Origin of the sequence: Legionella nautarum, from assembly GCF_001467895.1 — a bacterium.
In the GTDB taxonomy this organism is placed as follows: Bacteria; Pseudomonadota; Gammaproteobacteria; order Legionellales; family Legionellaceae; genus Tatlockia; species Tatlockia nautarum.
Genome location: NZ_LNYO01000013.1, coordinates 220028 through 277698 on the forward strand (window position 1 = coordinate 220028; position 57671 = coordinate 277698).

The window sequence follows — 57671 nt, forward strand, 5'->3', positions numbered from 1 at the left end:
TGTACTTGAAAGAGAGAATCTTGTTGGTATGGTAACTGAACGTGATATTGTAAGGTCATGTTTGTCGCTTGATTTGGATCCTCATAAAACGACAGCGGCAGATGTTGCTTATTCTAAGGTTAGTGTATTGAATCTCTTCGACCCGGTCGAAAAGGCGATGGAAATAATTACTGAAACGAAGCGGCGTCATATTTTAATCGAGGAAAATGGAAAGTTTGTTGCCATTCTCTCAATTGGTGACTTATTGTTTCATTTACTTGAAGATAAAATCCGAGTTATCGAGCAGCTCGAAAATTATATCCATACCTACTAATAGGGAAAGCTATCTCTATGTAGTATCTTAGATATTGCTAAGCAATACTGATTCCTATAATTGATCATAAACTGTATAGTAAATAAATTAGGATATAGGGATACAAAAATATGCAGGTTATGTTAAAAAATACGTTGGCTGTTTTTCTCTTGCTCTTTTCCACTCTAGGTTGGAGTCAAGATTTATCTTCGTGGTTTAGTAAAGGCGAAAATAATCAAATTAAACTGCGAGTCGATTTATTTTTATCCTCTACCTGCCCGCATTGCCAAAAAGCCGATGCTTTCTTTCATAGCATTGAAGCCCAGACCCCCTGGCTTGATATTCACCGTTATATAATTAATAAAGACAAAACTGCCCTAGATACTTTTCATCAAGACTTACAACAACTCGATATCGACGATTATGCTGTTCCCGCCATCTTTTTTTGCAATTCACGCTGGATTGGCTTTGATGAAACAGGTATTACAGGACAAAATCTATTAAAGGGCTTGAATTATTGCCATCAACAGATTAGTCAACAGGGAACTCTTGAGCCTGAGACCGTTAGTTTATTGGAACAGTTATCTAATGCGAGTTGGTTTAATGCCAATATGACTAGCAAGCCATCCTTGGCGCTGTTTACTCTAACAATGGCATTAACTGACGCATTCAGTCCTTGCTCACTGTTTGTTTTTTTTGCCTTATTTTCTTTTCTCTGGTTACATAAAGAACCCAAAGAGATGATTGGCTTTACCGTCTTGTTTTTACTGGCTTTAATGATTGTTCATCATTTTCAACAAGATCACACAATATTTTTCTATCAAATTCTCAATTCATTACGCATTTTTGCCCTGCTAATTGGTTTAGGCTTAATCGTCTATATGTTAATTATTTATTCAAGAGGAAGCAGCGCTCATCCTAATTTTTCGATTCCCATCTTGGTTTTTTTAACGGCAGCTATAACTCAAGCTTATCAGCAAAATTGTATTCCTAATTTTGGTTTGGTCTATCAACAATGGCTCGATTCGCAAAGATTACCGACCTTGCAAGGAGAAATAGTTGAGATAATTTATCATTTCATTTACGTTATTCCGCTGGCTATTTTTGCAGCTTTATTTATCTATTTCCGTGAGCATCAAAAACTACAAAAAATTGCTCCACTTTTAACACATACCGCTTGGTTTTTATTACTCATTCTTGGTGTTTTTCTTGTTGTTTTGCCAGAGGGACTTTCCTCATTTGGTCTTTCATTAGGAGCACTTGGTTTATCGCTGTTAACAGGATGGTTAACAATAAGAAAATCTTCACGGTTAAATCGATGAAAAATACAGACTCACCACCTAATTTATTTCCCATTGCCTATGACGTTGAAGAGGGTAAAACTTATTATTGGTGTAGTTGTGGGAAAAGCAAAACACAACCTTTTTGTGACCGAAGTGATTGTGGTGATAAAGCAGTGGCCTATCATGCTGAACTCACTGAAACTCTGTTTTTTTGTGGTTGCAAACTAACAAAAGATCCTCCCTTATGCGACGGCTCACATGCCCAGCTACTTTTTGATTATTTAAAGAATAAATCAAAGAAATAACTGTATGACCCAGGACTTGTTCGGCGTTGTTTACTTAAATCAAATCGTATATCTCCCGATTTGTTGGTGTTGTTTGCTTAAATCAAATCGTATATCCCCGGATTTGTTTGGCGTTGTTTGCTTAAATTGATCCGTTCGGGCTCTGAGTTATCTCCACGAAATTAAATAGACTGTTTAGATCAATGCTCTTTTTGTTTATCCCGTTCGCACTGAGGAAGCGCGCAGCGCTGTCTCGAAGTGTGTCCCAAAAGCTCCCCCCTTCGAGAGCCTCAGGGCAGCCTTCGGGACTCACGCCATGCGCGTGCTTCTCAGGCTGAATTGAATTAATACACATTCCTTGGATACTTCAGCCTGAACTGATTAAGCAACAACAGGTAAGTTTGGTTGAAAAATACACGCATTTACACTAGGTTTTTTTGGAATTAACTTGATCTCCCCTGGCTGATTTGGGATTATCAGTGCATTAAGTATTATCGGTACTACTATGAGTAAATTAATAGATATTCCTGTAGTGATTGAAAGCGGGCACAAATACAAAACTGCACAGGGCGTGATTGCCATCAAAGACGGTGTAAAATCAACCGACGTTCCCTCCGAACGTTTGCCAAAACCAAAATGGTTGCGCATCGTCAACCAGACAACGGCAGCATACAGCCAAGTCAAAGAACAAGTAAGCAAACATCGTTTAGCAACGGTTTGCGAGGAAGCTAAATGCCCTAATATTGCTGAATGTTGGTCGCATGGTACTGCAACCATTATGCTGATGGGCGCCGTTTGTACACGTGCCTGTCGTTTTTGTTCGGTCGATACTGGTAACCCCCACGGTTGGCTAGATGCTCAAGAACCTGAAAATACTGCTAACACCGTAGCCTTAATGAATCTTGATTATGTGGTTCTGACATCGGTGAATCGCGATGATTTAACCGATGGTGGCGCGAAGCATTATGCAGATACGGTTCGCGCAATTAAAGCGCGCTGTCCCAAAACTAAAATAGAGGCTCTAACGCCAGATTTTCAAGGGGTAGAAAAAGATATTACTACGCTTTTAGATAGCGGAGTCGATGTTTTTGCCCAAAATGTAGAAACAGTAGAGCGCTTAACTCACCCCGTACGTGATAATCGCGCAGGTTATTGGCAAACACTGAAGGTTCTAGCCTTTGCTAAACGTTACCGTCCGGATGTTTTAACCAAAACTAGTTTAATGTTGGGGCTAGGTGAAACCGATGAAGAAATCATTAAGACTATGGACGAGCTAAGAGCACAAAATGTTGACATTTTGACTCTAGGACAATATCTCCAGCCAACTAAAAACCATCTACCTGTTGCACGTTATGTAACGCCAGAAACTTTTGTCGAATTACGCGAAATTGGCTTACAAAAAGGCTTTTTTGAAGTAGCATCTGGTCCCTTAGTACGTTCAAGTTATCGTGCTGATCGGGTTTTCAAGCGAGATAACTTAGGTTTGTAAAGGAAAAATAATCAATGCGTTTAATACCAACAATTTTATGTGGTGGTGCTGGATCAAGGCTCTGGCCCGTTTCTCGAGAATTACATCCGAAGCCTTTCATCCATTTAGCTGATGGACAGAGCTTATTACAAAAAACCTTTTTGCGTGGTGCTCATTTACCAGGTGTGAAAGAGATTTTAACGGTAACGAATCGTGATTTATTTTTTAAAACCACTGATGAGTATCGTGAAACCGATCAAACTGGATTAACATTGTCTTACATTTTAGAGCCTTTCGGCCGCAATACTGCAGCCGCTATCATCGGCGCTGCATTGCAAATTAAGCGTTCTTTTCAAGATGAAGAAGCGCTCATGCTTGTATTACCTGCTGATCATCTCATTACAGATCAAACAGCTTTTGCCCGGGCTATTGCAGAAGCAACTAAACTGGCCCAGCAAGGTAAGCTTGTTACTTTTGGAATTCAGCCTACCGCTCCTGAAACCGGTTATGGCTACATTGAAGCAGAAGGCAATCAAGTACTGCGATTTGTAGAAAAACCCAGTTTAGAGAAAGCGCAAGAATATCTAGAGTCAGGGCGTTTTCTGTGGAATTCGGGCATGTTTTGTTTTAGTGTCAAAACCTTATTGCAGGAAGTAGAACTTTGTTGCCCAAATATTCTTGCTGCCACTAAAGCTTGCATCGACGCTTCAGATACTGCGACAGGTAAAGATTTTATGCAGCTTGAACTTGATGCTGAAGCCTTTAGTTTAGTGCCAGAAGATTCTATCGACTATGCGCTAATTGAAAAATCTAAACAAGTTGCCGTCGTCCCTTGTCAGATCGGCTGGAGCGATATTGGATCTTGGAGTTCTTTGGGTGAGTTAATTCAATCAGATAATAAAGGTAATCGCATCGAAGGTGAAACCTTATTGCATGAAGTTAAGAACTGTTATATTCGAGGAAAAGATCGCTTAATTGCCGCTGTGGGCATTGAAGATCTCTTCATTATCGATACTGCTGACGCTCTTTTAGTTGCAGATAAAGCACGTGCCCAGGATATTAAAACCATCTATACCCAATTAAAAAAACAAGGCCATGATGCTCATAAATTACACCGTACTGTCCATCGACCCTGGGGAACCTATACAGTACTAGAAGAGGGCGCACGTTTTAAAATTAAACGAATTGAAGTGCGACCTGGGGCCAGCCTTAGCTTGCAAATGCATTACCATCGCAATGAGCATTGGATTGTTGTAAGTGGAATGGCTAAAGTGGTCAATGGCGACAAAGAGCTGTTTGTGAATACCAATGAATCGACGTATGTGCCTGCGGGGCATAAACATCGTTTAGAAAACCCCGGACTGACCAATCTGGTTATGATCGAAGTACAGAGTGGCGAGTACATGGGTGAAGATGATATCGTCCGTTTTGAAGACGTATACGGCCGCGCTTAAGCACAGATGGTAGGTTGAGCCAAATGTCTCAGCCTACACTAAACTAATCCCTTTTTTAGCCAATTTAAGCTGTAGCCAAAAAGCGAGGGCGACCATCATAAGTCCTAGCCCAAAAGTATAAGCCCCGATAATAAAATAATAATGCTGGTAGATTGCCAAACTTTCTATCGCTGAATGTAAATTGTTTGGAAGGGCAACATAACCTGCTAAGCGACCTGAAATAGTATTTGATAGAGAGGCTGCCAAATACCATACACCCATTGCAAAAGCGATCCCTTCGCTAGCGCAATAAAGACCGATCATACTTAAGCCAATCGCAGAAACCCATAACTCGGCAAGTGTAATTAATATATAAGTAAGGCCAATATAATTACCATTCACATAACCATTATTGGCCTGTGTACAAGCAAAGGCCATTAGAAGCAGTGCACAGCCTGCTAATAAGGTTCCCGAGGCAAATTGGTAGGGAATAGTAAAACGAGGAAATAAACGATAAAAACGTGGTAATTGGGTGCCAATCACAATAATCAGTAGGGGATTTAGAAGCTGGTATTGAGCGGGTGACAGGCTTAGGCCAAAAAGTTGTAAATTAGAGTTATTTTTTGCAAATAACACTAAAGTCGTATTCATTTGGTTATAAATAATAAAAAAAATAACCGCCTCAATAATTAAGAATAAGGCGACCAATTGTTTTGATCGAGTTGCCCCCCTAAGCTTCAAAGTAGCCAAGAAAAACCAAAAAATTCCGACTACGCAACCCACTCCAACGATGATACCTGCCAGATAAACATAAGAGTAAGCAAAAAGGGTAAAACAATAAATTCCTAAAATGTAGAAGATGAGCTGGGCTTTATTTTTAAACGATAGACGAAGCTTATCTTTCCCCCAAATGGCATTATTGTAAATTGAATAGCGTTTGGCAAAATTAAGAGCAGCTATCGATTTACCAACGAAAGTAAGTGTCAATACAGATAAAGGACCATAGCGACTATCTAGCAGAGCGGGGGAAATAATAGTCGCTAGCAGGCCGCCAATATTAATTGCCATATAATAAAAGGTCATCGCCGATTTTGCTTTAACTGCATCGTCTGAATAGATGTGCGAAACCATGGATGAGGTAGTACCCATTAACAGCGAATTTGTTGCGGGTAAAAGTGCATAAGCGGCAATAAATAGTTTATCCCCATAAGATTCAAGCGTATAACCGCTTAACATCACCAATAAATACGTTAAAGCAACTAAAAGACTGCCCAGCAAAATTGCTCGTCGGACACCTAATATTTTGTCTGCCATAAATCCGCCAAGAACTGGCATGAGATAGCCCGTTGCTTGGCTGACCCCTATAAAGGCATAAGCAGTTTTTTGATCATAGCCTAAGCCATGCATAAAGAGGGGACGTGTTAAAAAGAGAATTAAGATGGTATTCAGCGCATAAGATGCAAACTGACTCCAGAAGGTAATCATGACAATATTGTTGGTTTGCAACTGTCGAAGATCCCAACGAGGCAGGTAATTTTTAATTGTTTGATAAACCACCAGGCGATCTCCTTGCAAAGGCATAGGCGTCTTTCACTGAAAATGGAGTGGTATTTATATCTTATTTTTTAGCCAAGACGACGTCAATAATATGCGTGTCATGGTAAGGAAAGGTAAAAATCTGACCAAAAAGGCGTTTTAAACGCTGGATCAAAAAATTCTTTGGCAGCATGCGCATAGAGATACTATTTAAAAACCAGGTGCCATCGATGCCGAATTCGGCAAGTTCATCGATATTTTGTATGGTGACCGGAATCTCTAAACGCTGGTGCTCAATCACTTTAAATTTGTGCTGCGCAAAGATATTCATTAATTCTTCTTGGCCAGAAGCAACAGTGGTATTTTTTACCATCGCTTTGTAATAGTGACCGACCACGCTACTTAAAATAGTCCCTTCAGAAATAAATTTGGCTAAATGTTGTTGAGCGACAGGGAAGGATTCATAAGTCGTGGTGATGAGAGAAAAATGACCATTTGCGCGAGTTAGAAGATTAGCTTCATGAAACAAGGTATGAATAGGGATATAAGCATTAATAAAATGAGCAAGCACTAAATCCTGACTATGGTGAGGAAGATAGTGACTGGCTTCTGTTGCACTCGCTTCGATGGTTGTTAATGGGATTAGCTTACGCGCATAGCTTAGCATTTCTTGCGAAATATCAATTCCAGTAAAATTGGCTTCGGGCATGTAAGGTTTGAGTTTTTCTAAAAAAACACCGTTACCAACACCAAAATCTAGTACTTTATAATTGGGTCTTAAACCTAGATGATGTTTTCTAATCTGTTCTATTGCAACGAGATGGCTTTTACTGATTGAGCCAAACCGATCTGCAGTAGCATAATGTCCCGCAATTTCGTTATACATGGCCTTTAAGGACATGTAGCCTTCCGATTTATGAACATCAGAACAGTATATCTCCAATTGACCCAATTATGCGAATTTTCTTTCATTGAGTCATTGTAACTCCTTCATGTCATTCCGAAACTGAACTATCTCATGTTTTTTGAGCGTCAATTTGGATTAATTATTCTCATTAAGCTTTAATTTTCACCCTATCAAAGGGGCGCGATACTCAATTAGGAATGAATCCTGGCCTTCGAAGGGATTACAACCACTTCATTAAGGTATGCTAGAACCAAATTTCCAACACAGTTTCTACAGTTATTGTTTTGTGAAAAATAATGATATTATCCAGCCAGCCTAGTTGGATTAACCCTAAAATGAGGAGCGTTTAGAGTGGAAGGGCAGCAATTAAAGGAAGCACGCATTAATAATGAAATGACCTTGATTGATTTTCTACAAGCGATATGGAAGCAAAAATTATTAATCACTCTGTCAACCACTCTGGGTTTATTTTTAGGATTTGCCTGTATTTTGCTCGCTAGCCCTGTTTATGAGGCAGTAAGCTTCATCTCTCCACCCTCTCAGGGTGATATTGCCGCACTTAATCAGGGGCGATTAAGGTCCAAAAAATCGCTGTTGAATCCCTATGAAGTAAAAGAAGTTTATGACATTTTTACTAAAGAGCTCCAAGCTGAATCAACGAAAAGACTGTTTTTTAACAGGGTTTTTTTGCCTTCAATGAAAAATAAAACAGCGCTATCTCAGGCTAAACTTTATGCGAATTTTTCCAAATCATTAAAGATTAAAGAAATCAAATCGTTGCCAAATAGCTTCACAACCCCTCCTTCGAATTATATTGTTGCTATTCAGGGAAGGTCTCCCGAGCAAGATGCTGAATGGGTAACAAAATACATCGCTTTAGCTAAGCAAAAAGCGCTTGAGGGCATCTTAACGGATATAGATCATCAACATAAAAATGTCATGCGCGAGCTAGGGAAACAAATCGATTCAATTCGAGAAGTAGCAAATAGTCAGCGTCTTGATCGGGTCCAGCAGTTGAAAGAAGCCATTAAAGTTGCGCAAGCCGTCGGGGTTAAAGGAAATTCTATTTCGAGAATAATAACCGATGCCTCAGCGGCCAATGATCCCAGTTTAATGTATTTGCGCGGTAGCGTTGCTTTGCAGGCAGAGTTAACTAATATCGAAAATAGAGTGTCTTCAGATGCCTTTGCACCTTCAGGGCTTAAATTGCGCGAAACACAAGCCATGCTTGAGCTGTATAAAAAAATCACAATTAATCCAGCTAAAGTGATGCTGTTTAAACAAGACGGAGAGGTTATTATTCCTGATTTACCGATTGCCCCTCATAAAAAATTAGTTTTAATTTTAGCCTTGTTTGCAGGATTTTTTACGGGAGTTATTTGGGTGCTCACTCGAAGATCGCTAACTCTTATTTTTAAATAAGAGTCTAGCTAATGGGTGCATTTAACAATGAAAATTCTTCTTTTTGGAAAAAATGGCCAGTTAGGATGGGAGTTACAGCGCGCTTTATCCCCGCTTGGTGAATTAATTGCCCTTGATCGTTATGGTGATGGGGTGCTTTGTGGTGATTTGACTCATTTAGATGGCCTTGCCCAAACCATTCGTAGCGTCGCACCTGATGTGGTGGTTAATGCCGCCGCTTATACTGCTGTGGACAAAGCTGAAACAGAAACGTCGCTAGCAAGTCTCATCAATTCTCAGGCCCCGCAAGTTTTAGCGCAAGAAGCGGCTGCTTTAGACGCTTGGCTGTTGCATTACTCAACCGATTATGTGTTTGAGGGATGCGGTTCTAAACCTTGGGAAGAAAGCGATCCTACTAAACCAATTAATTATTATGGGCAAAGTAAATTAGAGGGAGAAAAAGCAATTCAGGAATCAGGTTGCAAGCATTTAATTTTTCGTACAAGTTGGGTTTATGGCTATCAGGGTAATAATTTTGTCAAAACGATTCTGCGCTTAGCGCAGGAGCGAGAGGTCCTTAACATCGTTGCTGATCAAATTGGTGCACCCACGGGCGCGGATTTACTTGCCGATATCAGCGCACAGAGTTTGAGTACTGCTTTCATAAACGCTGAATTAGGTGGGTTATATCATTTGGCGCCTTGTGGGGAAATTTCCTGGTATGATTATGCCAATTTTATAGTCAATACTGCACGAACTTTTGGGCAAAGTTTTTTAGTCAAAGCGATTAATCCCGTTCAGAGCAGTGATTATAAGACAGCAGCAAAGCGGCCATTTAATTCAAGATTAGCAACTGCAAAATTAGCGCAGAATTTTTCTTTGAATCTGCCTCATTGGGAGCCGGGGGTGGTAAGAATGCTTAAAGGAATTTTAGGAAATATACAATGAAGATTTGCCCAATATTTCTTAAGCAATCGATGGGAGTGTATGCATGAAATTAACGCAAACAGATATCCCTGAGATTGTTGTTATTGAACCGAGGGTTTTTGCCGACGAACGGGGTTGGTTTTTTGAAAGTTTTAATGAAGAGCAATTTCATTGTGAATTAAAAAATTTACAGCTCGAAATACCACCCAGCTTTGTGCAGGATAATCATTCTCTCTCTCGAAAAGGGGTTTTGCGTGGACTTCATTATCAATTACCGCCTTATGCCCAGGGAAAACTCGTTCGTGTTATTCACGGTGCTGCCTATGATGTCGTCGTTGATATTCGCGAAGGCTCACCCACCTTTGGGCGTTGGGTAGGTCATCATTTGAGTGCGGAAAATAAAAAAATGATTTGGATACCAGCGGGGTTTGCCCATGGTTTTGTCGCTCTCGAAGACGATACTCATTTTCTTTATAAAACCACCGATTTCTATAATAAAGAATCCGAAGCCTGTCTGCGTTGGGATGATCCAAGCCTAGGAATTGATTGGCAATTCAACGAAGAGCCCATTTTAAATGAAAAAGATAGCATCGCTCCGCTTATGGATAAGATTATTAAACTGCCTTATACAAAATCAGAGAAGATTAATGGTTTAATTGATATTAAGGTCATAGGTGATACGCGGGGAAGCTTAATTGCAGTGCAACAAGGCTCGAATATTCATTTTAATTTAAAGCGCGCCTACTACATTTTTGATACCAAATCTGGAGTAAGTCGCGGATTTCATGCTCATAAAACTTTGCGGCAACTTGTTGTTTGTGTTGCTGGAAGTTGTCGCATAGTCCTTGATGACGGTAAAATCAGAGAGGATTTTTGGTTAAACTCGCCAACAAAAGGATTGCCGATTGGCAATATGATTTGGCGGGAAATGCACGATTTTAGCGCCGATTGCGTTTTAATTGTATTTGCTAGTGAAGAATACAATGAAGCGGATTATATTCGTTCTTATCAAGATTTTAAAAAAATGGTGAATAAATGATCTCTTTCCTTAATTTAAAAAATATCAATCAAGCAATGCGTGATGAATTAGTTGCAGCGTGCACAAAAGTAATTGATTCAGGCTGGTATATAGGTGGAACAGCGTTGGCCGAATTTGAACAGGCTTTTGCGAATTATTGCAATACCGAATATTGTATCGGCGTAGGCAATGGCTTAGATGCCTTAACCCTTACTTTGCGCGCTTGGAAAGAGCTTAAGCGTCTAAAAGAGGGCGATGAAGTGATTGTCCCGGCTAATACTTACATAGCCAGTATCTTAGCGATTACTGAAAATCGCTTAACCCCTGTTTTTGTCGAGCCCCAGGCCCATAGTTTTAATCTAGATCCCGAGGAAGTTGAAAAAGCCATCAGCCCTAAAACGCGGGCGATTTTACCGGTCCACCTTTATGGACAATTGGCAGATATGCCTGCCTTATTGGATATTGCTAAGCGTCATCAATTGCTCGTGTTAGAAGATTCTGCGCAAGCGCATGGCGCGAGTATCGGCGGGCGCAAGGCTGGAAATTGGGGAGATGCTTCCGGTTTCAGTTTTTATCCGGGTAAAAATTTAGGCGCTTTGGGGGATGCTGGCGCCATCACGACTAATGATCCTCAATTAGCTGAAGTAGTGCGCGCTTTACGTAATTATGGTTCGCATGAAAAATATAAAAATCTTTATCAGGGAGTGAATAGTCGTTTGGATGAAATGCAAGCAGCCATGCTCACTGTTAAACTAAAATATCTGGATACTCAGACTGCCCATCGACGCCAAGTAGCTCAGATGTACCTGGAGGATATAAAAAATCCAGCCCTAAGTTTGCCTAAACTTCTCAACGAAGAGCAGCATGTATGGCATTTATTTGTGATAAGGGCAAGCAATAGAGCAGAACTGCAGCAACATCTCCGTCAACAAGAGGTGGAAACGCTGATTCATTATCCTATTCCTCCCCATAAACAATTGGCTTATAAAAATTTTAATCAGCGCTCTTACCCTTTAACCGAAAGTATTCATCAAGAGGTCTTAAGTTTACCGATGGGGCCGACGATTTCTTTTAGTGAAGTTGAAAAAGTGATTGAAGCTTGCAACGCATTTAAACCGAACGCGATGAGTTAAGGCTATGACCTTAATAAGAACGAGTTTAATTAATGCCATAGCAGTGATAGTGAGAATACTGACTTTGCTAGGCATTAATAAACTGCTCGCCGTCTATGTAGGTCCGGCAGGTTATGCAGCCTTGGGGCAGTTTCAAAATGCAATAACCATGATAACTACCTTTGCTAGTGGAGCAATTAATACAGGAGTCACTAAATATACCGCAGAATATTATGAGGACGAGGAAAAGCAGCAGGCCGTTTGGCGTACAGCAGGAACGATTGCGTGTTTCGGGGCTTTATTTACTTCCTTAATCATTATCTTATTTTCTAAGCCCCTGGCTTCTTGGTTTTTACATGATGAAGCCTATTTCAGTGTTTTTCTTTGGTTTGCCGCATCCTTAATTTTTTTTGTCTTTAATGCACTGCTTTTGGCCATTTTAAATGGAAAAAAGGAAATTGAGCGCTATATTGCAGCAAATATAGCTGGCAGTATTTTTGCTCTGCTGATAACTAGCCTTTTGGCGGTAAGCTATGGACTTTATGGCGCATTAGTCGCTCTAACTCTATTTCAATCCTTTGCTTTTTTTGTCAGTTTAGGGCTTTGTTATCGAGTTGAATGGTTTAAATTCTCTTATTTACTAGGCAAGTTCGATAAAAAAATTGCTAGAAACTTAGCGAAATATACGCTGATGTCACTGACTGCTGCAGTATCAATCCCTCTGTGTCAGATTTTTATCCGTAATCATTTGGGCGAAACAGAAGGTTGGGCTGCGGCAGGTTATTGGGAGGCAATATGGCGGCTTAGTTCTGCCTATCTTTTATTGGTGACAACAACCCTCGGCATTTATTATTTGCCTCGACTGTCGGAGCTAAAGAATTCTTCTGATTTAAAAAAAGAAATAATTCAGGGTTATAAAATCATCTTACCTGTCGCTGTTGTAGCTGCTCTATCCATGTATTTATTGCGTGATTTCATTATTAACATGCTATTCAGCAGCGAATTTTTTCCCGTCAGAGAGCTATTTTTGGGGCAGCTTATTGGTGATATCTTTAAAATTGGATCTTGGATGTTGTCTTATTTGATGTTAAGTAAAGCAATGACGAAATATTTCGTCCTAAGTGAAATCCTATTTGCTATTGGTTTTTATTTCGCAGTTGTTTTAATGACAGATAACTGGGGGCTTCAGGCAGCGACTTGGGCTTATGCGGCTAGTTATTTGGTTTATTGGCTGGTGATGTACCTTCTTATTTTTAGAAATCTTGAGAGTGATTTAGTCCTATGCGCCCAATCATAAGTTATTTAATTCCAAGCTATAATCACGAACAATATTTGCCCTTTCTTTTAGAGAGCCTACGCTTAGATATCGAGCAACTCACGGTTCCCGCAGAAGTGATTATCGTCGATGATGGTTCAAGCGATAATTCAATGAGGCTTATTCAAACTTGGGCTGCCGCAAATCATGATGCATTCGCTATCTTTTATACCACTCAAGAAAATAAAGGAATAAGCGCTGTACTTAATCGGATGATTGATAGGTCTAAAGGCGACTATTTAAGAGTTTGCGCTTCTGACGATATGGTTGTTTGCGGCAGTACGCAAATACTTTACGAACAATTTAAAGACCGACCGAATTTACGTTGCGTTTTGGCGGATGCCAAAGTCATCAATGAGTCGGGGGCTGTGTTGCACCCTAGTTCTATTCGCTTTCATGGTGGTAATATTAAACGATTAGCGGATCCCAAATTTTTAGCTAAGGAAATTATTCAACATTGGTGTGTAGCTGGGCCAACGCATCTGCTAAAGAAGACTCATCATCAAACGATGCGCTACGATGAATCTTGTCGCATTGAGGATTACGATTTGTTTTTATCCTTATTAGAAATCCCGGATGCTGTTATCTATATTGATGAGATTGTGAGTTTATATCGCATACATTCAACGAATGTTTCTAAAACTAAAAATCGTCAGCGAAGAATTGAAAATATAAAAACCTTTGAGTTGATTATTGAGCGTTATATTAATAGACAGATTTTAGCAAACTATTTAACCTCAGTAAGGTATAAAACTAGAGCTAAGATTAATTTTTTACAAAAACAATATTTAAGCTGTTTTTTTAGCTTGTGCGTGAGTGCATTTTTTAAACTAAAAACCGAGCTAAGATCTTGAAAAAATTAATTAACTCCATTGCATTTTATTTTTTACTACCTGTCTATTTTGCGCTTGTACTTTTATTTACTTTTTTCTATATCCCTGAAACCTATTATTTTGGTTTATTTATTCTTTATTCTATTATTACTGTCCCTGTTTTATTGTCTATGGTTCTAATACCGTTAAAGATGAGGATGAATGATTATTATCAATACCTAATTGCTCACCCCCGATATCGTTTTGTGACGCTTTCCTTATGCCTGCTTATTTTTATTTGTGGGCCGATAGATATCTATGTTAATGGCTTTAAATTACTTCATCCTGCAACTTATGCAGATTTTAATGGGGTGGGGCGATATGTCCGACACATCACTACGCTATGTTGGATTTTTATTCCTATCGCCTTTATTTTTCTTAAATCGTCTAAGCTAAAGGTTCTTTTTATCAGCTATGCGCTTTTATTTCCTATTCTTATCATTGATAGAAATCGTTTTTTTCTCTCATGCTATGCGTTATTTTTGTGTGTAATATTGATTTATGACTCCAGCAATACAGCAAGATCAAAAACAACAGGCAAATTGTTATTTTGCTTGATTCCGCTAGGCTGCTTATTTATTTTTTCAATTATTGGTTATTTCAGAAGTGGCTCAGCATTTATAGTGCCTTCTTCGGGAACGATGTTACAAGAAGGTTCTTATCCCCTAACTAGCGTATTTGCTAGTTTACCAGCGCTGTTGCAGCAAATTATCTTATATATCACTACGCCAATTTTTAATTTTGCGACAATTGCTGCTGAGCAGTTTATTAATCAAAATTTCTTGATTAGCCAATTTTCTCCTTTCAGCCGCGAGAACTTTGAAAGTTATATTTATGCACCAACTCTCGTGGCTCGCTATACCGTAGGTACTGAGTTTTATCCCTTTTTACTTTATGGTGGCTTGCCGCTTGTTGCCTGGGCTTTTGCTTTGATGTTACTCAGCTTTATTCTTGCTTTCCACTTGTTTAAAAAATGTCCCAACATCTATACTTTTCTCATTTTTATTAAAATATCTTACAATGCTTTATTTATGGGATTTGCACCGCAATTCTATATTTTATTGAATCTTATCTTTTTAATGATGATGTTTTTTTTATGGTTTTTTGCAGAACTGATGCGAATTTCAACCCTGCAAACTAATCTTAATAACTCAAATTTTGATGAATTGAGTCGTCAACAGACCTAAGCTAGGAGCGATTTATTTTGGTTTTAACTAATGTAAATGCGCCTAAATGTGCAGTACTTTTGGCTGTGTATAATGGTATGCATTATCTTGAAGAGCAGATTGAAACCATTCTTAATCAGGAGAATGTGAATCCTATTTTATTTGTGAGTGTCGATTTGTCGACCGATGGAAGTGTGCATTGGCTTAAGGAGTTAGCGGCGCGTGATCCAAGGATTAGAGTTTTACCTTATGGTGAAACATTTGGTGGGGCAGCGCGGAATTTTTTTCGCCTCATTCGCGATGTTGATTTCGCAGAATTTGATTTTGTCGCTTTTGCGGATCAAGACGATTGTTGGAATCTAGATAAACTCTCTCAAGCAATCCATTGTCTAAATGCCTCTGGTTGTGATGCGTATTCAAGTAATGTCACCGCATTTTGGCCCGATGGTAAACGTATTCTCATCAATAAAGCACAACCTCAAAAACAATGGGATTATATTTTTGAAGCAGCAGGACCTGGTTGCACCTATGTGATGACAGCTAAGCTAATACATGCTTTAAAAGCCAGGATGATTGAAGTTTGGAATCTGTTACAAGAAGTCAGTTTACACGATTGGTTTTGCTACGCTTTTGCTCGAGCAAATGGATTTAAATGGTATATTGATGAAAACTCCTCCATGCTTTATCGACAACATGCGCATAATCAAGTTGGCGTCAATTTAGGAGTAAAGGCTTATCTCAACCGGTTTAAAAAAATCAAGAATGGTTGGTGGTTTACGCAAGCACTTTTAATTGCAGAGTTGGTTGGCGTAGGTCAATGCAGTTTTATTGACAGTTGGTCTAAGCTAAGTCGAATCGCTTTATTTCGTTTGTCCTTTCATGCCTTCCAATGTCGTCGACGCCTACAAGAACAAATTTTCTTTTTCTTAATATGCTTATTACTTAGTGTTACTGGTGGGTTACGCAAATATAAACTGAATTTGAATAAATTATTATCTAATCCACCAGTTGCAATGTTGGTGGATTAACTATAATTGCAAAGTTAGGTAGCTATACTATTTGCCTTTGCTCAGGGTTTTTGACCGAGCTATAGGGGGGGCTTCTTTTTTATTATTACCCAGTTCAAGGATGGAAATAATTTTTTGATATAACAATGTTGTCGAGTCGCGACCTGATTTATCTTTTTGAAAAAAATCAACTTTTTTAGACCTGCGCTCAATTTTTCGTTGCAACTCTATTTGTATTTTATTGCTGATATCTTGGAATAAACGAGTATCCAATAATGGTTTATCCTTAACCTGTTCAATGAGTTTGCATAGGGCATTAATTCGTTGACTAGTTTTATTTTGAGTGACTGACTTGAATTCAGCATGAACAGTTTCCAATTTAACGCGATTTAATCTTTTTTTAATTAAAAGGAGCGTCATGTTCGAAAGACCCGTTGTAAGATCTTTAAACTGATCCTCTTGAAGCTTTAAAGAGAACCTGTTTAATAGTTGAGGGTCATTTGCAGTCATCACAAAATTAGAAATGAGTGGGTAAGCGTGCTTTTTTTTCTCACTAAGTTCCAGGGTTGTATCTTTTAGGATGGTTTGTAATATCTCAATTAATTTGAAGTATTCTATTTTTTTGTTAATTAAAGCTACTAGCTCATTCAGGCCAGGTTTTTCTAATCGTAAATATTGATAGTCTGGGTTACCTATAAGTACTGAAACTAATCGTTCTAAATGATCTTGTCTGTTCGTTTCGGTAATATAGTTGTGAATTAACGTGAAGCTGGCTTGATGTTTATTTTCAATTTTATCATTAGCTAATAGACGATGAATTTCAGAAAATAGCTGATCATATTTTTTATCATGGCTTGAAAGATTCGTAGATTCAATATTAAATTTACGACGCAGGGGGGCAATTGCATGGGTATCAAAAGCCATTTGCCCTTTTTTTGTTTTCTTGCTTAGCCAAGTATTATCGCAATGAGCTTCAATTTCAATCCCTGCAATATAACCCTTAAAATCATAATCAATACCTCCTTGGGTAACTCGTAATGTGTCCCAATCCCCTTCAGTTTTATTTGAACTAAGAAAGGACTCCATAGCATCTTCCATTACGTACGGCCCTGCTTCAATGGTTAGGTTACGTCTTATGTTAGGAGGTTTTATACCCTGATAGGGCATCCTTTTAGCATCCATTGTATTTGAATATAGTCCAAAGCGCTTTTTATACTCCTCAGGCAGAGAGGAATCGTCATAAGACTTATGTCTTTCCAGCATGAGCTTGACTGCCATTTCCATGACAGGATGATTTGGCGTTACTGCGATAATATCGCCATTTACAATACCTACACGCTTATCGAAAAAATTGCCATGTATTTTAATACCAAAAGGAAGTTCATCAGAAACGAGCTTTGAATTTTCATCAATAATAAAAATAATATCCGTATCAAAATAATTTCCACCTTCTTGGCGTAAAATCTCTGCTCTTAGAAAATCTGAGATGGCAGAAAAATTATTAAATCCAATCTCTTCTCTTTCAATGTATTCCCAAAATTTTTTGTATCTTTCAGGTTCGTTAGTATAAAACTCATCGGTTTGCATTTTATCTTTTAATTCATCAATATTTCTTATCCTTAAATTAGGTATATTTATTTCTTCTCGTGCTGAAGTTTTGTGGTAATTCAATTCATCATCAACCCATAAATTAATTTCAAAGCCACTTCTTTTTGCTACTCCCGCTAAGCCTTGAATTGAGCGTAGATATTTAGGAGGTATAGGCCCACCCACCCAGATGAAATGAATTTTCTCGGGTACTTTCCCGAAGGGGTTTTGTTCAGATCGATTGTCGGAGTTACTTTCGTCCTTTTCTTTCATATCTCAAGCACCTTAAAACAAAATTTACTATTCAAAGACGTCAAATATCCAAAATAAAATATATATGAACAATTATAGATCAAGTAGTCTAATTTAAATGTTGACTATTAATCAAGCATTGATTAATAATGTTTATCCTATTTTTTTGAAATAGGAGCTAATCTTGTCCGAAACAGCTCGGACGGATAAACACACTCTCCTTACTATGGAAATAATTTTTAGGTTTGCTTAAAGGACGAAAAATGAGATCAAAGATTGGCGATGTAAACAAAGCAAATAGTGATGCAATAAAAAAGGAGTTTAGCCGATTAGAAGTAGTGAACTATGATACGGTTTCAGAATTATTGCCAAAGCTTCTTGCGCAAGGTCAACTAACATTAGACCATTCAATTTATACTCCTCAAACTTCAAGTACCGGGCAAGGATCTCAAGTTGGCAGATATCTTATTTATGACCATCCCGATAAAACAAACCCTTTCTCAATATGGGCATTTGCGTTTTCTCAAGGACAAAAGACCTTAATTCACGATCATGAATATAAAGGAACGGTCATCGTGCTTGATGAGCCAATTTCAGAAAAATATTATAGGCCTCATGGCGATCAAGCCCGCTTAATAAGGCGAGTTGACAGATATCGATTCCATTCGAATAGCGATGATCTAACAACTAATTTTGTTCATCAACTCGAGCGCAGAAAAGATTTAGGTCCAGGGATTAGTGTTACTCTGCATATTTATAATATGGAAGCTCTGCGAATAAATTTAGAAGGCGATATAGTCGATAGACGAAATTTAAGGAAGATCTATATCAAGGAGAAGATTGACGATAAGAGTAGTATTCCTCCTTATGAAAAGGAAGAATACTGTGAATTGGGTGACAACGCTCGCAGTGTTTTTCGTAACTAGCCAGTAGTGGCTACAAAATAATGCAGTTTTACAGCTTAGCTTTCAGAGCTTTTTTCTGTGCTCAAATCCACAAGACCTTCAGGTTTTTCTCGAAGTTCAAGCCAAACTGCATTAACAATTGCAAAAACACAGGCTAAGCCTGTGCCTAAAATCCAGGAAAAATACCACATATAATTGTTTCTCCTAATAGGCTGAATCAGCGTTTTTGATTGAGCTTTCAGTCACTTTGCCACCTAATACGCGATAAACCCAAGCGGTGTAGGCAAGGATAATAGGTAAAAAAATGGCAGTAACAATCAGCATGATAAATAGGGTAAGCTGACTTGAAGAGCTATCCCAAACAAGTAAGCTAAATTTGGGATTAGACGAGGAGGGAAGTATAAAAGGAAACATAGACACTCCCACGGTCGCGATAATAGTACCCACAGAGATACCGCTCAAAACAAAAGCCAAGATAGTCTTTCTTGCAAAAATAAAAGCTAAAAAAGCTGAAAATAAAGCCAATAAAGGCACAAGCATGGTAATAGGGTAGGCTTTATAATTATTAAACCATGCTCCGGTTTGCAAAATAACCTCTTTATAAGTCGGGTTAGAAGGTCCATCATGGGCGGGAAGGGATTGTAGAGCATAGCCCTTGATTTGAAAATAAGTCCAAACCCCTAAGGCAATGAAAAGCAAGATAACTAAAAGGGCGGTAATGCGCGCCTGTTTTCTTGCTCTACTTTGCAAGGCTCCCTCTGTTTTTATCTGCAGAAAAAAAGCACCGTGCATCGCTAGCATCAACACAGAGAGCAAGCCACATCCGATAGCAAAAGGATTGAGTAGGTCTAAAAATGCTCCTGTGTAGAATATTCTTAAGCTTTCATCAAAATAAAAGGGAACACCTTGTAAGACATTTCCAACGGCGACGCCAAAAATTAAAGCAGGAACGAAACCTCCAATGAATAAGGCATAATCCCAGAGTTGTCGCCAAGCAGGATTATCGATTTTAGAACGATATTTAAAACCCACCGGCCTTAATATCAAAGCTAAAAGTACCAGCAACATAGCAAAATAAAACCCTGAAAACGATAAGGCATATAAAGTAGGCCAGGCTGCAAAAATAGCTCCAGCGCCTAAAATTAACCATACCTGATTTCCCTCCCAAGTCGGTCCTATGCTATTGATCATGATGCGTTTTTCGGTATCGGTTTTAGCTAGCCAAGGGAGCCCCATGGCTACGCCTAAATCAAAACCATCCATGACGGCAAAACCTATTAAAAGTATACCGATCAATAACCACCATATTACTCGCAGTGTTTCATAATCTAAAGGCATTAGGTGATCCTCCTGTTAATGGCTCATGTTGTCTGGGCCAAGGCGAATGTATTTGACCATTAAATACAGCTCAACTATTGCAAGCACACTGTAAAATAGTACAAATCCCGCAATAGAAGTTAAAACCTGACCTGAGGTCAAAGAAGAAACACCCATAAAAGTGGGTAATACTCCTTCAACAGCCCAAGGCTGGCGGCCATACTCAGCAACAACCCAACCAAGTTCGGCAGCTAACCAAGGAAGAGGTAAAGAATAAAAAGCGATTCGATGATACCAAGTAGTTTTTTCTAAGCGATGCCTGACCGAAAGATAAAAGCCAACGCCAAAAAGAAGGATAAAATACATCCCACAGGCAACCATAATTCTAAACGAAAAAAATATTGGTAAAACTTTGGGTTTGAGATCATTGGCTGCTTTATTAATTTGTTCCTCAGTCGCATCGTTGACATTTTCAGTGTACTTTTTAAGTAACAAGGCATAACCCAAATTGTTAACATGACCCTCAAATAGTGCTTTGGAGATTGTATTGTTAGGATCGGTTTGCAAAGTTTTTAAAGCACCGTAAGCGATCATGCCGTCTTTAATTCTCTCCTTTCCTTGCTCGATTAATTGCATGATTCCTTCGACCGGGGTGTTAAAAGAACGGGTAGCTATAATGCCTAAAAGAAAAGGAATATCGATCGCATATTTAGTAGAATGCGATTGTTCATCCGGTATACCAAAGAGAGTTAAGCTTGCTGGTGCCTTTTCGGTATGCCACATTCCTTCGATCGCGGCAATTTTCATTTTTTGGTTTTCGTTAGCAACGTAACCACTTTCATCACCTAGCACAACTACGGATAAAGCGGAAGCAAGTCCAAAAGAGACTGCAACCGTCATAGAGCGTTTGGCGAAGGGAATATTTCTTTTTCTTAAGAGAAAATAGGCGCTAACAGAGAGTACAAACATCGCGCCTGTGACATAGCCTGCGCTGATGGTATGAACAAATTTTGCCTGCGCAACGGGATTGAAGAGTAAGTCATAAAAACTACTGACTTCCATACGCATGGTCTGATAGTCAAAATAAGCACCAACAGGATTTTGCATCCAACCATTTGCAATTAAAATCCACAGCGCAGAAAGGTTAGTCCCCAAGGCCAGTAACCAGGTACAAATCAAATGCTGCAATTTAGATAATTTATTCCATCCAAAGAAAAATAAACCCACAAAAGTAGCCTCGAGGAAAAAAGCCATCATTCCCTCAATAGCTAAGGGTGCGCCAAAAACATCTCCTACGTAATGCGAATAGTAAGCCCAATTCGTACCGAACTGAAACTCCATGGTAAGGCCTGTTGCTACTCCCAAAACAAAATTAATTCCAAACAGCAAACCCCAATATTTGACCATCTGACGCCAGATATCTCGACCAGTCATCACGTAGACTGTTTCCATGATCGCTATCATGAGAGAAAGTCCAAGCGTCAACGGGACAAACAAAAAATGATATAAGGCTGTTAGAGCAAATTGTAATCTGGATAAATCAACAAGTTCAGCTGAAAAAGTCATGGAACGGCCTCTTTTTTATGGTGTGAATACCTGATGTTCGGTTTTGCCAAACAACCATTCTCTGCTATTAGATAAATTAGGATGCATATCTTTTACACAGAAATACCATAATAAAAAAAGCAACACTAATTTGACAGCAACAGTACGTAAAATATCTTTAGTGTAGGGTTTCATCATAAGCAAGCCTAATTTTATATCTGAGGTAGCGATATTTCATAGCGAGTCTCTCATATTTTTTATTTAAATAATTCCTAAATCGGATTTCAACAAAATGATGTGAAATGATGGAAATGGCAATTAACATAAAAAATGCAAGGATAGCTAAAATAACATTGTTAGAGAGTAAAGGATACTGAGTTATGATTTCATTATGCTTACTTACCATAGTCATTAATATCAATGCTTGAAAAGAATAAAATGAGTAGCTAATTCGTCCAAGATAGATAAAACTGCGCCGAGTCATGAAATTGTATAAGCGGCCAGAATTGAGGGAAGCTAGGCTAAAAATTAGAATGCTTATTAAGGGGACGGTTGCAAAATTTTGGGCGAGTGCGATATGACCATAGGCTGGTCCCCAGGTTAAATGGGAATAAAGTTGAATCATACAAAGAGTTGCACAGAGGCTAGAATGCGCCACGCGAATACCTCGCGCAAAAAGAAGACCGCAACCGGCACCAATCAAAAACTCAGAGACCCTAAATATGGGCAGAGAATAGAATACGATATTATTGGGGATGGGATTAAATAAGAGCAATGAAAACCCTGGCAGGGCTGAGCAAAAATATAGAACGATGAGCGCAATCCCGAGTTGTTTATTAGTCAAATTTTTTAAGTGGCTAATAAAAAAGGGGAATAAAGCATAAAAAAACATTTCTACGCTGAGAGACCAACTTCCACCATTATTCCAAGTTGTAAAAAGCTGGGGAATCCACGCTTGAAGCATGAGTAGATTGACAACAATGACGTAGACATAGCGAAAGCTTTGATTCGGTTCAGTGAAGGATAAAGAGCTGATTAGCCAGGGGATGGTAACCACAGCGGCTAAAAAATAGGCTGGATAAATACGTGTGAAACGATTGAAAGCATAGTTTTTATAATTTGAGACGCCATTATGAAATCGATAACCTAAGACAAAGCCGGATAAGATAAAAAATAGGCTCATCCCGCAGGCTCCTTCGCTTAAAAAGCGAGCAATATTACCATGGGAAGAAAAAGGAATATAAAGTTGGATATGAAATAAAAATACATAGAAGGCCGCAACAAATCTTAGACTCGTTAATGTCAAAATTTCTTTTTGCATATCTAGCCCTTGTACCTTTGGTAGCATGATTTTAAAGGATTAGCGCAGAAATAGAAATGGATTAATTCTTGTCACGAAGATTTAAAAATCGAATAAAAAAACCTATTTATTTTCACTGCAATTAAATTAAGGAGTTGCTTTTTTACTTTCCGTGGTTTGTCCGGCGTTGTTGCAAGCTCTACACTCTTGCCTACCTAACCTAACGCGGCTTGTCCGCGGTATCCAAGCGATCTTTTTTCTTACTCGGATCTCTGGAGCCCGCGAACAAGTCGCCGTACATTAACAAAGGAGCTTATGCCCCTAACATAATGGCAGTGATATTTACTTTGGGTCAATAAACTCGCTAAAATGCAATTTAGCTTAGCAAGTTATTAGGCTTAGATTCAGAAGATAAGATTTTTCTGGGCTTAAATAGCTCTGCTCAAATGATTTTAGCCATTATTTAGTAATTCGGGACTTCATGAAAATTCTTCATGTTTATAAGACGTTTTTAGGTGATGCTTTTGGTGGGGTAGAGCGTGTTATTGCGCAAATTGTCCGTAATCAACAATCCAACTTCCATCATACAATTTTATCATTGTCACCTGATCCTGAACCAAGAGAATTAGAATACCTTGGTATCAAAATTATTCGTTATAAAGAAAGTCTTAACATTGCATCAAATAGTATTTCCTTTTCTTTGTTAAAAGATTTTCGCAAAATTGCTGAGCAAGCTGATGTGATCCACTATCATTTTCCTTGGCCATTTGCAGACATTTTGCATTTATTTTCAAGGACTAAGAAGCCATCAATCTTAACCTACCATTCAGATATTGTTCGCCAAAAAACTTTATTTTATTTTTATCGTCCTTTAATGCATTGTTTTTTAAAGGCTATAGGTACTATTGTTGCGACCTCACCTAATTATTTTTCTACAAGCCCTGTGTTGCAGAAATATCATAATAAAGTGACGGTTATTCCAATTGGTCTCAATAAATCAAATTATGCAACCCCTCCTGAGGAACGCCAAACTTATTGGCGAAATCTTTATGGCGATAAATTTTTTCTCTTCGTTGGAGTAATGCGTTATTACAAAGGGTTACATATTTTATTAGAAGCTGCTAAAGGTACTTCATTTCCTATTTTAATTGTAGGAACAGGGCCTATTGAAGAAGAATTAAGGAAACTGACTCAAGAGTTAGGGCTAACTAATATTCACTTTCTAGGTCGATTAGCAGAAGAAGATAAAATTGCGCTCTTGCAACTATGCCTGTCGGTCATATTTCCATCTCATTTGCGCTCAGAGGCTTTTGGTGTTTCGCTTCTTGAGGGGGCGATGTTTTCGAAGCCTTTAATTTCTTCAGAAATTGGTACAGGTACCAGTTATATTAATATCGATGGCGAAACAGGACTTGTCGTACCTCCTGGAGATTCAGATTCCCTGCGATCTGCAATGCAATATCTTTGGGATAACCCTGAGCAGGCCAACGCTATGGGGCAAAAAGCTGGTGAGCGATACTGGGAGCTTTTCACTGCCGATAAAATGGTCGCTGAATATGAACGACTTTATCGGGATGTTGTAAGCAAGAAGCGAGGGAATTCTCTGTTGTTGAATAAAAATTCAATGACAAACCAAAATGTGTAAAATTATCAGCTTTAGGTAATATCCGTCGTTGTAAGCATTGTTAGTATCCAAGCCGCGGCTATTTGCCAGACGGTAGGTTTTGGCCTTGAGGAATCAGTAGTATTCACTGTCATTCTCGCGAAATCGAGAATCTATTTCTCAATAGCACAGGGCTTCAAAGGAGAATGGCTCCCTACCTTCAGGGATGGCAGTTTTAAAAACGGTTGACTTCCTCAGAGTGGGCCAAAGTCTAAATCAGGCAACAACATAGGTTTGCAATGACGGTAGTTTTGTTTTGATTATGAGACGCTAATGGCAAGTAGAAATAATTCTTTTGATTTGATTAGGCATTTTGCTGCAGTGTTGGTGCTTTTTAGCCATCATTTCGCTTTATCAAACTTAGCTGAACCAACTTTTCTCCATTGGGATACCTTTGGCTTTGTTGCTGTCGTCATTTTTTTTACGATATCGGGCTATTTTATGCCTGCAAGTTTTACTAGCTCTGGTAATTTTGCAGTCTTTATGGCAAAACGTTGTCGACGTATTTTTCCCGGTCTAATTGTCTGCTCTTTAGTGATGGTTTACTTAATCGGTAGTATTTTTACATCCAGTCCGACTATCAATTACTTATTTAGTTTATCCACTTTGAAAACTTCAGTTATGTATTCTTCATTTATGGCTAGACCCATTCCAGGTGTTTTTTCTGATTTTCTATGCAAAGACGTGATTAATGGCAGTTTATGGACTTTACCGGTAGAATTCGCTAGTTATATTATTATTGGTGTTGTGCTTTCCTACATCAACAGTTGGAAGTCGATTTTACCCTTGCTACTGTCATGTATCGTAATCACGATGATTTTGACTAAGACAGGTAAAAATTATGGGTTTTACTCAATTCCACTCAATTACTTAGCACTCTTTGGAATTGCTTTTGCCGGTGGCGCACTCATGTCGATGACTCAAGATAATTGGTATACATCGAGGGCTTATTTAGCCATTGCAGCCATAGCGTTGTTAACCGTTTTGCAGGGGCGTCCCGAAATGCAAGTGTTAGGTACTTTAAGTCTTGCTGCATTAACGGTAATCGTTGGTGTTTCTTTTCAAGAAAAATGGATAAATGGAAAGTTTGATATTTCTTACGGAATTTATATTTATGCTTTTCCAATACAGCAACTGGTTATTAATTTAATTACTCAAAGTTTTTGGCTTAGTATGGCTATTGCCATCGTGTTCACTTTTTTCGTAGCTTATTTATCATATCGCTTTGTTGAAAAACCTTTTTTATATGCGAGGACCCATCGACAATCTGCCAACCAACCACAGGTCATGGAGTTTTCAGCATCAATTCATTAATAAGGGAAATAATATGAAACCGAAAGAAGTCCTGTTAACGGGAGCAACGGGGTTTATCGGCGGGCAGTTAGTCAAACGACTTTTGCAGGATACCGAAGTTTCCTTACGAATAGTTCTACGAGCTGCTGGAGAGCAGTTTAGAGATCCGCGAATGACTGTTTTTTCACCCGTCGACTTATCCATCAATGCGGATTGGAGTGTGATGCTGCAAGGTTGCGATGTAGTCATTCACAGTGCTGCTCGCGCTCACATCATGAAAGAGACTGCCAAAGATCCTCTTAGCGAATATAGAAAAATAAATACAGAGGCTACCTTAAATTTAGCAGGTCAAGCTGCCCAACAAGGGGTGAAGCGGTTTATCTTTATTAGTACAATCGGTGTGAATGGAAACACGACAACCCGCAGCCAAGTGTTTTCTGCAGATGATTTGCCAAATCCTAGCAATCCTTATGCAATTTCTAAATATGAAGCAGAACGCGGGTTGCAACGGATAGCAAAAGAAAGCAACATGGAAATTGTCATCATTAGACCTCCCTTAGTTTATGGACCGAGTGCAAAAGGGAATTTCCATCGTTTAATTCACTGGTTAAAAAAAGGAATTCCTTTACCTTTAGGTGCAATAAACAACAAACGCAGTTTTGTATCGATTGATAATCTTCTTAGCCTCATCCTCACCTGTATTGAGCATCCTGCCGCTGCGAATCAAATTTTTCTAGTCAGTGACGGAGAAGATATATCAACGACGGTGTTATTAAAAAAGATGAGTCAGATCATGAAGCAACCTGCTCGACTATTACCCATACCACAGAGTATGCTCAGTTTAGTTGCTAACCTTTTGGGCCGGAAAGATGATTTACAACGCTTATGTGGATCATTGCAAATTGATATTACTAAAACTCGTGAAGTGCTGGGCTGGAAACCAGAAGTTAGCATGGAGGAGACCTTGCGTTTGATCGTAGAGCAGAGCCGGTTGCATCAATGAGGTTTGTTGGGTCAAGGCCTATAGCCGTCCTATTAAGGGGATTTATTTGATTCCATTCAGGCTCTCAGTAGCGTTGTAAATCATCTTTTATCTCCACGAAATTCTGTTCTTTCTGTTTATACCGTTCGCACTGAGGAAGCGCGCAGCGCTGTCTCGAAGTGTCGCAAAAAGCCCCTCTCGAGAACCTCAGGACAGCCCCTTCGAGAACCTCAGAACCAGGCATTCGCGTACCTCAAGCCTTTGAGACGCACGCCCTGCGTGCTCCTCAGGTTGAACGGAATAAAATGAATACAAATTCCTTAGATCCTCATTTCGTGGGATAGCTCAGTGTCCGAGCGGTTGATTGTTAGCCTAGAAGATCGAATTATAAGCTAAACAAGATTTAGCTTGACGGCTATCAAGCCAAGCTGCGTTGGTTGGATCTGGACCTTTCGTCTTTGCAGGAGGCAGAAGTGGATGTCAAATTTTTACAATACAGCCAAAGTTTCCCGTTGCTTCACTTGCTTATCAAAGATTGCTTTTTGACGTTTAGCGCTTTCAACCCCTGGTTGATCAAAAGAATTAATCCCCCAAAGTACGCTTTGGACGTAGACTTTATGCTCATAGAGAGCCACCAAGGCACCAAAGCTAAAAGGAGAGCAAGATTCCAGACTGATATGGCTAACTTGTATTCCCCCTGGGATATAGCCATTTGGATTATCGGGAGAACTTATCCCCTCGCTTAAAACTCGCATTTTGGCATCGCAGAAGGAATTAATTAGTTCGCCATTATATTCTTTGGTTGAAATAAAATCGGCTGCAACTTGATGAGTACCCTGACAGAGCAACTGATAATAACTATGTTGAGCTTGATTTCCCAAGCCTCCCCAAACAATAGGTCCTGTTGCATGGTTAACTGAGCGCCCCTGATTATCAATCGATTTCCCATTACTTTCCATATCAAGCTGCTGAATATAGGGGACTAACTGTTCTAATTGCTGGGCATAAACGAGAATGAGCAAACTTGAACTATGTAGGAAGTTAATATTCCATAATCCTATAAGCGCCATGAGCACAGGAATATTTTCGTGAAATGCTTTAGAGCAAAAATGTTCATCGATAGCATTCGCACCGGCAAGCAACTCCTTAAAACGATTATAGCCTATAGCAATGCAAGTGATTAAATTAATGGCAGAACAGAAAGAGTATCTTCCGCCTACCCAATTCCAGATAGGTAATACATTAGGAATGCCAAATTCTTTCGCTTTTTCTACGTTAGCTGTGACTGCGATAAAATGCTTAGCTATATCTTGATTGCGATTGAGCCAAGCCAGGGCTTTTTCCGCATTGTACAAGGTTTCTTTGGTGGTAAAGGATTTTGATGAGATAATGAATAAGGTAGTTTCAGGTTTAAGCTTAGCTACCGCATTTTCAAACGCTTTGGGATCCACATCAGATACAAAATGAAAATTTAAATCAGAGTTTACATATTCTTTGAGCGCGCTAAGACAAAATCGAGGACCAAAATCAGAACCACCGATCCCAATGTTCACTATATCAGAGATAGGTTTTCCTGAATAACCCAACCATTGCCCACTTCTAACTTGGGCGGCAATTTCACCCATTTTTTCCCGGGTTGTAATAATGTCAGGCATAATGTCATGCCCATCTACCCAGATTGGTTTTTCACCCGATGCACGGAGAGCACTATGCAGGGCAGGTCTGTTTTCACTCTGGTTAACCTTGGCACCTTGGAGGAGGTCATTAATTTTCTCTTTAAGATTGCGCTCATTGGCTAAGGCAATGAGTAACTCAAGAGTAGTTTCGTTAATGCGCTGATGGGTAAAATCGATGCTAAGTCCATCGGTGTGTAATTTAAGTTGTATATCTCGATTAATCGAGCTTTTTTTTAAATCACCAAGCGGGATTAAACGTAGTGATTCGGAATGTTTTTCTAAAGCTGTCCAAGAGTTTAGTTCTGTTAATTGCTTCATGCTAATTATTATAAATTTTTTGCCTAAGATATCACTTATGAATCTTCTTTGAAATAAGAAAATAAAAATTTTAAATAAGTTGCCAAATAAAACAGCAAAGTGGCTGTTAATCCATAAAATAATTAATCTAGATTCAATAATTCTTAAGGACTTAATGACAAGGATTTTGTTTGCCGTATAATTCAATATTTTCTAAGTATTGGGCTTAGCACGGCGGAAAGAAATGGTTTGGTTATATTATCTCTTTATTTTTGGTTTATCTTACAGCTTGACCTGGGGGTTACGCCGTTATGCTCTAGCCACTAACATGCTGGATATACCCAATCATCGCTCTTCGCACCTTATAGCAACACCCAGAGGAGGTGGATTATCCTTTGTAGTTTGTTTTTTAATAGCAGTGATTTTGCTCCTTTATTTTAAATTGATTAGTTTATCAATAGCGGTTGCATTACTGGGTGCGGGTTCTCTAATTGCGATTATAGGTTTTGTCGATGATCGAAATAATATTCCAGCAAAATGGCGTTTACTTGGACATTTTGCTGCAAGTTTTTTTGCTTTATATGCTCTTGGAGGTATGCCAACAATTCCTTTTTTTGCGTGGACATTATCTACTGGAATAATTGCAAATATTTTTGCTGTTTTTTATCTGGTCTGGTTGTTAAATTTATACAATTTTATGGACGGAATAGATGGGATTGCAGCAATAGAGGCGGTCACAGTTTGCTTCGGAGGCGTGCTGATGTATTACCTTCAAAGTGATACAAATGCAATGTATTTGCCGATTTGCTTGGCGTTTGCAGTGGCTGGTTTTTTATTCTGGAATTTTCCGCCAGCAAGAATTTTTATGGGGGATGCTGGTAGCGGTTTTTTAGGGCTTATTTTAGGAATTTTGTCAATCCAATCTGCAAAAATAAATTCAAATTTTTTTTGGGGTTGGATGATACTTTTGGGTGTTTTTATTGTCGATGCTACGGTAACATTATTAGGTCGTGGAATGCGAGGTGAAGTTATCTTCGAAGCACACCGTAGTCACGCCTACCAACATGCCTCACGCTATTATGGTAAACACTTACCTGTAACCTTGGGGATCTTAGCCATAAATCTACTATGGCTGCTGCCTATGGCGATAGTAGTTGGGCTTGGTTTTATCAATAGCGGTTTAGGGTTGCTAATTGCTTATCTACCGCTTGTTATCCTCGCTTTGAAGCTTAAAGCAGGAAAAAAAGAGTGATTTTTGCATTTTTAAGCTATAAGAATGCAAAAATTCAATTAAACTTAATATTACGTTAAGAATGGTTGTGTAAAATAACAATCGAGAGCTATATTTTGATTTTATTTTACGCAAAGTGTAGTTACCACGAGTACCATGGAAGATATCTATGGAATTTTAAGGGTAACTGTTATGTAGAAGGGAGATTGTGTTATGTTGATTTTAACTCGCCGTATCGGCGAAACATTGATTATCGGTGATGATGTAAATATCACTGTTTTAGGGGTGAAAGGAAATCAGGTGCGCTTAGGTATTAATGCACCAAAAGATGTTTCAGTACACCGTGAAGAAATTTATTTACGCATACAGCAAGAGAAAGAAACACCAGACACAGAAGAAGAAGCAGTATAACCGGATTTTATCCGCAGTCATCCAGTCCCGAGTCGACAGGAGGTCTAATGCTCGGGACACACTTTACCCTACCTAATCTACCAATTCTAGTCCGTTTTCAATGAAGTATCACCCGAAGAAAGATGATGTAATTTTCCATCGGTATCCCGAAGGCACAACTGGCCTAATTCATTCACACCACAAGCGTAACCGCTTATTAAGCCGGTGGGTTGAGATACTTTAATAAATTGTCCTTTTAGATAATCAGCCGCTTGCCAATCGGCTACAAATTTAGCAAAGCCTGTTACCAAAAATTTATTTAAATAGATGTCTAAATGAGCAATAAGATTGGCTAATAGTAGATTGCGGTCAAAATGTTTCCCAGTGATTTCATAGAGGGAACACCAAGGTTTATCAGGAAGTGATTGTTCTTGAGTTGCGGTATTTACATTCATGCCAATACCGATAATTACCTGCGCACAACTATTTGTTTCGGCGATAATCTCAATGAGAATTCCACATAATTTTTTATCACCCCACAGCAGGTCATTGGGCCACTTTATACGAATACCATGTTGAACTTGGATATCTTGCAAACTAGCTAAAATCGCTAGACCAACCACAAGGCTTAAGCCTGATAAACGAGACAAGCAGCAATTCAATTCCCAGCGACTGGAAAAATAAATATTTTCGCCAAAAGGGGAATACCATTGGCGACCAAATCGGCCTCGGCCATGCGTTTGTTTCTCAGCACAACAAAGGCTAATGGCCGCTCGGTTTGTCAGGTCTTTCAAGAAACGATTGGTCGAATCAATCGTTGCAAAAAGATGAACATCTATTTCCTTTGTAAATTGCCTATTTTTTAAATGCTGACGAATCAATGATTCATCAAGAGGAATAGTAGGTGTGGTCAATTGATAACCATGTTGTGGAATTCGGCGAATAGCAAGGCCAAGTTCTGCTAATTGCCTAATGTGTTTCCAAATAGCTGTACGTGAGACGCCAAGTCGTTCTCCGAGTATTTTACCACTGTGACAATTTCCATCAGAAAGTTGATGTAGTAGTTCTAATTGGATCTTACTAAATTGTTTCATCATGATATCCAAGACATGACTCTATAGGATTTCAGACTCGCCCATTTGGGATGCAATCTGTTTAAGGGATTGGAGTATAGCAGATTTTTTGAGAGGAAGAGATTTATAGATGTAGGTTTGACTAGGTCTAATGATACTTCCTTAAGGATAAAAAACCTTCTGCCCTACGTCCCGCGACTTGTTCGGCGTTGTTGCAAACGCTACTCTTGTCCCTACTTACCGTGGCTTGTTCGCGGTATCCATGCGATCTTTTTTCTTACTCAGATCTTTGGATCCGCGAACAAGTCGCGGGACGTCGAGATGGACTATACGATAGCACTACAAGCTGCGACGAATTCCGAGAGCAAGGAATATGTAAGTCCAGCCATCGACAATCATTTCAATCGCAATAAAGAGCCCGATAACCCATATACCACTTATAGGCCATTTTATTAAGATCAGAATACCTAGGATGAGAGCAGTGAGTCCTGCAAACAATAACCAAACCCACCCAGGAGAACCTCTAAGTCTTAGTGCCATGATGAAACGAGTAAGTCCAATAATAATCAATACGCTACCTAATAAAGCGGTAATTAAGGTTGAGGCTAAGAAAGGATCGTAAATAATAATGCAGCCGCCTATGATATATAGGGCTGCAATAAATGCATGCCAAGCCACAGCCTTCCAATGTTTGGCTTTAAACACATCAATAAACTGCGAGCAGCCGGCAATGATAAGCAAGACACCCAAAAAAAGCATGCTCGCTAAAGTGAGTCCAACAACCATCCCTAAGCCGATGCAACCTAAAATGACAAATAAAATACCCAAGGCTAATAACCAACCCCAGCTATGTCTTAATTCAGTTGCTTCAACTGCTAAGTCATTCTTTGTCTTTGCCATAAAATATCCTTATTGACCATCCCTGTTCAATTTGAGTATATACCCATTAACTGTCAACGGAAAGATACAATCCGAGTTGTTTAAAAGAGGATCGCAGGATTATCTAAGCGCGCATATCGCAGTTCTTTCACTTCTGGATGATAGCAGAGCGCGCCGCTGCAAGCGACTTGGGGCATAAAAGAATTCATTAACCAATCACAATGATGCACTGTGTCCATGATGCGTTCAGTGCTTGTAGAAAAAATTGGCACGGTAAAAAGTTTAGTAGGATAACTAAGTCCCAAACCACTTGCCTTGATAAACGCTTCTTTTTGTGCCCAGATTTGGAAAAAAACCTGAGGTTTTAAATGCTTAGGTAGCTTTAAAAAAAACTCTAATTCTTGTGGTGAAAATAAATTCTTTGCAATACCGTCATAAGGTCTTGCTGAAAAAAACTCCAAATCAACGCCTAGAGGGAACCGGCATCCTACAGCTAATAATGCAAGCTCCCCTGAATGACTGAGATTAAACTCTAGGCCATGAGAACCCTCAATCCCTGGTTTCCCATGTGAACTATATTGAAAACTCAATTGACTGGGGTCTCGTTGAAGATAACGGCCTAAAATAAGCCGCAAAGTTGCGCGAGCGATAGTAAAGCGGCGGCGATGACGTTCAAAATGATACCGATTGGCGCGAACTAATTCTGCTTCATTCAGTAATGAATTGGCTTGTTGGAAGGGATTATTTAGTGGAAACTCCCAAATATCGATGCGAGTTTTGACTAAATTACAGTCAGAAGCAGCAGAAAACTCAATGTTTATTGACATAGAATGCCCGGAACGGTGGCGTCAAAAAGCAGTTACAGGTATCATAGCGCATGAAAATAAATTCTCCAAACGAGTAAGTGAATGAGCCGACAATTTTTGGATTTTGAGCAACCCATTGAGGAGTTGAATCAAAAAATTCAAGCACTGCGAATGGTAGGCAGTGATAATGAAGTTAATTTGACTGAAGAAATAACCCGCTTGGAAACCAAATGCCAAGAACTAACTGCCAATATCTTTTCCAATTTAGAGCCTTGGCAGGTTGCGCAGATGGCTAGACATCCTCTACGTCCGCAGACTACTGACTATATCGAAAATATTTTTACTGATTTTCAAGAACTACATGGTGATAGGCATTATTCGAGTGCGCCTGCAATCATTGGTGGGCTAGGTCGATTGAATGGTGAGCCTGTAATGATTTTAGGGCATCAGAAAGGCAAACGAACCAAAGAAAAGGTTTATCGTAACTTTGGTATGGCTCGTCCCGAGGAGTATCGCAAAGCGCTACGTTTAATGAAAATGGCAGAGAAATTTAACTTACCTATTTTTACTTTTATTGATACGGCGGGGGCTTACCCAGGGATCGGTGCAGAGGAACGTAATCAATCGGAAGCTATTGCGAAAAATTTGCTAGAAATGGCTAAGCTAAGAACACCTGTGATTTGTACTATCACTGGTGAAGCTGGCTCAGGCGGTGCTTTAGCCATTGGGGTAGGGGATAGAGTCTTGATGCTGCAATATGGAATTTATGCGGTTATCTCTCCAGAAGGATGTGCATCCATACTTTGGAAGGATGCAGCAAAAGCAAGCGAGGCTGCACGAGCTATGGGGATTACCGCTCATAAAATTCTTGAGCTAGGTCTAGTGGATGACGTTGTGGAAGAGCCTTTAGGTGGGGCTCATCGAAATTTTGTTGATATGACTTCCCGTCTGAAAGAAATTTTAATCAGCGAATTGCGGGTATTAAAAAATCTTCCTATGGAAGAGTTATTAAAACAACGGTACGACAAATTTATGGCTATGGGCGCTTGTGACTAAATCACTCTTAGATGCTGATTGGTTAAAGAAACTAGGTCTCTATAAAAGAATATTTGTTGGTTTTAGCGGTGGGCTAGACTCCACCGTTTTGCTTCATAGTTTGGCAACATATCCTTCCTTGCTGAATCAATTAACTGCTGTGCATATTCATCATGGTATTAGTCCTAATGCCTTTGCTTGGCAACAACACTGCCAACAATTTTGCAAGGAATACAAAATTCCATTGCTCACTCAACAAGTCGAATTTGAGCGCCATGCAAATCTAGAAGAAAAAGCAAGACAAGCAAGATATCAGGCTTTTGCTAATTTACTAACCACTGAAGATTGTTTGCTTCTAGGTCATCATTTAAACGATCAAGCAGAAACATTGCTTTTACAACTATTTCGCGGAGCAGGTATTGATGGTTTGGCTGCGATGCAAACTATAAAAAAATTTGCTCAGGGAGTCTTGCTTAGGCCCTTTTTGCTATATTCCCGCGAAATTTTAGAAAGTTATGCCCGGACTCAGCAATTAAAATGGATTGATGATGAATCTAATCTCAATACAGATTTCTCCAGAAATTATCTTCGCCATAAGGTTTTACCTATTTTGCAGCAACGTTGGCCGGCAGTGGTGACTAATTTAGTACGTACTACTCGTCATTGCCAACAAGCACAAACTAATTTAGATGATTTAGCAAAAATAGATTGTCCTGCACTGAGTCAATCTTCAACGATGTTGCCGCTTAAATCGTTAAAGAATTTAAGTCATGCACGACTTAGCAATGTATTGCGTGTTTGGTTGAAGTTTAATCATATTAAATTGCCTTCTACCCTGATTTTCAATCGAATCATTAGTGAAGTAATAGAGGCAAGAGAAGATGCTAAACCAGAAGTGGTTTGGCAAGAAGGTTGTGTTAGGCGTTATCAGCAAGCTCTCTATCTATTAAAGAATGAACCACAAGGCGTTTTGCAGCCGCAGAATTGGAGTTCTTTTCCTCAAACTTTAGTGATCAATGGTTTAGGTAGGCTTCAAGTAAAAATGACGAATAAAGGTTTGGTACTACCTACCTCGGCGCAAATTGAAATTCGGTTTCGTCAGGGAGGGGAGTTTTTTCATTGGCATGGGCAAACTAAGCAGTTAAAAAAATTATTTCAGGAATGGCATATTCCTCCTTGGCAACGGGGTAGTATCCCTTTGCTATATGTGAATAGACAACTTGCAGTGGTCATTGGTTATGCAATTTCCGATCTTTTTTATGGGGAGATAGATTCAAATTCTTATCAATTATCAATGGAGCCAATTTAAGTTGATTTAACCAAAGTTTCAGTAACAACTTAGCTCATATCATGATAGATTAGGAATAATCAGTAGTAGCCTGCAAAGGAATGTACTTAGTGTTTAGGCCCATAACAAGAACTATTATTGGGATCATCTTACTCGCATTGTTTTTATCTGCTTGTATGGTTGGACCTAATTTTCGTACGCCTAGCGGATTTAGGGTTAAACATTATACTGAAAAACCACTCCCCAAAAAAACGGTTAGTGCTCCATCACGGGGTGGGCAATCACAAAAATTTATTAGCGGAAAGGATCTTCCTGAGCTTTGGTGGGAATTATTTCGTTCTCCGGCGATCAATTCCCTTATTCGTAAAGGCTTGGCCAATAGTCCTAATTTATCGTCTGCAATGGCTGCCTTACGCCAAGCCAAAGAAAATTTGAATGCTGAAATTGGTAATACACTTTGGCCGGCTGTGGATTCTCAAAGTTTTGCGCAAAGACAACGCTACTCTACAACAAATATCGGTGATGTGGGTGGCGCTAGGGCTTTTACTTTTAATCTTTTCAGTACTACTTTGAATCTATCCTATAATGTGGATGTTTTTGGTGGTTCCAGACGAAAAATAGAATCACTACGAGCAACTGTTGATAATCAACAATTCGAAGTGATAGCGGCCTACCTTACACTGACCTCAAATATAGTTACTACCGCTATTAATGTGGGTTCTTTCAGAGAGCAGATTAAGGTAACTCGTGAGCTAATTCGGGAACAACAAACCTTACTCAATATTTTACAGAAACAATTTGAGTTAGGTGGTATTTCAAAAGCCAATGTATTGACGCAACAAACCTTATTGGAACAGACAAAAGCGACCTTACCCCCTTTGGAAAAAAGCCTGGCGCAAAATGAGCATGCCTTATCGGTGCTCGCAGGATCGTTTCCTGATGAGCGTCTACCAATTATTGATCTCGATAAATTAAAATTGCCTGTTACTCTCCCGGTAACTGTGCCTTCTCTTCTTATTCGACAGCGCCCTGATATCCGTGCTGCTGAGGCTACACTTCATTCAGCTTGTGCTGAAATTGGCGTAGCTACCGCTGCCTTGTTTCCTAAATTGGATATAACAGCTTACTATGGCTTTATAAGTACCTCATTGGGAAATTTGTTTTCCCACCAAAATAGTATTTGGAGCATGATGGCTACTGTGACGCAACCAGTGTTCCATGGTGGTGCTCTGTTAGCTCAGCGACGTGCGGCGATTGCGGCCTACCAACAAGCCGATGCGCAGTATCGACAAACCGTATTACAAGGTTTTCAAAATGTAGCAGATGTTTTACGTGCTTTGGAAACCGATGCTCGAGCTTTACAGGCACAAGCTTTAGCAGAAGACTCCGCTCGGCTCTCATTAAAATTGACCATGGATCAATATCGTTTAGGTGGAGCTAGTTATATTAATCTCTTAAACGTGCAGCAGCAGTATTTACAAGCCCGAATCAATCGAGTTCAGGCTCAGGCAGTACGTTATGCTGATACGGCGGCATTATTTCAAGCATTAGGTGGTGGATGGTGGCATAAACCCTGGTGTGTTAAAGAGTGTTTATGATTTAATAGGAATCTTTAGTTAAAATAATTTTGTCTTTTAAGAGAGAGACTTTCTTGAAAAAACAAATGGTTATCATGTTAGTTTGTGTGGGGCTTTTGTTCGGGCTAATTTTCGGCTGGAAGGCATTTAAAACCCTTATGACCGATAAGTATTTAGAGACGATGCAAGAACCCGTCGTAACTGTCTCAACAATGCGCGTAGAGTCTTCCCTTTGGCAACCTCAATTAAAAGCTGTTGGGACTTTACGTGCTCGCGTGGGTGTGAATGTGACAACCGAACTGGCGGGCATGGTGCAAACGATATCATTTACACCGGGTACTAAAGTAGAAAAAGGAACTGTCTTAGTGCAGCTTAATGCAGGCTCAGAGCTTGGTTTATTACACGCGCTGGAAGCTCAAGTCGAGTTGGCCAAAATTACTTACAATCGTGATAAAGCGCAATATGCCGCACACGCAGTAAGTAAGCAGGTAGTCGACTCTGATGAATGGAATCTCAAAAATTTAGAAGCCCAGGTAGAGCAACAGAAGGCAACGACAGAAAAGAAAACGATAAGAGCACCTTTTACAGGCCAATTGGGTATTAATCTAGCCAATCCTGGTCAATACCTCAATGTAGGGGATACGGTCACAACCTTACAAGAGCTTGATCCAATTTATGCTGATTTTAATTTGCCACAGCAATCCATATCACAGGTAAAACTAGGCCAAATTGTAACTATTACTAGCGATGCTTTTCCAAAGAGAAAATTCAGAGGGAAAATCACTACGGTACAGCCAGCTATCGACCAAGATACACGCAACGTGCTTGTAGAGGCGACAGTTCCGAACGCTGACTTAGCCTTAAAACCCGGTATGTTTGTCCACGGAGAAATTGATACGAAAACACCACAAACCTTCTTGACTTTACCTCAATCAGCCGTCAGCTTTAATTCCTATGGAGATATTGTTTATATCGTTAAAAACAGTGGTAAAAAAGATAAGCAAAACCAACCCATTCTAGTCGTAGAGCAAGTTTTTGTAACGGTAGGTGAAACGCGTGGTGATCAAATAGCTATCTTAAAAGGATTAAATTTAGGGGATATTGTCGTCACAAGTGGTCAACTTAAACTCAAAAATGGAAGTCGTATTGAGATAAACAATAAAATACAGCCAAGTAATCAAATGGCGCCCAAAATAATTGAAAAATAATCAGCACTAAAAAGTAAGGACCGCAGTAAGATGCAGTTTACGGATATTTTTATCAAACGACCTGTACTTGCAACAGTAATAAGTCTGTTGCTCTTAGTATTGGGTTTGCGTTCGATAAATTTATTACCGATTATGCAATACCCATTTACTGAAAAAGCAATCGTTACCATCTCAACGGTTTATACTGGTGCTGATCCCGCAGTTATTGCTGGTTTTATAACCACTCCAATAGAAAATTCAGTGGCTCAAGCGAATGGTATTGATTATATGACTTCAACGAGTACGTCAGGTCTGAGTACCATCACCGTTAACCTTCTCTTAAACTATGATCCGCTGAAAGCCTTATCGGATATTACTACCAAGGTTAATGCGGTTCTTAACCAGTTGCCCAAAAATTCTCAACAACCCGTGATCACTGTTTCAGTAGGACAGACGATTCAATCAATGTACATTGGATTTTATAGCGAAGACTTGCCTATTAATAAAATTACTGACTATATAATTCGAGTTGTTCAACCAAAATTACAAGCGATAAATGGGGTGCAGAATGCTCAAATTTTAGGAAACCAAACCTTCGCCTTACGGGCATGGTTAGATCCAGTAAAATTGGCAGGTTATGGCATATCGGCTGCTGAAGTAGGGGCTGCTCTTGCTAACAATGATTTTATCTCGGCGGCCGGCCGTACTGACGGCCAAATGTTCATTCAAAATTTAACTACTAGCACCAATCTCACCAATGTTGAGCAATTTAAGAAAATGGTATTGAGGGCTCAAAACGGGGCGATCATTCGCTTAGGAGACGTTGCTGATGTGTCGCTAGGGGCGCAAAACTATAATTCGACAGTAAGTTTTGATGGTCGTACCGCCGTTTATATTGGCATTACTGTTGCTCCTTCAGCAAACCTTTTAACTGTTATTGATGATATCAAAAAAATATATCCTTCCATTCGCGCTCAATTACCCAAAGGTTTGAACTCGAATATAACCTATGACGCCAGCCTTTTCGTCCAATCGTCTATTAACGAAGTGATAATTTCTTTAATGGAAGCATTCTTTATTGTGACCATCGTTATTTTTCTTTTTCTTGGTTCTATACGTTCGGTCATTATTCCTCTCATAGCAATCCCTTTATCGATTATTGGAACCTTTTTCGTGATGTTGGTACTTGGTTATTCAATCAACTTATTAACCTTACTAGCTTTAGTGTTAGCAATTGGCCTAGTTGTTGACGATGCGATTATTGTGGTTGAGAACGTGCAGCGTCATATTGAGGAAGGGCAAACCAAATTTAAAGCAGCAATTCAGGGTGCCGGAGAGTTAGCAAGCCCTATTGTAGCAATCACCGTAGTATTAATAGCGGTCTATGCACCTATTGGTTTTATGGGCGGATTAACCGGGGCTTTATTTACTGAATTTGCGTTTACGTTGGCGGGTTCTGTCACTGTTTCAGCGATCGTCGCACTAACCCTTTCTCCAATGATGTGCTCTAAATTTCTTAAGTCCGAAAATGAAGCAGCAAAAGGTCGCTTTATGACTACAGTCGATAATTGGCTGAAAAAATTGGAAGAAGGTTATAAAAAATCCTTGGCTAATGCATTGAATTATCTGGCAGTTATTGTTGTTTTTGCTGTCATTATTTTGCTGAGTAATTATTTTTTATTTATCACTTCTAATTCAGAACTTGCTCCGCAAGAAGATCAGGGAATTATCATCGCGCAAGTCACTGGTCCTGCTAATGCCTCCTTAGCACAAACTAAACTTTACTCAAAACAAGTGAATGAGATATTTAAAAAATATCCTGAAACGGACCATGTTTTTGAAGTAAATGGAAATAATAATTCACTTAACCAAGCTATCGTTGGAATGGTTTTTAAACCCTGGGATCAGCGAAGGCGCACCTCAAATGAGATTCAACCTCTAGTTCAAGAGCAGCTCGACCAAATTGCAGGGGCTAAAATAGCCGCTTTCCAATTACCTTCTTTGCCTGGCGGAGGGAGTGGTTTACCCATTCAATTCGTGATTACGACGACAGAGCCTTTTGAAAAGTTAAATATAGTGTTGCAAAATTTCCTCGCTAAGTCACAAAAAGCCGGTATTTTTGCCTATATCGATCCCGATCTTAAAATTGATAAACTTCAAACTAAGATATTGATTGATCGAGATAAGGTATCAGAATTTGGATTAACAATGCAGGATATTGGTAATATCTTCGACTCAGGACTAAGTGAAGGATACATTAATTATTTTGATTTTGCGGGACGTTCCTATCAAGTTATTCCGCAAGTTAAGCGATCAACCCGGCTAAACCCTGATCAGTTACTTAATTATTATTTAAAAACAAGCCAGGGTGCATCGATACCGCTTTCAACTGTTGCAAGCCTAAAAAGAGAAATTGTTCCTGAATCCCTAACTCATTTTCAACAGCTTAATTCTGCAACGATTTCGGCAGTTGCTTTCCCGGGTGTCTCTATGGGCGAGGCCCTAGCGACTTTTGCAAAGATTGCAAAAGAAGTATTGCCGCAGGGATACAATATTGATTATGCCTCACAGTCTCGCCAATTTATTCAAGAAGGCTCAAGTTTAGTTGTTACTTTCTTCTTTGCTTTACTCATTATCTTTTTATCACTTGCGGCTTTATTTGAAAGTTTCCGTGATCCCCTCATTGTGTTAATTAGTGTGCCTATGTCAATTTGTGGCGCGATGATTTTTATTAGTCTGGGTGTGGGTAGTGCGACCTTGAATATTTATAGCGAAGTGGGTTTGGTCACCTTAATTGGTTTAATTTCTAAACATGGTATTTTGATCGTGGAATTTGCTAATGAACTACAAATCAGTGGTAAAAAGAAACGAGAGGCTATTCAAATGGCCGCGTCTATTCGTTTGCGGCCAATTTTAATGACTACCGCAGCGATGGTTTTAGGGGTTATCCCTCTGATTATCGCTAGCGGCGCTGGCGCTGAAAGTCGATACAACATCGGCCTTGTGATTGCAACCGGGATTTCGATTGGGACCCTGTTTACTTTGTTTGTAGTGCCGGCCATGTACATGTTGCTAGCAGAGGATCATACCAAAAGGAAAATTATGGGCAAATTAGAAGACGAAGAAATCCTGCCATAAAGTTTATTAACTTTTTGTTAACACAAATTGCCAATTAGCTATATTTATTAAATTATTGTTAATTATTATACTAGAACCATCATTTTTATACAGGAGACTGTCATGGTTTCAAATCTCCGAGTTGCATGGTTACTTAGTTATATTTCTATCGCTTCTTTTTCAGCGACAATTGTGACTCCAGCTCTTCCCTTTATTCAGTTACAATTTGGTTTACAAAGTGGGCAGGTTGAATGGGTCGTTTCCGCTTTTTTGATAGGCTATGTTATTGGCCAATTAATTTATGGTCCCTTAGCCAATCGCTGGGGTAGGGTTTATGCCTTACGCTTTGGTTTAGTAATTAATATGATAGGTATTTTACTTTGTATAACAAGCTTAGCATTTAATAGCTACTGGTTACTCTTAGTGGGTCGCATGATCTCCGCTCTAGGGGCCGCGGGTGGTTTAGCTTGTACTTTTATGCTAATTAATGAGTGGTTAGCTGCGGAACAACGTAAGACTGCCATGGCTTATACCATTTTGTCTTTTACCTTTGGAATCGGTCTAGCCGTAACTTTGGGTGGCCTACTGACGGAATATTGGAATTGGACTTATTGTTTTCCCTTTTTATTTGCTCATGGCGTGATCATGTTTTTGGGAACCTGGGTTTTTAGCGAAACGTTGCAAAAACCCCAAGCGATCAATCTTGTTACAATGATCCATAATTACAAGCAAGCACTTTCCTCTGGAACTTTAGTTTTATTCGCTTTAGTAGTAGGTCTTGGTTCTGCAATCGGTTATTGTTTTTCAGCCGCTGGGCCACAGATTGCCAATGATGTACTGCATTTATCCGCTGCGGATTATGGTTATTGGAATCTGATCAATATGGTCGGCATGCTGCTAGGAGGACTATGGGCTAAGAAACTACTTAATCAAATCAAGGCTATTCAAGTTATCAACGTAGGTTTAGGTGGTTGTGCTTTAGGGATTATGAGTATCATGGCGATGAACTATATACACTCAATGTCAGCCGCATGGTTTTTCCTGAGTACTTTCGTACTTTATTTGTTTACCGGCTTGTTGTTTTCAGGCGGATCGTTTATTGCCTCGAATGCCTTGGCTGATAAAGCGAATAGCTCATCAATGATGAGCTTTATCAACATGTCCACCGCTACCGTCGCGGTCGTAATTATGGGGTACCTTAGCGCTAGTCCGTTACAAGCCTTTGTAGGAATTCTTGGGGTTATGTGGATGATTGTTGCGAGCTTATTATTGTTGAATAGTTTATTGAGAAGAGCTCCCAGGCAAGTTGCTGAGCTCTAAAACAAATTCCGCGGCCTTGGCCGCGGGATTTATGTGTGGGTTTGAAGTAATTTATTAACACTCAGGTTGATTAACCGCCAAACCACCCAATGAGGTTTCCTTATAAATACTCTGCATATCCTCACCGGTTTTTTTCATGGTCTTAATCACTTTATCCAACGAAATTTGATGTTGACCATCACCAATAAGCGCCATCCGTGAAGCATTCACGGCTTTCACTGCGCCCATCGCATTGCGTTCAATACAAGGGATTTGCACGAGACCTAAAACTGGATCACAGGTCATACCGAGGTGATGTTCCATAGCAATTTCAGCGGCATTTTCAATTTGTGCAATGGTGCCGCCTAATACGGCTGTCAAACCTGCAGCGGCCATTGAGGAAGCAACACCGACTTCACCTTGACAACCTACTTCAGCGCCGGAAATAGACGCGCCTACTTTATAGAGGATACCGATAGCGGCAGCAGTTAGAAAATAAATATAAATATCTTCATCGCTCAGGCGATCATGCGCTTCCTGGCAATATTTGAGCACCGCAGGAATAATGCCCGCTGCACCATTAGTCGGTGCGGTAACGATTCGTCCTCCCGCTGCGTTTTCTTCATTGACTGCCATAGCGTATAAATTGAGCCGATTCATAATATCTGATTGCTCAAAAACACTTGGTACGCCTTTGTGCTCGATTAGTTTTTTATATAAATCGGGAGCTCGGCGTTTTAAATTCAATCCGCCAGGGAGTATGCCAGGGTGTTTGCAGCCATTTTCAATGCATTCATTCATCACTTTGGCTATTGCTAAGATGTCTTTATGAATCGTGGCTTTATCACGCCAGGTTAACTCATTAGTAATCATTAATTCGGCAATAGTTAGCTGATTATCTTGGCAAAGTTTTAATAACTCTCGCGCTGTAGTAAAAGGGTAGGGTGGTGGTCTAAGGCTTGAGGAAGACCTATCAAACTCTTCTTCTGTTGTGATAAACCCCCCACCAATCGAATAATAAATTTGACTTATTAGACTTGTTCCTGAACTATCGTAAGCGGTAAAGCGCATACCATTGCTATGTTTGGGCAATACTTCTTTTTGGAACAATAAAAAATCACTGGGCTCATGAAAAGGGATACTCTTTTTCCCGGCAAGAAAAAGGGCTTTCGAATCAATGATTTCATGCATGCGAGGTATCAGGCTTTCCGGTACAACTGTTTCAGGTGCTTTGCCTTCCAAACCATTTAAAATTGCTTTGTCAGTGCCATGTCCCTTACCTGTTAAAGCTAAAGAACCATAGAGTTCAGTTTTGACTCTTTCTGTTTTATCAAAATATTCTTCTTTTTCTAGCAAAGCTAAAAAAGCATTGGCTGCAAGCATAGGGCCTACAGTGTGTGAACTTGATGGACCGATACCTATAGAAAACAAGTCAAAGAGGCTGATGCTCATAATGAAAAATCCAGGGGTCAAATATGCTAATTTTAGAAGGAAAACACCCTATAAACAATATAATTCATCATAAGTTTTTTCTAATTATTATGAGGTAACATCTTGTAAATAACCTCTGATTCGATTTTGCTAATGTCGTCCTCTCTTTTAGAAGCTATCTTGATGAATAGTCGTTAAAAAGAGGGATGAGTTCATAGAGCTAAGCGGTGGGATGAATTGTCAACACGAACTAATTTAACCTGTAATAATTATCAGAATCCTTATCTTCTGAGGTCATCATTTCTGTGGCAATATATCGCATATTTTCTTTAATACAGGCAAAAAACATACTTCTTGATACACTTGCTGACTCAGTGGGGTTATTTGCAACAAACCTTTCATAGGTTTCAGATAAAAAAGACTCATCGACCCTTAAGGAGAAATGTTGCCGGAACTGCTTAAGCAATCCTAGCCAATATAAACCTAAAGTTGTTGTACAGGCTCCTTTCAATGCCGAATCAAGCAAATCCTGTACGGTTTTTTCTGCATCACTGTGGATATTCTTGGCCCACAACTGTTGTAATCCTTCTTTTTCTTTTTTAGTTAAATTTTCTGATAAGGTCTGACGCAATAATTCATAGCCATATGCGCTTAAACAATCCGTTAAACTATTAGCTGAGCTTGTATTTCTCAACCCACCTTTATGGCAGCTTAACATCAACATTATTTCAACGGTATCTAAGATAATATATAAGCTATTTACAGTTATTATTGTCGAGGACCCATCTTTAGGTTGAGCATCTAAATATTCTTGATAATGTAATGGATATCGTTTTTTTAACTGAGTGAGGAAGCGCTTTTGATCAGTCTTACTCATGGGTGTTAGTTGCCTATCATCATAACGTAAACCTGTTCGTAAAAAACCGTTATTTTTATTAGATAAAAAAATTGTTTCTAACGAAAAAGCTCGAAATTTGTTCTGGTATAAATTTTCGAGAGAAATAAAAATATCATCTTTAAGATAAAGTTCTTCCCAGCTTTCTAAAACATAAGAACAGTAAGTATCGTCGAAATATACTCCTGGCATTACAAGGGAGAGGGGATTTCCCTGATTAATTAATTTTGCCATTGAGTAGGCGGTTTTTGATTTTCTATCACAAGGATTATTAACAAGTAAATGTTGATGTGTAACCCAATTTCTAAATAAAAATAAAGCCTGCTGTAGTTTGATATGGTTTATATATATTTTTTTTTCTTCTTCTACCTTTCCTTCAACATTAGTCCGAGAGAGCGTTTCGTATTTTTTTTTCATATAAAATGTTTAACCTGTAAAGCTTATTTCTAAAGATTAGAAACAAATAAAACCATAGTGAATGACTAATGATTGTATAGAAAAAATATTAACCAATTATTAAGAATTGAAGGTTTAGCTTGAAACGGCAAGATTTTTCGCATCATGCTTAAATTTCTATCGGCATAACCTCTGTTTCTGCCTGTGTTTATGATTTTTTTAATGCAAGGATTTAATAAGCCTCTTTACATTCGCAAATTAACCCGAATAAACAAGGGTTAAAATCGTCGGTAATGAGTAGATGCAGCGTCCTCGCGAGGGTCCTTGATTGATAGAAAACAATGAAACAAATAAGTGTTTTACTAGTAATTTTATTTAAATTTAGGCAGAATGGGGATGCATTTTTTGCAAAGTTCTATTCGACGAAAGACAAAAAGGGGAATTGTTTATGAAGATGAGATTGGTCGCTGCTGCTGCCATGAGTTTGGCCATGTCAACGACAATAGCTGCAAATGCTACAGCAACTTCTACGCCATCAGCGGCATCATTATCTACTGATACGGATAAGCTGTCTTACAGCATCGGAGCGGATTTAGGTAAGAACTTCAAGAAGCAGGGAATTGATATTAGTCCTGCAGCAATGGCAAAAGGTTTACAAGATGGAATGAGTGGTGGGCAATTATTGCTAACTGAAGAACAAATGAAAGAGGTATTAAATAAATTTCAGAAAGAATTGATGATGAAGCGCAGCGCTGAATTCAATAAAAAATCTGAAGAAAATAAATCAAAAGGGGAAGCGTTCCTCAAAGATAATAAATCAAAAGATGGTGTTGTGAGTTTACCTAGCGGTTTGCAATACAAAATCCTTGAAAAAGGGGATGGCGCAAAACCAGCTAAAGACGACACTGTTACTGTTGAATACACTGGTCGATTGATCAATGGTCAAGTCTTTGACAGTACGGAAAAAACTGGCAAGCCTGCAACTTTCAAAGTTTCACAGGTTATTCCTGGTTGGACTGAAGCTTTACAGTTAATGCCTTCTGGTTCTACTTGGGAAGTTTATATTCCATCTGATTTAGCCTACGGTCCACGTAGCGTTGGCGGCCCTATCGGACCTAATGAAACCTTAATTTTCAAGATTCATCTGATTTCAGTTAAGAAAACTGATGCCTAATCGATTTTTTTACCCCAGCAAAGAATGAAGCTGGGGTAAATTCCACGTTCTGAGCATTTTGCATGAATAAACGCCTACTGATCGTTTTCTTGTTGGGTTTTTCTTCGGGGCTTCCTTTAGCACTTACGAGTAGTACCCTGCAAGCCTGGTTTGCAGATGCTGGAATGTCAGTGTTAGCGACTGGAATGTTAAGTTTAGTAGGTATGCCTTATGTATACCGTATTGCTTGGGGCCCCATACTCGACCGCTATTCACTGTTGCCTCTGGGAAAGCGTCGAAGCTGGATTTTAGTTATGCAGTTTGCATTACTGCTTGGCTTTAATGCCATGGCTTGGTTATCACCTACTCAATATCCTGAATGGATGGCTATTCTTGCCTTCGCTTGTGCGTGTTTTTCAGCGACTCAAGATGTTGCTATTGATGCGCATCGAGTCGAATATTTGCCTACTAAAGAACATGGTTTAGGAGCCTCGTTAGCCACTTTTGGCTATCGCTTAGCGTTATTACTTGCTGGTGGATTTGCACTCGTATTAGCTAAACACCTCGGGTGGTCGTATACCTATCGCCTCATGGGATTTTTAATGTTGGTGGGTGTGATAGCTACTTTATGGTCTAGTGAACCTTCCAGACCTGCCAATAATCAGACCCAAACAGGTTTTGTTGAGTCTTTTATTGCGCCAATTAAAGAGCTCTTTGCTCGACGCAGAATTATTCCCTTATTATTTTTTATTTTATTCTACAAACTGGGCGAAGCATTTACTGCAACGACCAGTGGGATTGTAATGCCTTTCTTGATTCAAGGTGTGGGTTTTTCCATCGATACCATTGGCTATGTTAATAAAATGATGGGCATTAGTTCGATATTATTGGGTGGTTTAGCGGCTGGTATTTTATTAATTCGTTGGTCCCTATTCCGCGCCTTATTTGTTTTTGGTCTCTTACAGGCTCTGACTAATGTTTTGTTTATCGCTTTGGCGATTGTAGGGAAAAATTTATTCCTGTTTGCTACAGCAGTAATTTGCGATAACTTTGCTGCGGGTATGGGTTCTACTGCCTTAGTTGCTTTTTTTATGAGACTTACTAAACAACCTTACACAGCAACCCAATTTTCTTTATTAGTAGCCATTGCGGCCTTACCACGAATTTTCTCAGGTCCATGTGCAGCAATGTTGCAAATGTGGTTGGGTTGGATTGGTTTATATCAACTGGCTTTTATACTGGCGCTAGGTTTCATTCCTTTTCTTATTTTGATTCGTGATCATACTAAAGTGACTATTGATCGGCTTATTGAGGAAAGAGAAGGTTTGAAAGAAGTTAAGATTTGGCAAGAAAATTGATGTCTATTTCTTAATATTCAATTAGCTTAGGGATTATTCGACAAGAAGCAAGGGGAGCTGAGATGCAGAAAGGATACCAACTCGAGTTTTTTATGGAACAAAACGAAAGGCAAGGAAGAACACCACTTTATGAATGGCTTATTGAAGCTGCGCGAGAGCGAGGTATTGCCGGAGCCACTGCTTTTCTTGGATCAATGGGATTTGGAGAGCATCGTAAAGTTCATAGTGCTCATTTTTTCGAGCTTTTAGATCAACCTGTTGAAGTGACTATGATTGCTTCCGAAGAGGCAGCCAATGAATTAATTAATTATCTTATCCAAGAAAAAGTGAAACTATTCTATGTCAAAGTACCTGTAGAATATGGGAGGATTGGCGAGTGATAACTAATAGTTAAAGTTTTCTTGCTTATAATTATCCCTATTACGAAGTTTTAGAGACTTTGAAATAGGGATAGCTAATAGAATCCTCAGCAAGTAAAGGAAGCATAGTAGAGATCCTCTGGAATAGTTGAAGGTTCAATTTCTTTTGTTAACCCTAAATTTTCAGCTGCTGATAAATAACTATATTTTGATTTTATTAATCTCATCACCAATTTCATTGCAGCGTCCTGACAGGCTAAATCCTGTACGGAAGTAGAGTGTAAACCAAAGATAGACTGTTCTGTGGTTGTATTGCAATTTGCTGCACGGATATAGCGATTACCACTAGGGTGCAAAAAACTGAATAAAGTATAGGGTTCTTGTGAGCCCAATAAATAATTCACATTCGATTTATAGGTCTCGAGATCCAAGTCTAATTTATCATGGAAAGGAATAATATGAACAAATAGAGGATAGTCATCAACAACTAATGAGCGTTTGTGCCATTGCTCTAATTCTTCTTTGATGGTCGCAAATCGAGGAGTGAATAATTTAGTTTTCCCAGATTGATTTTTAAATCGTGCATCAGGTACTCGTTTGTGCTCACCCAGGACATTGGTTGTATTCGGCCTTTTGCTTATAAAGGAAACAGTCTCTCCCTGTTCATTCGTTACCGAGGTAAAATTATGGCCAGGATAGATTGAATCCTCGTAACTACTAGTTAAGCGAGTGGTTGGTGTTGTCCAGATAAATAAGCTATTTTTATTTTTTCCGATTATTGTTGTTTGCAAAACCTCTAAAACAGTTTCTAAGTTAGTGTCTTTAGTATTAGAGTTTATTTTTATTAGCTGACCGCAAGTTTTCTCGGAAGATGGCTCAGAACTTTGCTCAGTTAATTTAAACTGTATGGCACTCATTGATATGCCTCTTGATTGCAACCGGTGCAAGCCTGAATGGGGTAATGCCCTATTTCGACAGAATAATTGGCGCATATTGTTCTCCAAATCTTGAATAAAAATGATGTTTTTTGATTCGCTAGAGCCCCCTTGAAGGGGCGCGTATCAAAAAACTATCCTCTTCAAGGGCGGAGAAAGGCAGATAAGAACCACAGTTACGAGAAGAGTAATTAGATTGAAATTAGAAAAAGAAACGCCATAAGCAGCTAAATTTCTTGAGATAGAAATTAGGTTAGCTTGCATAATGTCAAAAAAATGGCGGTTCATTGGTTTTTTAGTTCAAGTGATATATTTTGTATAAATTAGCACATTAATTAACCTTGGTGCAACAAAAAATCACCTTTTGTGAAAAATTAGTTTTATATGAAATCCTAAATGAAAAATGTTATAAACTTTGCTATAAATAACAAAAGAGTAACTGCATTGAAAAATATACATTTTTATACATTAGTTTTTTTTATTTTTAATCTGTCGTCTAGTTATTCAGCGAATTTCGCTACAGTCACTTGGAAAGGAACTTATTATGAAGCTATCCCTAATCGGCCTGGGGTGGATAAAGAATATTGTAAACAACATACTCCTGGCGGCTTTGTTCATGTGGTTAATCAAGCCTTGACCCAACCCATCACTACTGATAACGGTATTATCTTAGATCAAGCAAAATTTGCTATTAAAAAACTAAACGGTGTATATCTTATCAATGGCAGTTTTCGTTCAAGAGGTAGAATGAACAATCAAAAATGGGAAGAGCGAATTCATTATTATCTTTACAAGCTGACGGAGTTTGGTTTAACTCAAGGAGTGTGGAGTTCTAAAGCCTGTAAAGGTTTATATAGAGGGAAGGTAGTCAATAAATCATAATTTATATTTTGGTACCGAGGGTGGGACTCGAACCCACACGGTGTCACCACCACCGGATTTTGAATCCGGCGCGTCTACCAATTCCGCCACCCCGGCACACAGGCGGCCATTATAGCAAAGATAGGTTGTGAAACAATGGGAAAGTTAAATTTATTTGCTATGCTTGTGTAATACTTTCATTTAGTTAAAAATAATATCACTTTGCAAGAAGCTCTTGACTAAGACTCAATATTTTGGTGAGGTGGTAATGAATAAAAAATTATGGATGAGTGTAATACTGGCTGTTGTTAGTTTGGCTTGCCAAGCCGAAATGAAAACTTGTCCTGATCCTCAAACCTCCTCGTTGAAACTGGGAAAACTTCCTGAGCCTTGGGAAATCAACCCTTACTCAGCTAATCGTCCACAAGCCGACGAAAACACCCAATTTGTTCGAGCGAATATCCTAGTTGCTGGTATGGGGCAGGGGGTGGTTTGTACTTATAAAAATTCTATAGGTCTTTATTCGATATGGTGGCAGGTCAGGGTAATGGTTCCGGCACGAGAGGATTATAATTGGATTTATACACTAGGTGGTTTCGTTTGTAATGATTCTATTATGAACTGTCAATTTAGTGTGGCAGAGTAAGTGATTTTAGATAAAAGAAAAATATTTGCTTTCTAAAACTCGCAAAATTTGAATTAATCGGCTAGGCTGAAATATAGTGCAACGCAACAATACGGAGATAAATATGAATCAGGATTATTTTAAGAATTGGGCAGTCATGTCAAATGAGATGCAAAAACCATTTCGGGCGATGCTAGAACTTCAGATGAACACATTAAAGAATTTAAAATATCTAAAACCTGAAGACCTTTCAAATCTACGTAATCCTGCAGAGTTATTGAGCCGACACTTTTCTTTTGCGATGGAAAATAGCCAAAATATTTTTGCTTATATGCAAAAATCATTTCATATTTTTGAAGAGACTCTGTTATCTGTCTCTCAAGAAATGAGAGAAAAAGCTGAGAAATCCATGAAAGCTGCAAAAACCGAGCTAAGAACTAAGAAAAAAATGCCTGAGGTCAAAACTGCTATTCGAAAACCAGCAACAAAAAAATCGCCTTCTAAACTTGCCAAGTCTGCTAGTAAAAAGCCTCAAACTAAAACAAAGCCAGCTATGGCAAAATCTGAAATGAAATCAGCTAAAGCTAAAACTCTAAGCTCTAAAGCAAAGCCAGCCGCAGAAAAGAAGAATCTGACTGAGAAAAAAATAGCTAAGCCAATGGCTAAGGCTGGAAAAAAAGTTGAAGCCAAGTCTAAACCATCTCTGCAAAAGAAGAAAATAGCTTCTGAATCAAAAACGATGAAGCCAGAAAAAAAAGCGGCAGCTAGTCGTTCATCTACTACTGCAAAAAGGGTAATGCCCCAAAAGAAAACCGCGGCAGAACCTAAAACGAGCTTGCTCACCAAAAAAATGAACACACCAACAGCTCAGAAAACGATGGCTGAAAAAAAGATGATGCCAGAAAATAAGATGGGTATGCCTTTGCAGAATTCGAAAGCACCTCTTATCGATCCAAAAATGAATTTCACAGAAAAGAAAATGCCTGAACCTAAAATTAATATGCCACATAGTAAAACAAATCCCTTAGAGAACAAGGTGGAGTCTCTTGTTCATCGTTTTGAAGATAAAAACCCGTTTCATAAGTAAGAAGATTTTAATGAGTTAAGCCTGGTGCCGTGACAACGGTTATCAGGCTTTTTGTTATTTGCGTTTTCTTCTTTTTGTGCGCGATTGTCATTCTTGCCATTTTATGGTAATTCTGCGATTTTATTGTCATCCCTGCGAAAGCAGAGAGGATAGCAAATAGGACATTTGATAGTTTTATGACAAAGAAAGAGAATTCAACGATTATTTGCAACGAAAATCTATCACTAGATTACTTCCCCCAATTTTTTTCAAAAAAAAAAGCCGACAGCTATTTTCATACACTTTCCAATAGAATTGCTTGGCAGGAAGAAACAATCCTTATTGTAGGAAGAGAAGTAAAAGTCCCCCGATTAATGGCATGGTATGGGGATGAAGATGCTATTTATAGCTATTCAGGTGTGAAGCATGAACCTAAAAAATGGATTGAGCCTTTGTTGGAAATTAAGGCTTATCTTCAAAATTGCCTGGGTATTCAATTTAATTCCGTATTAGCTAATTTATATCGAAATGGGCAAGACAGTATGGGATGGCATGCAGATAATGAACCGGAACTTGGAAATCAACCGGTTATTGCTTCAGTTAGTTTTGGAGCTGAAAGACAATTTTCTTTGCGTCATAAAAAACAAAAAGCTGTTTTAAAGCTTCCTCTTGGTCATGGTTCTGTTTTATTAATGAGTGGAGAGACACAGCATTATTGGAAACATGCTTTGCCGAAATCAAAACTAGTTAATGAACCGCGAATCAATTTAACTTTTCGTCAAATAAAGTTCCGCGGCAAAAGAAGCTCAAATTAACCTTCAGCCGCTTCAGTAAGCAGCAAATTCGAGGTCAGCTCTTCGTGTGCTTTAGTATCAACAATTACACATTGAGAGAAATAAAGGATAATAATACTAAATGGTAAAATAATTAAAATATCGATAGGAAACTCTAAGCGATGAATACCGCCAAAAGAACCTAAATAAGAGATCAGCAACATGCTTGCCATATAAAAGGCAAACCAATATAAGCTGCGACTGCAATTGGTGATACCGCGTTTTTGGTAAGTCTGATTAATAATAAAGCCTAATAATAATGCTAAGTCGAGCTTCCAAATGATATCAAAACCACACCAATACAACATCAAATTACAGAAATAAAAGGCTGCATGACAAAAGAAGAGGCTGGCTGAAAGCCTAAACGGTCTTTCTCGATTAGGCTGCAGTTTGCGCATTGCCAATAAACAAATAGGACCGATGCCATAAGACAAAATACTGCAAGAGGAAAGAAAAGCGACCATTTTTTGCCAGCCCGGAAAGGGAAGGAAAGAAAACATCCCAACCAAAAGGTTTGCATAAAGAGTAATATAAGGAATTTTATGACGGTTTAATTTGGTAAAGAATTTAGGTAAGTGATTGTTTAAACTCATGCCGTAAACAATACGCGAGGTTGCAGCAGTATAAACGAGCGTTGTTCCAAAGGGAGAGAACGCAGCATCAAACATAAGTAGCATGGCTACAAAACCTAGGCCAACTAATAGAGTTAATCCAACTAAAGGACCGCTTTCGCCCGGAAAGCTTAAATTTTGCCAACCTTGGCTCACATAAGATTGTGGAATTGCTGCCAGAAAACTCAATTGCAACATGAAATACAAAACAAAACCGATAAGCACGGCGCCTAAAATGGCTATGGGAATATTGCGTTGTGGATTTTGTACTTCACCAGCGAGCATCAAGCCATTTTGAAATCCAGTAAATGCGAAAGCAATACCGCCCGCTGAAAGTGCGGTAAAGATCTGAACCCAAGAATTTTTATCGGTTAAATTCAACTGAATATTACTCATTGATGGTGCTGTATAAAGTAGAGCAACAATGGCAATACTTGGAACTAGGAATTTAATGATGCTGGCTATTTTATTACATTCAGCGAGCATTTTTATACCGTAGGAATTGACTAATACAACGAAAAGCATAATGATTGTCGCCGCAATATAGCCAGGGCCCGAAAGAGTGAAAGCAGAAGCATTTTGAATAACTAAACTAGGGAAAAAATGACCGGAGTATTGCAAGATAGCTTGAATCTCAATAGGGGTCATGACGACGTATGATAGCCATGAGGTCCAGGCAAATAAAAATCCTACATCATTACCATGCGTAAAACTTGGGTAATTAGTCATGCCTCCTGAGATAGGAAACATGGCACCTAACTCGCAAAGTGGTAAGGCAATGAATAGCATGAATAAGGCTGCAAGAATCCAACTGATTAAAGCATTTGGACCTGCCATTTGGGCACTAATAAAAGGGCTAAAGAGCCAACCTGAGCCAATCATACCACCGGCAGCAGCGACTAAGACATTTGTCCTTGAGATATCTCGTTTTAGCATGCTCTTTCCTTGTTCACGTTAAAGATATGAAGCAAACGAACTAGATTTATACACTTAATTTGCCATTTAACGAAGAAATAATCACTAATTCTTTTGCTAAATTAAATTAAGCTTCTATTCTAGCAAAAAAATTCTCCTGGGAAGAATTCAGGTCTTCTCTAGAATGAGAAAGAGATAATGTTCTTTCCTGATGTTTTGATTCTAAAGTTTGATAAATACTACTATGTTGGTCTGTTGTTAGATATAACAATTTGAAGCTCCTCCTGAGATTGATTTTTTTTCGTTCTAATGATAAATAATTTTGGAAAAAATCCAAATTTCAACGTTTAATCAAGCGGTGTCCTGATTTACTATAACTTATCTTCTGTGATATTAATCATCATTTCTAAGGCTTTTTTAGCATTATCAATAACCCATTGTTGGTCAGTATCCTGTAAGCGCTGACGGGAGCCTGTGAATTCATTCACCAAATCACCCGCTTTGACTTCGTTGTAGGCCATTGTTTTCCCCTGTCTTAAGAGATCAACTAAAGCGATTAAATGAGGTGGGTCATTTCTTGACATCGTAGCACAACCACAACCCATCCCTTTTTCATGGTCTTTTTTAGGTGCCTCAGCAAGGTTAACTACGTCGATTCCTAAGCCTTTGCAGTACTGCCTCACATTTTCTACCATGTGATTTTCAGTGCCAATTGCATAGCGTTGGGTGTTGGCTCTATCGTTGACTACATAATCCCAAATAAAGGCAGTTGAACCTGCATGCTGTGCCAATTTGATTACTGAGTTGCGACATTCAGGGTGAACGACGGTGGTGTAGCCCTGTGAATGCCAATATTCACACATTTCTGGTTGATAATAGGTGTGAACTGCACATTCACTAGAAAATAATATCAATTCGGCCTGGTCAAATCGAGACAAGACGTCTTGGGATTGATCAAGCAAGGAATACTGTGCACCTGCTGTACCGCCTGGCCAATAAGCTAAATTTTTGATGCCTAACCAGTAAGCGATATTTTCGCCCATGTGTTGATCAGGAATGAAAAGAATTTTTTTATTTTGTTTTCTCGCCCATTCAAAAATTTTTTTCACGTTCGAACTTGTGCAGACTGCTCCGCCTTGAGCGCCTGTCATCGCTTTCACTCGTCCCGAGGTGTTCATATAACAAACAGGTAAAATATTTTCAGCACCATAACGTTCATTAAGATCTAAAAAAGCGGGTTCCACCATAAAATCTTTAGCAAGCATTTCCATGGTACAGCCGGATTTAGGGTTAGTAATATAAACCTGCTGTTGTGGACTAGCCAAAATGCTAATTGATTCGGCCATGAAATGAACTGCTGATTCAATGATGACGGATTTTTCGGGATGATTTGCAGCCATTAATGCTAATTGATAAGAATCCCCAATTTGCCCTCCGAATTGTTCAACCAGTCTTACAATATCGCCTCCCATATAATAATGAGCAAGCAAAAGCAAGTTATCACCAAAATGTGCCTGCGCCTTTTTCATATAAGGCGTCATCCAAGCAAGAACCGTTGTCAATTTTCGATCAGCTAAAGCCTGGTATTCTTCAGCATAGGGAATAAAATCTTTTTGATACCAATCCAAAGGATAATCTGCTTGGCAAATACTCATGTCATTACGTACATGCATGAGTGTTTTTTCAGGTTGATAACTAGAGATCTGGCTATTAAACATTGATTACAACCTCATTTAAATGAAAGGGTTTTGCGGCGTAGTAAGACGTGCAATGCTTTCTTGAGCCTGAGCATTTTTGTATGGAAAATCTTCACGATAATGCCCACCCCGCGATTCTCTTCTTGATAAGGCCGCTCGCACGATGAGTTCAGCATTCAATACAATATTGCGTAGTTCAATAAAATCGCGAGTGATACTGTGTTTCCAATAATACTCTTCAATAATTTTTTTCCGTTTCATGATTAATTGTAGTAGATCTTGCAAGCCGGCTTCGGTGCGTACGATGCCCGCGTAGGAGGTCATTTCGCTTCGCAGTCCACGCCAATGAGCATTAATTTGGCTTGCTCGTCTTGTGTTGACTTCGCCAGGAGAACTCCAATTCGGAATGGTTTCAATCATTTTGGAGGGGCTTGCAATGTCTTTTAGTGAACAGCGAGCAGCATTGCTTGCCATAACCAGGGCTTCTAGCAGGGAGTTAGATGCTAGGCGATTTGCTCCATGTAAACCGGTAAAGGCGACTTCACCGATGGCATAGAGGCGTTTCAAATCGGTACGACCATCGACATCAGTGAGTACCCCACCACATTGATAATGGGCGGCAGGGACAACTGGAATCAGGTCCTGACTCATATCAATACCAATAGAAAGAAGGGTGGTGTAAATTTGCGGAAAATGTTTTTTTAGAAAGGATTTGGATTGATGAGTGATATCGAGATACACAAATCCTGATTGACTTTGCTCAATTTCACTAAAAATAGAACGTGCTACAACATCTCGCGTGGCTAATTCTAATTGTTCCGGTGCATAGCGTCTCATAAAGCGTTCGCCGGTTTCCGCATTTTTTAGTAGAGCGCCTTCACCACGCACAGCTTCCGATATTAAAAAGTTATTTAAAGAATGATGGTGTAACACTGTCGGGTGAAATTGATAAAACTCCATATTTCCTATCCGTGCTCCGGCGCGATAGGCCATAGCAACCCCATCACCGGTGGCAATCATCGGATTGGTTGTATAGCGATAAGTTTTTCCAGCACCGCCTGTAGCGAGAATCACGCAATGAGCAGCAAAGGTATCTATGCGATTACGCTGACAATCCAAAATATAAGCACCCAGCACTTCGCCTTGGTTATCGGTGCGATGAGGGTGGTAATGAGTAATTAAATTAACGGCAATATGGTGTTCAAAAATGTGAATTTGTGGTTGTTGTCTGACGGCTTTAAGCAACGCTTCAGTGACGGTTAAACCAGTATGATCGCTGCTATTGAATATCCGTCGATGGGAGTGCCCTCCTTCTTGGGCGAGAGAATATTCACCATCGGGTAGTTTGGTAAAGTGAATTGAGTAGGAAAGCAGTTCTTCAATTACCTGTGGTCCTTGGCGGATAATAAATTCAACTGCAGGTTCATAGCATAAGCCATCACCCGCTTGTAGTGTATCTGCAATATGTGATTCGAGTGAATCTTCGGGTAATACTGCAGCGGCAATTCCTCCTTGGGCATAGCGACTATTGCATTCACTCATCTCTGCTTTAGAGATCAACGCAATTTTTAATGCGGGTTGTATTTTTAGCAGTTGCAAACAATAGCTTAGACCTGCAAGGCCAGTCCCCACAACGAGTACATCAAACTCCAAAGCTTTGCCTTGTTGAGATAAGTTTGTGCTCATGAAAATGCTTTCACTAATAGGGCGGCCAGTCCGGTGTATTTTTCCGGTGTTAAATCAATCAATTGCGCTTTAACCTCTTCCGGGAGCTCGAGGGTTTTAATGAATTTTTTTAAACTATCGGCATCGATTC

The 57671-nt window shown here is 39.2% G+C and carries 51 protein-coding genes, 1 tRNA gene and 1 pseudogene (2 of these 53 running past the window's edge); 32 read left to right on the forward strand and 21 right to left on the reverse strand.

The window, feature by feature from the left end; genetic code table 11:
* From Lnau_RS04345 to Lnau_RS04370, 5 genes are all read left to right on the forward strand, one after another.
* Positions 1–313 carry the 3' portion of a CBS domain-containing protein gene (locus Lnau_RS04345; RefSeq protein WP_058503925.1) on the forward strand. Its footprint begins 122 nt before the window's first position, so only the last 313 of its 435 coding nucleotides appear in the window; its start codon lies off the left edge, out of view; its stop codon occupies positions 311–313.
* Between the two features lie 110 nt (positions 314–423).
* A complete protein-coding gene (locus tag Lnau_RS04350) occupies positions 424–1614 on the forward strand; it encodes a hypothetical protein (RefSeq protein ID WP_058503926.1) in 1191 nt (396 codons plus the stop codon).
* Positions 1611–1880, forward strand: coding sequence for a CDGSH iron-sulfur domain-containing protein (locus Lnau_RS04355; protein WP_058503927.1), 270 nt, complete (start codon positions 1611–1613; stop codon positions 1878–1880). The genes Lnau_RS04350 and Lnau_RS04355 overlap by 4 nt, the downstream gene beginning before the upstream one ends.
* Positions 1881–2364: 484 nt before the next feature.
* Complete coding sequence (gene lipA / locus Lnau_RS04365; RefSeq protein ID WP_058503929.1) at positions 2365–3348, forward strand: lipoyl synthase; 984 nt, start codon at positions 2365–2367, stop codon at positions 3346–3348.
* Between the two features lie 14 nt (positions 3349–3362).
* Positions 3363–4781, forward strand: coding sequence for a mannose-1-phosphate guanylyltransferase/mannose-6-phosphate isomerase (locus tag Lnau_RS04370; RefSeq protein WP_058503930.1), 1419 nt, complete (start codon positions 3363–3365; stop codon positions 4779–4781).
* A gap of 33 nt (positions 4782–4814) precedes the next feature.
* Here the strand turns inward: Lnau_RS04370 and Lnau_RS04375 are convergent, their stop codons facing one another.
* Complete coding sequence (locus Lnau_RS04375) at positions 4815–6317, reverse strand: peptide MFS transporter (RefSeq protein ID WP_058504811.1); 1503 nt, start codon at positions 6315–6317, stop codon at positions 4815–4817.
* A 61-nt stretch (positions 6318–6378) separates the two neighbouring features.
* Positions 6379–7197, reverse strand: a complete 819-nt coding sequence (locus tag Lnau_RS04380; RefSeq protein WP_058503931.1) for a class I SAM-dependent methyltransferase — start codon at positions 7195–7197, stop codon at positions 6379–6381.
* 357 nt (positions 7198–7554) lie between these two features.
* Here Lnau_RS04380 and Lnau_RS04385 point away from each other — a divergent pair, with 357 nt between their 5' ends.
* Genes Lnau_RS04385 through Lnau_RS04420 form a run of 8 tightly spaced genes read left to right on the forward strand, consistent with a single transcriptional unit; the run spans position 7555 to position 16042 of the window.
* Entirely contained in the window at positions 7555–8625 is a 1071-nt protein-coding gene (locus Lnau_RS04385) for an LPS O-antigen chain length determinant protein WzzB (RefSeq protein ID WP_058503932.1), read from the forward strand.
* 27 nt (positions 8626–8652) lie between these two features.
* A complete protein-coding gene (gene rfbD / locus Lnau_RS04390; protein WP_058503933.1) occupies positions 8653–9552 on the forward strand; it encodes a dTDP-4-dehydrorhamnose reductase in 900 nt (299 codons plus the stop codon).
* Between the two features lie 43 nt (positions 9553–9595).
* Positions 9596–10570 carry a dTDP-4-dehydrorhamnose 3,5-epimerase gene (gene rfbC / locus Lnau_RS17020; RefSeq protein WP_058503934.1) on the forward strand — a complete coding sequence of 325 codons (975 nt, stop codon included), beginning with the start codon at positions 9596–9598 and terminating at the stop codon, positions 10568–10570.
* Entirely contained in the window at positions 10567–11682 is a 1116-nt protein-coding gene (locus tag Lnau_RS04400; RefSeq protein WP_058503935.1) for a DegT/DnrJ/EryC1/StrS family aminotransferase, read from the forward strand. The genes rfbC and Lnau_RS04400 overlap by 4 nt, the downstream gene beginning before the upstream one ends.
* A 4-nt stretch (positions 11683–11686) precedes the next feature.
* Positions 11687–12958, forward strand: coding sequence for an O-antigen translocase (locus tag Lnau_RS04405; protein WP_058503936.1), 1272 nt, complete (start codon positions 11687–11689; stop codon positions 12956–12958).
* Complete coding sequence (locus Lnau_RS04410) at positions 12943–13830, forward strand: glycosyltransferase family 2 protein (protein WP_058503937.1); 888 nt, start codon at positions 12943–12945, stop codon at positions 13828–13830. Before Lnau_RS04405 ends, Lnau_RS04410 begins: the two co-directional genes overlap by 16 nt.
* Complete coding sequence (locus tag Lnau_RS04415; RefSeq protein ID WP_058503938.1) at positions 13827–15035, forward strand: hypothetical protein; 1209 nt, start codon at positions 13827–13829, stop codon at positions 15033–15035. Before Lnau_RS04410 ends, Lnau_RS04415 begins: the two co-directional genes overlap by 4 nt.
* A 17-nt stretch (positions 15036–15052) precedes the next feature.
* On the forward strand, positions 15053–16042 hold the full coding sequence (locus Lnau_RS04420; RefSeq protein ID WP_065240241.1) for a glycosyltransferase: 990 nt from the start codon (positions 15053–15055) through the stop codon (positions 16040–16042).
* 27 nt (positions 16043–16069) lie between these two features.
* On the opposite strand, the gene Lnau_RS04425 is transcribed toward Lnau_RS04420, so the two are convergent.
* The gene (locus Lnau_RS04425; RefSeq protein WP_058503939.1) at positions 16070–17881 is read right to left on the reverse strand and encodes a glycosyltransferase; all 1812 of its coding nucleotides are present in this window, start codon (positions 17879–17881) and stop codon (positions 16070–16072) included.
* Positions 17882–18123: 242 nt separating this feature from the next.
* Between Lnau_RS04425 and Lnau_RS04430 the strand changes: the two genes are divergently transcribed.
* A complete protein-coding gene (locus Lnau_RS04430; protein ID WP_058503940.1) occupies positions 18124–18786 on the forward strand; it encodes a cupin domain-containing protein in 663 nt (220 codons plus the stop codon).
* Positions 18787–18821: 35 nt separating this feature from the next.
* Here the strand turns inward: Lnau_RS04430 and cydX are convergent, their stop codons facing one another.
* Genes cydX through Lnau_RS04445 form a run of 5 tightly spaced genes read right to left on the reverse strand, consistent with a single transcriptional unit; the run spans position 18822 to position 22948 of the window.
* Complete coding sequence (cydX, locus tag Lnau_RS15975; RefSeq protein WP_065240242.1) at positions 18822–18956, reverse strand: cytochrome bd-I oxidase subunit CydX; 135 nt, start codon at positions 18954–18956, stop codon at positions 18822–18824.
* Between the two features lie 13 nt (positions 18957–18969).
* Positions 18970–20103 (reverse strand): cytochrome d ubiquinol oxidase subunit II, encoded by a 1134-nt coding sequence (gene cydB / locus Lnau_RS04435; protein WP_058503941.1) that lies wholly within the window; start codon positions 20101–20103, stop codon positions 18970–18972.
* A 15-nt stretch (positions 20104–20118) separates the two neighbouring features.
* On the reverse strand, positions 20119–21648 hold the full coding sequence (locus Lnau_RS04440; protein WP_058503942.1) for a cytochrome ubiquinol oxidase subunit I: 1530 nt from the start codon (positions 21646–21648) through the stop codon (positions 20119–20121).
* A 15-nt stretch (positions 21649–21663) separates the two neighbouring features.
* On the reverse strand, positions 21664–21825 hold the full coding sequence (gene cydP / locus Lnau_RS16345) for a cytochrome oxidase putative small subunit CydP (RefSeq protein WP_157070626.1): 162 nt from the start codon (positions 21823–21825) through the stop codon (positions 21664–21666).
* Positions 21806–22948 carry an acyltransferase family protein gene (locus tag Lnau_RS04445; RefSeq protein ID WP_058503943.1) on the reverse strand — a complete coding sequence of 381 codons (1143 nt, stop codon included), beginning with the start codon at positions 22946–22948 and terminating at the stop codon, positions 21806–21808. Before Lnau_RS04445 ends, cydP begins: the two co-directional genes overlap by 20 nt.
* A 460-nt stretch (positions 22949–23408) precedes the next feature.
* Between Lnau_RS04445 and Lnau_RS04450 the strand changes: the two genes are divergently transcribed.
* The 3 genes from Lnau_RS04450 to Lnau_RS04460 all read left to right on the forward strand — a co-directional run bounded on the left by Lnau_RS04450 (position 23409) and on the right by Lnau_RS04460 (position 26886).
* Positions 23409–24572 carry a glycosyltransferase family 4 protein gene (locus tag Lnau_RS04450; protein ID WP_058503944.1) on the forward strand — a complete coding sequence of 388 codons (1164 nt, stop codon included), beginning with the start codon at positions 23409–23411 and terminating at the stop codon, positions 24570–24572.
* 291 nt (positions 24573–24863) lie between these two features.
* Positions 24864–25904, forward strand: a complete 1041-nt coding sequence (locus Lnau_RS04455; RefSeq protein WP_058503945.1) for an acyltransferase family protein — start codon at positions 24864–24866, stop codon at positions 25902–25904.
* Between the two features lie 13 nt (positions 25905–25917).
* Positions 25918–26886 (forward strand): UDP-glucose 4-epimerase family protein, encoded by a 969-nt coding sequence (locus Lnau_RS04460; RefSeq protein WP_058503946.1) that lies wholly within the window; start codon positions 25918–25920, stop codon positions 26884–26886.
* Positions 26887–27353: 467 nt separating this feature from the next.
* On the opposite strand, the gene pgi is transcribed toward Lnau_RS04460, so the two are convergent.
* Entirely contained in the window at positions 27354–28859 is a 1506-nt protein-coding gene (pgi, locus tag Lnau_RS04465; RefSeq protein WP_058504813.1) for a glucose-6-phosphate isomerase, read from the reverse strand.
* 223 nt (positions 28860–29082) lie between these two features.
* On the opposite strand from pgi, the gene Lnau_RS04470 reads away from it, so the two are divergent.
* Positions 29083–30090, forward strand: a complete 1008-nt coding sequence (locus Lnau_RS04470; protein WP_058503947.1) for an MraY family glycosyltransferase — start codon at positions 29083–29085, stop codon at positions 30088–30090.
* A 192-nt stretch (positions 30091–30282) separates the two neighbouring features.
* Entirely contained in the window at positions 30283–30480 is a 198-nt protein-coding gene (gene csrA, locus Lnau_RS04475) for a carbon storage regulator CsrA (RefSeq protein ID WP_044012007.1), read from the forward strand.
* An 86-nt stretch (positions 30481–30566) separates the two neighbouring features.
* Here the strand turns inward: csrA and Lnau_RS04480 are convergent, their stop codons facing one another.
* The 3 genes from Lnau_RS04480 to Lnau_RS04490 all read right to left on the reverse strand — a co-directional run bounded on the left by Lnau_RS04480 (position 30567) and on the right by Lnau_RS04490 (position 33238).
* Positions 30567–31553 carry a biotin--[acetyl-CoA-carboxylase] ligase gene (locus Lnau_RS04480; protein ID WP_058503948.1) on the reverse strand — a complete coding sequence of 329 codons (987 nt, stop codon included), beginning with the start codon at positions 31551–31553 and terminating at the stop codon, positions 30567–30569.
* Between the two features lie 318 nt (positions 31554–31871).
* Positions 31872–32432 (reverse strand): HdeD family acid-resistance protein, encoded by a 561-nt coding sequence (locus Lnau_RS04485; RefSeq protein WP_058503949.1) that lies wholly within the window; start codon positions 32430–32432, stop codon positions 31872–31874.
* Between the two features lie 80 nt (positions 32433–32512).
* Entirely contained in the window at positions 32513–33238 is a 726-nt protein-coding gene (locus Lnau_RS04490) for a 4'-phosphopantetheinyl transferase family protein (protein ID WP_058503950.1), read from the reverse strand.
* An 81-nt stretch (positions 33239–33319) separates the two neighbouring features.
* Between Lnau_RS04490 and Lnau_RS04495 the strand changes: the two genes are divergently transcribed.
* The 6 genes from Lnau_RS04495 (at position 33320) to Lnau_RS04520 (ending at position 42741) form a co-directional block, all read left to right on the forward strand.
* Positions 33320–34273 (forward strand): acetyl-CoA carboxylase carboxyltransferase subunit alpha, encoded by a 954-nt coding sequence (locus Lnau_RS04495; protein WP_058503951.1) that lies wholly within the window; start codon positions 33320–33322, stop codon positions 34271–34273.
* A complete protein-coding gene (gene tilS, locus Lnau_RS04500; RefSeq protein WP_058503952.1) occupies positions 34266–35561 on the forward strand; it encodes a tRNA lysidine(34) synthetase TilS in 1296 nt (431 codons plus the stop codon). The genes Lnau_RS04495 and tilS overlap by 8 nt, the downstream gene beginning before the upstream one ends.
* A gap of 80 nt (positions 35562–35641) precedes the next feature.
* Positions 35642–37138 carry an efflux transporter outer membrane subunit gene (locus Lnau_RS04505; protein ID WP_058503953.1) on the forward strand — a complete coding sequence of 499 codons (1497 nt, stop codon included), beginning with the start codon at positions 35642–35644 and terminating at the stop codon, positions 37136–37138.
* 53 nt (positions 37139–37191) lie between these two features.
* Positions 37192–38325, forward strand: a complete 1134-nt coding sequence (locus Lnau_RS04510; RefSeq protein ID WP_238585918.1) for an efflux RND transporter periplasmic adaptor subunit — start codon at positions 37192–37194, stop codon at positions 38323–38325.
* A 30-nt stretch (positions 38326–38355) separates the two neighbouring features.
* Positions 38356–41442 (forward strand): efflux RND transporter permease subunit, encoded by a 3087-nt coding sequence (locus Lnau_RS04515; RefSeq protein ID WP_058503954.1) that lies wholly within the window; start codon positions 38356–38358, stop codon positions 41440–41442.
* 102 nt (positions 41443–41544) lie between these two features.
* On the forward strand, positions 41545–42741 hold the full coding sequence (locus tag Lnau_RS04520) for an MFS transporter (RefSeq protein WP_058503955.1): 1197 nt from the start codon (positions 41545–41547) through the stop codon (positions 42739–42741).
* A gap of 54 nt (positions 42742–42795) precedes the next feature.
* Here Lnau_RS04520 and Lnau_RS04525 read toward each other — a convergent pair whose 3' ends face one another.
* The 3 genes and pseudogenes from Lnau_RS04525 to Lnau_RS16955 all read right to left on the reverse strand — a co-directional run.
* Complete coding sequence (locus tag Lnau_RS04525) at positions 42796–44172, reverse strand: L-serine ammonia-lyase (protein WP_058503956.1); 1377 nt, start codon at positions 44170–44172, stop codon at positions 42796–42798.
* 229 nt (positions 44173–44401) lie between these two features.
* Complete coding sequence (locus Lnau_RS04530; RefSeq protein ID WP_058503957.1) at positions 44402–45463, reverse strand: hypothetical protein; 1062 nt, start codon at positions 45461–45463, stop codon at positions 44402–44404.
* A gap of 252 nt (positions 45464–45715) precedes the next feature.
* Positions 45716–45792: pseudogene (locus Lnau_RS16955) on the reverse strand (hypothetical protein); the annotation flags it as partial.
* A 98-nt stretch (positions 45793–45890) separates the two neighbouring features.
* Between Lnau_RS16955 and Lnau_RS04535 the strand changes: the two are divergent.
* The 3 genes from Lnau_RS04535 to Lnau_RS04545 all read left to right on the forward strand — a co-directional run bounded on the left by Lnau_RS04535 (position 45891) and on the right by Lnau_RS04545 (position 48333).
* Complete coding sequence (locus Lnau_RS04535) at positions 45891–46616, forward strand: BamJ family beta-barrel-assembly machinery protein (protein ID WP_058503958.1); 726 nt, start codon at positions 45891–45893, stop codon at positions 46614–46616.
* Between the two features lie 62 nt (positions 46617–46678).
* Positions 46679–47953, forward strand: coding sequence for an AmpG family muropeptide MFS transporter (locus tag Lnau_RS04540; protein WP_058503959.1), 1275 nt, complete (start codon positions 46679–46681; stop codon positions 47951–47953).
* Between the two features lie 62 nt (positions 47954–48015).
* Positions 48016–48333: a DUF190 domain-containing protein gene (locus Lnau_RS04545; RefSeq protein WP_058503960.1), complete on the forward strand. Its 318-nt coding sequence runs from the start codon at positions 48016–48018 to the stop codon at positions 48331–48333.
* Between the two features lie 86 nt (positions 48334–48419).
* Here the strand turns inward: Lnau_RS04545 and Lnau_RS04550 are convergent, their stop codons facing one another.
* The gene (locus tag Lnau_RS04550; protein ID WP_133134818.1) at positions 48420–49229 is read right to left on the reverse strand and encodes a hypothetical protein; all 810 of its coding nucleotides are present in this window, start codon (positions 49227–49229) and stop codon (positions 48420–48422) included.
* 414 nt (positions 49230–49643) lie between these two features.
* On the opposite strand from Lnau_RS04550, the gene Lnau_RS04555 reads away from it, so the two are divergent.
* A complete protein-coding gene (locus Lnau_RS04555; RefSeq protein ID WP_058503962.1) occupies positions 49644–50129 on the forward strand; it encodes a hypothetical protein in 486 nt (161 codons plus the stop codon).
* 9 nt (positions 50130–50138) lie between these two features.
* On the opposite strand, the gene Lnau_RS04560 is transcribed toward Lnau_RS04555, so the two are convergent.
* Positions 50139–50225, reverse strand: a tRNA-Leu gene (locus Lnau_RS04560).
* 169 nt (positions 50226–50394) lie between these two features.
* Between Lnau_RS04560 and Lnau_RS04565 the strand changes: the two genes are divergently transcribed.
* The 3 genes from Lnau_RS04565 to Lnau_RS04575 all read left to right on the forward strand — a co-directional run bounded on the left by Lnau_RS04565 (position 50395) and on the right by Lnau_RS04575 (position 52614).
* The gene (locus Lnau_RS04565) at positions 50395–50754 is read left to right on the forward strand and encodes a DUF3757 domain-containing protein (protein ID WP_162263186.1); all 360 of its coding nucleotides are present in this window, start codon (positions 50395–50397) and stop codon (positions 50752–50754) included.
* Between the two features lie 103 nt (positions 50755–50857).
* Positions 50858–51820, forward strand: coding sequence for a hypothetical protein (locus Lnau_RS04570; RefSeq protein ID WP_058503964.1), 963 nt, complete (start codon positions 50858–50860; stop codon positions 51818–51820).
* 176 nt (positions 51821–51996) lie between these two features.
* Positions 51997–52614, forward strand: coding sequence for an alpha-ketoglutarate-dependent dioxygenase AlkB family protein (locus tag Lnau_RS04575; protein WP_058503965.1), 618 nt, complete (start codon positions 51997–51999; stop codon positions 52612–52614).
* Here the strand turns inward: Lnau_RS04575 and Lnau_RS04580 are convergent.
* From Lnau_RS04580 to purB, 4 genes are all read right to left on the reverse strand, one after another.
* A complete protein-coding gene (locus tag Lnau_RS04580) occupies positions 52611–54179 on the reverse strand; it encodes an APC family permease (protein ID WP_058503966.1) in 1569 nt (522 codons plus the stop codon). The two genes, Lnau_RS04575 and Lnau_RS04580, sit on opposite strands and share 4 nt — an antisense overlap.
* Positions 54180–54529: 350 nt before the next feature.
* Entirely contained in the window at positions 54530–55876 is a 1347-nt protein-coding gene (nadA, locus tag Lnau_RS04585) for a quinolinate synthase NadA (RefSeq protein ID WP_058503967.1), read from the reverse strand.
* A gap of 15 nt (positions 55877–55891) precedes the next feature.
* Positions 55892–57541 carry an L-aspartate oxidase gene (gene nadB / locus Lnau_RS04590; RefSeq protein WP_058503968.1) on the reverse strand — a complete coding sequence of 550 codons (1650 nt, stop codon included), beginning with the start codon at positions 57539–57541 and terminating at the stop codon, positions 55892–55894.
* Positions 57538–57671: the final stretch of an adenylosuccinate lyase gene (purB, locus tag Lnau_RS04595; RefSeq protein WP_058503969.1), read on the reverse strand. The gene runs 1237 nt beyond the window's last position; the window shows 134 of its 1371 coding nt (coding positions 1238–1371); the start codon falls outside the window, past its right edge; its stop codon occupies positions 57538–57540. Before purB ends, nadB begins: the two co-directional genes overlap by 4 nt.

What these genes read in the sequence shown, in the direction of transcription:
- Lnau_RS04425 (WP_058503939.1), bottom strand. Translation starts at nt 17,881, where the DNA reads ATGAAAGAAAAGGACGAAAGTAACTCCGACAATCGATCTGAACAAAAC.
- lipA (WP_058503929.1), top strand. Translation starts at nt 2,365, where the DNA reads ATGAGTAAATTAATAGATATTCCTGTAGTGATTGAAAGCGGGCACAAA.
- Lnau_RS04550 (WP_133134818.1), bottom strand. Translation starts at nt 49,229, where the DNA reads ATGAGTGCCATACAGTTTAAATTAACTGAGCAAAGTTCTGAGCCATCT.
- Lnau_RS04480 (WP_058503948.1), bottom strand. Translation starts at nt 31,553, where the DNA reads ATGAAACAATTTAGTAAGATCCAATTAGAACTACTACATCAACTTTCT.
- nadB (WP_058503968.1), bottom strand. Translation starts at nt 57,541, where the DNA reads ATGAGCACAAACTTATCTCAACAAGGCAAAGCTTTGGAGTTTGATGTA.
- Lnau_RS04490 (WP_058503950.1), bottom strand. Translation starts at nt 33,238, where the DNA reads ATGTCAATAAACATTGAGTTTTCTGCTGCTTCTGACTGTAATTTAGTC.
- Lnau_RS04555 (WP_058503962.1), top strand. Translation starts at nt 49,644, where the DNA reads ATGAAAAATGTTATAAACTTTGCTATAAATAACAAAAGAGTAACTGCA.
- pgi (WP_058504813.1), bottom strand. Translation starts at nt 28,859, where the DNA reads ATGAAGCAATTAACAGAACTAAACTCTTGGACAGCTTTAGAAAAACAT.
- Lnau_RS04470 (WP_058503947.1), top strand. Translation starts at nt 29,083, where the DNA reads ATGGTTTGGTTATATTATCTCTTTATTTTTGGTTTATCTTACAGCTTG.
- Lnau_RS04540 (WP_058503959.1), top strand. Translation starts at nt 46,679, where the DNA reads ATGAATAAACGCCTACTGATCGTTTTCTTGTTGGGTTTTTCTTCGGGG.
- Lnau_RS04430 (WP_058503940.1), top strand. Translation starts at nt 18,124, where the DNA reads ATGAGATCAAAGATTGGCGATGTAAACAAAGCAAATAGTGATGCAATA.
- Lnau_RS04545 (WP_058503960.1), top strand. Translation starts at nt 48,016, where the DNA reads ATGCAGAAAGGATACCAACTCGAGTTTTTTATGGAACAAAACGAAAGG.
- Lnau_RS04530 (WP_058503957.1), bottom strand. Translation starts at nt 45,463, where the DNA reads ATGAAAAAAAAATACGAAACGCTCTCTCGGACTAATGTTGAAGGAAAG.
- Lnau_RS04515 (WP_058503954.1), top strand. Translation starts at nt 38,356, where the DNA reads ATGCAGTTTACGGATATTTTTATCAAACGACCTGTACTTGCAACAGTA.
- csrA (WP_044012007.1), top strand. Translation starts at nt 30,283, where the DNA reads ATGTTGATTTTAACTCGCCGTATCGGCGAAACATTGATTATCGGTGAT.
- Lnau_RS04400 (WP_058503935.1), top strand. Translation starts at nt 10,567, where the DNA reads ATGATCTCTTTCCTTAATTTAAAAAATATCAATCAAGCAATGCGTGAT.
- Lnau_RS04410 (WP_058503937.1), top strand. Translation starts at nt 12,943, where the DNA reads ATGCGCCCAATCATAAGTTATTTAATTCCAAGCTATAATCACGAACAA.
- Lnau_RS04520 (WP_058503955.1), top strand. Translation starts at nt 41,545, where the DNA reads ATGGTTTCAAATCTCCGAGTTGCATGGTTACTTAGTTATATTTCTATC.
- Lnau_RS04460 (WP_058503946.1), top strand. Translation starts at nt 25,918, where the DNA reads ATGAAACCGAAAGAAGTCCTGTTAACGGGAGCAACGGGGTTTATCGGC.
- Lnau_RS04355 (WP_058503927.1), top strand. Translation starts at nt 1,611, where the DNA reads ATGAAAAATACAGACTCACCACCTAATTTATTTCCCATTGCCTATGAC.
- Lnau_RS04455 (WP_058503945.1), top strand. Translation starts at nt 24,864, where the DNA reads ATGGCAAGTAGAAATAATTCTTTTGATTTGATTAGGCATTTTGCTGCA.
- Lnau_RS04580 (WP_058503966.1), bottom strand. Translation starts at nt 54,179, where the DNA reads ATGCTAAAACGAGATATCTCAAGGACAAATGTCTTAGTCGCTGCTGCC.
- rfbC (WP_058503934.1), top strand. Translation starts at nt 9,596, where the DNA reads ATGAAATTAACGCAAACAGATATCCCTGAGATTGTTGTTATTGAACCG.
- cydB (WP_058503941.1), bottom strand. Translation starts at nt 20,103, where the DNA reads ATGCCTTTAGATTATGAAACACTGCGAGTAATATGGTGGTTATTGATC.
- cydP (WP_157070626.1), bottom strand. Translation starts at nt 21,825, where the DNA reads ATGATGAAACCCTACACTAAAGATATTTTACGTACTGTTGCTGTCAAA.
- Lnau_RS04535 (WP_058503958.1), top strand. Translation starts at nt 45,891, where the DNA reads ATGAAGATGAGATTGGTCGCTGCTGCTGCCATGAGTTTGGCCATGTCA.
- nadA (WP_058503967.1), bottom strand. Translation starts at nt 55,876, where the DNA reads ATGTTTAATAGCCAGATCTCTAGTTATCAACCTGAAAAAACACTCATG.
- Lnau_RS04495 (WP_058503951.1), top strand. Translation starts at nt 33,320, where the DNA reads ATGAGCCGACAATTTTTGGATTTTGAGCAACCCATTGAGGAGTTGAAT.
- Lnau_RS04570 (WP_058503964.1), top strand. Translation starts at nt 50,858, where the DNA reads ATGAATCAGGATTATTTTAAGAATTGGGCAGTCATGTCAAATGAGATG.
- rfbD (WP_058503933.1), top strand. Translation starts at nt 8,653, where the DNA reads ATGAAAATTCTTCTTTTTGGAAAAAATGGCCAGTTAGGATGGGAGTTA.
- Lnau_RS04505 (WP_058503953.1), top strand. Translation starts at nt 35,642, where the DNA reads ATGTACTTAGTGTTTAGGCCCATAACAAGAACTATTATTGGGATCATC.
- Lnau_RS04405 (WP_058503936.1), top strand. Translation starts at nt 11,687, where the DNA reads ATGACCTTAATAAGAACGAGTTTAATTAATGCCATAGCAGTGATAGTG.
- Lnau_RS04440 (WP_058503942.1), bottom strand. Translation starts at nt 21,648, where the DNA reads ATGACTTTTTCAGCTGAACTTGTTGATTTATCCAGATTACAATTTGCT.
- Lnau_RS04350 (WP_058503926.1), top strand. Translation starts at nt 424, where the DNA reads ATGCAGGTTATGTTAAAAAATACGTTGGCTGTTTTTCTCTTGCTCTTT.
- Lnau_RS04370 (WP_058503930.1), top strand. Translation starts at nt 3,363, where the DNA reads ATGCGTTTAATACCAACAATTTTATGTGGTGGTGCTGGATCAAGGCTC.
- Lnau_RS04380 (WP_058503931.1), bottom strand. Translation starts at nt 7,197, where the DNA reads ATGTCCTTAAAGGCCATGTATAACGAAATTGCGGGACATTATGCTACT.
- Lnau_RS04525 (WP_058503956.1), bottom strand. Translation starts at nt 44,172, where the DNA reads ATGAGCATCAGCCTCTTTGACTTGTTTTCTATAGGTATCGGTCCATCA.
- Lnau_RS04445 (WP_058503943.1), bottom strand. Translation starts at nt 22,948, where the DNA reads ATGCAAAAAGAAATTTTGACATTAACGAGTCTAAGATTTGTTGCGGCC.
- Lnau_RS04565 (WP_162263186.1), top strand. Translation starts at nt 50,395, where the DNA reads ATGAGTGTAATACTGGCTGTTGTTAGTTTGGCTTGCCAAGCCGAAATG.
- Lnau_RS04485 (WP_058503949.1), bottom strand. Translation starts at nt 32,432, where the DNA reads ATGGCAAAGACAAAGAATGACTTAGCAGTTGAAGCAACTGAATTAAGA.
- Lnau_RS04450 (WP_058503944.1), top strand. Translation starts at nt 23,409, where the DNA reads ATGAAAATTCTTCATGTTTATAAGACGTTTTTAGGTGATGCTTTTGGT.
- Lnau_RS04575 (WP_058503965.1), top strand. Translation starts at nt 51,997, where the DNA reads ATGACAAAGAAAGAGAATTCAACGATTATTTGCAACGAAAATCTATCA.
- cydX (WP_065240242.1), bottom strand. Translation starts at nt 18,956, where the DNA reads ATGTGGTATTTTTCCTGGATTTTAGGCACAGGCTTAGCCTGTGTTTTT.